Genomic DNA, 53,905 nt, shown 5'->3' with positions numbered 1-53,905 from the left:
CGACGTCCTGCACCTCTGCTCGCCCGGCCCGGCCGGCGTCGCCGCGGCGCTGATCGGCCGCGTGCTCGAGCTGCCGATCGTCGGCTCCTACCACACCGAGCTCGCCGCCTACGCGGGGATGCGGTCGGGCGACGCACGGCTCGGCATGGCCGTCGAGGCCGCGCTCGGCGCCTTCTACGGCGGCTGCGACGTCGTCCTCTCGCCGAGCGCCGCCTCGGACGCCCGGCTGGCGGCGCTGGGCATCGACGACCCGGGGCGCTGGGACCGCGGCGTCGACCTCGCGCGCTTCTCCCCCGCGCTGCGCACGCGCTCGGGCGACGGGCGTGTGCGGGTGCTGTACGCGGGCCGGCTGACGAAGGAGAAGGGCGCCGACCTGCTCGCCGACGCCTTCCTCGCCGCGCGGGCGCGCGACCCGCGGCTGGAGCTCGTGCTCGCCGGCGGCGGCCCGGAGCAGGAGGCGTTGCGCGCGCGGCTGGGCGGCTCCGCGCGGTTCCTCGGCTGGCTCGAAGGCGAGGCGCTGGCGCGCGCGTACGCCGACGCCGACCTCTTCCTCTTCTGCTCGCAGACGGACACGTTCGGCCAGGTCGTGCTCGAGGCACAGGCCTCCGGGCTGCCGGTCGTGGCGGTCGACGCGGGCGGTCCGTCGGAGCTCATCAGCGACGGGCGCTCGGGCGTGCTGTGCCCGCCGCGGCCGAGCGCGCTGGCCGACGCGCTCACCGGCCTCGCCGGGTCGCGCGCGGCGCGCGATCGGCTCGCGCGCGGCGGGCTGGCTGCCGTGCGCGAGCGCACGTGGGAGTCCTCGCTCGCGGCGCTCGCCGCTGGCTGGCGGCGCGCGCTGGCGCAGCGCCGGCAGGCCGAGGTGCGCGCCGCGTGAGCGCACGCTTCACGACCCGCGAGTTCACCCCCGGCTCGGGCCTTGAAGGGCGCGAGTCGAACTCGCCCGAGTATCGCCCCCTGGGCGATACGACAGACCCCCGCGAGTTCACCCACGGCTCGGGCCCTGAACGGCGCGAGTCGAACTCGCCCGAGTATCGCCCCCTGGGCGATACTACGTCCCCGGCGCGCCCCTGGCGCCGACCCTCGCCGGCCCACCATGCCGCCCGTCCCAGCGGTGGCGCGCCGGGGACACCCTCACTCCGCCTGGTCGAGCGGCGACCCCTGCGGGTCGTCGACGTCGCGCTGTTCTACGGCGAGCGTTCCGGCGGGATCCGCACGTACCTCGACGCGAAGGTCGAGTACGCGCAGCGGACCGGCGCCTTCGAGCACCACCTGATCGTCCCCGGCGCCCGCGCGATCCGGCGCGAGCATTCGGCGGGCGCCATCCACGAGCTTCCCGCCGTCCGGAGCGCGACCCCCAACGGCTACCGCTGGCCGCTCGGCACGCGCCCGCTCACGACGCTGCTGCGTGAGCTCCAGCCTGACGTCCTGCTCCAGCACGACCCGTTCTGGGCGCCGCGCGCCGCCGCACGCGCGGCCGGTGGGCATGCGCTGATGGTGCACCACGGGTCGGTCGCGCTCGACGCCGCCGCGTTCCGCGGGCCGCGCGGTCTCTACGCCGCCGGCTTCACCGCCTGGCTGCACCACAGCTACGCGCACGCCGACGGCGTGATGTCCGCCTGCGACCCGCGCGCCGACATGGGTCGGGACGCCAGCGTGCCGCTGCGCTTCGGGCTCGATCCCGTCTTCCGTCCGCGGGCAGGGGTGCGCCGCGGCGATCATGTCCTCTACGCAGGCCGCTTCGGCCGCGAGAAGGGCGTGTTCGCGCTGGTCGAGGCCGCCCGGCGCTCGGGCGAGCCATGGCCGCTGTGGCTCCTGGGCGCCGGGCCGGCCGGGCGCGAGCTGCAGCAGCGGGTGCGCCGCCTCGGCCTGCGCGACCGCGTGCGCTTCCTGCCGCACCTGACCGGCCGCGACGCGCTCGCCCGCGCCTATCAGCGGGCCCGCCGCGTCGTGATGCCCGGCGAGCTGGAGACGTTCGGGCTGGTCGCCTACGAGGCGGCCGCGAGCGGCGCGGCGACGGTCGCGTGCTCGACCGCGCCGTCGACCCGGGCGCTCGGGGACCTGGTCCGGACGTTCGAGCCGGGTGACGTGGACGGCATGGCCGAGGCGATCGCGGCGGCGCGGGCGAGCGAGCCGGACCTCGACGCGGCGCTGGCGTTCGCCGCCGCGCACCAGTGGGAGCCGGTCTTCCGGGCCGAGCTCGCGGACCTGGAACGGCTCGCGGGAGCACGATGATCGAGGTCGAGCCGCGACCGGTCGCCGCCCCTGTGGCTGCGACGCGCCGCGGCTCGATCGCCGTCGCGCTGCACGACGTCGCGCCCGCGACGTACGAGCGGTGCGCGCTGATCCGCGACTGGCTGCTCGATCTCGGGGTGGATCGCGCGACGCTGCTCGTCATCCCCGCCCCCGAGCTGCATCCGTTCTTCCAGCGCTCCCCCGAGCTGGCCGCGTGGCTGCTGGACCGCCGCGACGACGGCGACGCGATCGCCATGCACGGGCTCCAGCACCGGCGCACGCGCCCGCCGGGGCTGCTCGAGCGTCCGGTGCGCGGGTTCCAGGGCGGCGCCGCGACCGAGTTCCCGGGGCTCGACGAGGAGGCCACGGTCGCGTCACTCGATGCGGGGCGCCGCGTGCTCGAGCTCGCCGGGATGCCGCCGCGCGGGTTCGTCGCCCCCGGCTACGCGTACACGGGCGCGCTGCGCGAGCACCTCGCGCTCCGCTTCGACTGGTGGGCGACGCTGCTCGGCGTCCGCCCGCGCTCCTCGCTGGCTCCCGCGCTGTCGTTCGGGACCTCGAGCCCGTTCAAGCGCGCGACGTCGCCGGGGCTGGTGCGCGCGGGCGCGGCGCTGTCCGGGCGGCTCCTGCGGCTCGACCTGCACCCGGCGGACTTCGAGCACTCGAGCCACGTGCACGCCGTGGAGGCCGTGCTCCGGCGCGCGCACCGCCGCACCGCGGTCACCTACGACGACCTATGTTAGCGGCGCCACCGGCGATGACACCACTGGACGCCGCCGGCGTGCTGCGGGCGAACTGGCGCGAGGGCGTCCGGCGCGACGGGACGCGCTTCGCGTTCACGTGTCCCGCGCCGCGGCGCTACAAGCACCAGTGGTACTGGGACTCGTGTTTCCACGCGGTCGCGTGGTCGCGGGTCGATCCGGCGCGCGCGCGGGAGGAGCTCCGGACGCTGGTGCGGGCGGGACGGTCGGATGGATTCGTGCCGCACACGGCGTTCTGGCAGGCGTCGCCGCGGTGGCGGCGGGCGCCGCTGTACGCGACCGCGCGGGTGCTGGGCGACGCGGCGACCTCCTCGATCCAGACGCCGCTGCTCGCGGTCGCGTGGGAGCGGGCGGCCGCGGAGGATCGCACGTTCATCGCGGAGGGACTCGCCCCGCTGGCCGCACACGCGCGGTGGCTCGCCCGCGAGCGCGACCCCGACGGCGACGGGCTGATCACGATCATGCTGCCCGACGAATCCGGGCTCGACGACTCGCCGAAGTACGACGCGGTGTACGGGCGGCTGGCCCACTGGCGCCCGGGGCACGCGCGGCTCGTGCAGCGCTGCCGGCGCGCGCGCTGGAGCGCGCGAACCTATGTGGCCGGATGCGACGAGCACGTCGAGGACGTGCTCGTGAACGTCGCGCACGCGCTCTCGCTGCGGGCGCTGTTCCGCATGAGCGGCGACGTCGAGTGGGCCGAGCGCGCGTCGCGGGTGGAGACGGCGCTGCTCGAGCGCTGCTGGGATCCCCGGCGCGGGCTGTTCTTCGACCTGGCGGGGCGCCACGAGCGGCGCGTCGAGGTCTCGACCTGGTCGTCGCTCGCGCCGTTGGCGCTCGGCGACGCTCTCCCGCGCGACGTGCGGGAGCGGCTGGCCGAGGAGCACCTCCTGAACCCGCGGCGCTACGGCGCACGGTTCGGCGTGCCGTCGGTGTCGATGGAGGAGCCGTCGTTCCGGCCGGGGTTCGACGCGTTCCGGACGTGGCGGGGGGCGGCGTGGACATGCACGGCATGGCTGCTCGCCGGCGGGCTGCGGGCGTTGGGCGCGGCGGACGAGGCGGACCGGCTGGCGCACAACGCGCTCGACGCGATCGCGCGGAGCGGGCTGCGCGAGTACTACCACCCGCGCACGGGGGCAGGGCACGGCGAGCACCGGTTCGGGATGTCCGCCCTCGCGCTCGATCTGCCGCGCGGGTTCGATCCGGCGGGGCCGGGGGTGTAGCGGTGCGGCGTTGGGCCGCGCCGCGCCGCGCGATCGCGTCGCCACGCCATGCCCCGCGTTCTCGCCGGCGCGGACCGGCGATCGCCGCGCGGCGGCCGCCTGCCGGGACCTGAACTGCGCTGATACGGGGAGCGGGGTCAGATCGCCTGCCCTCCGAGCGCCGGCGGGCGTCGATCGCTCCGGGCGCCGCGGGCTCCCGATCGTGATCGATCACGTCCGCTCTCCGGCCTTGGCGGGTGCCTCACAAACCTTCGAACTATTCGAAGCTTCGCCGCGCACCCCCTCGCCGCGCGCCCGAATCGATCACGCGGCCTCGCGAACCGCGCAGGCAAGCTGACCCACTCCCTTACCGGCGCAGTCCGCCGGCCGCGGGAAGCCGCGACGCGGAGACCGCGCGAGCCGCGAATCGCGGACTCGCGGGCCGCGCTGCGGGATCGGCGAACTGCGCGGGTAGCGGATGCGGGTCTCTCTGGCGCGGCGGCCTGACGGTCACGCTCGATCACCGGCGCGGTCGGTTCGCGCGCGAACGATCATCTCTGCTCGAATCGATCATTGCCCCGCCTGATCGCGCCGCCGCACAGTTTCTTCGCGCCAGACCGGGGGTAGCGGAATCGGTATGAAGCTGCTCGTCGTGACGCCCGAGCCGGTCGATGCTTCGTTCCTGCGCTCGGCGCTCGGTACCGAGGTCGAGGGTGCGGAGGTCTTGGTCATCTCGCCCGCAACGAACCAGTCCAAGCTTGCGTTCTGGGTCAGCGACCCGGACGAGGCGATCGACGAGGCCGAGACCGCCCAGGTCGACACGGTCGAGCGCTTGGAGGAGGCGGGCATCGACGCGGCGGGCCAGGTGGGAGAATCCGAGCCGGCCCTGGCGATCGACGACGCCTTGGCCACATTCCCGGCCGACCGGATCGTGATCTTCTCGCACCCCGAGGGCGAGCGCGACTACCGCGAGGACGAGGGCCTCGCCGAAGGGGAGGCCCGCTGGGGCATCCCCGTCACCCACGCGCTCATCTCGCACTGAACTACCGAGCCACCGGAGCCGACCTCCCGTTCACCGACCCGCGCCGAGCCCACGGCGTCGGGCTCGAGGGCTATTACTGGCGGTTCACCGGCGCCGGCTGGAGCGTCGCGGTGATCTGCGGCGTCTGCCGTGACGCGCGCGGCGAGTGGGCGATGGTGACCTTGTGCGCCGAGCCGGGCGGATTCGAGTGCACGGAGATCGCCGAGGTCGCACGCGCTGACCGCCGCGGGCTGGGGGTGGTCGCCGGGGATGCGGCGGGCGGTGATGCCCTGGGTGCGGCGGGTGGTGATGCGCGGGCGACCGTGCGCGGTGATCGCGCGGCCCCGATCCTTCGCGCCGGCCCTGACGGGCTCGATGTCCGGCTCCGCGGTGCGACCCTGCGCGCGCGGTTCTCGGCACGCCGGGACTGGCCGCGCCGCGCGTTCGGTGCCCTCGGCCCCGCGCAGGTGGTTCCCGGGCTCGGGCAGTACTGGACGCCGCACCTGCTGTCCGCGACCGTCGGCGGCGACGCGCGGCTCGGCGACCGGACGCTCTCGCTCGACGGCGCGGCCGTCTACGGCGAGAAGAACTGGGGCGCGGCGTTCGCGGCCCACTGGTGGTGGGGCCAGGCGGCGTTCGAGGAAGGCGCGGGCGCGGCGTTCGCGGGTGGACGGCTCGGAGCGGGCGGGCCGGCCTTCGCCGCGCCCCTGCGGCGGCTCGGCGCCTCGGTCGCGCCGACCGCGGTCGCCGTGTGGACTCCCGGTGGCCTGGTCGCCCTCGCGCCCCCGTTCGCCCGCACGGTCGCGCGCGCCTCCGGCGGCGAGTGGCACATCGCCGCGCGCTCTCCGCGCCATCGGGTGGAGCTGCGTGGGGAGGCGTCCGGCCCGCCGCTGCGCCTCCCGGTCCCCGTCCCGGCCGAGCGCCGGCTCGAGGCCCGCTCCGAGCACCACCTCGCCGGGCGCCTGCAGGTCACCGTCCACCGGGGTCGCCGCCTGTGGCTCAGGGCCGACTCCGGCCTCGCCGGCCTCGAGGACGGCCGCCCCGGCTAAGCCCGAGTCGGCGCCGCGCCGCCGTGGCCGGCGCCCACGACGTGGAGTCATCCACGGATCATCGGTGGCGCCGACGAGCCGCGCTCGCTCGCGCACGCCGAGCCCGACCTGCTCGCGCAGCGCCGCCGCGATCGCCTCGAGCGGCTCGGTCAGCGGCGGGAGGAACGGGTCCGCGTGCAGCTGCGCCTCGGTCGCGTAGGCCGCCCGCTGCAGCGTCAGCAGCTCGCCGGCGTCGGAGACGCCGAGGCGCGAGACGACCGGCCGCCCAGCCTCGGCGCCCGCCCCCACGCCCTCGCCGCCCGCGTTCACGCGCCCTCCGCCCGCCGGACCGCCAGCGCCAGCGGCTCGGACGCGACCAGAGGCGCGAACGGGCCGAGCACCGCCCAGATCGTCTTCAGCCGCAGCCGCGCCCGCATGTCGACCGGCTCCACGCGCGCCTCGGAGACGATCTCCGAGCCACCGCCGTGGTCCAACGGCGAGACCCAGTGCGCGAACGCGACGCGGACCGTCCCCGGCTCGTCCCAGGCCGCGAACTCGTCCGCGCCCGCCAGCCGCGGGTAGTCGCGGGTGAGCGTCCAGATCTTCCCGCACAGTCCGCTCACGAGCCCGTGCTCGGACTCCTCGAGCACCACGAACGGATACTCGCGGAACATCTGGCGGTAGCGGAGCGAGCCGTCGAGCCCCGGGATCCGCCAACGGACCATCCGCCCGAGCCGGCGCGTGTCCGCGAGCCGGACCTGCCCCGCGGCATCCCAGAGCGCAGCCGGCGCGGCGGCCGCGGAGCGCCGGTGCACGGTACGCACGGAGGCGTCGGCGATCCAGTCGTCGAGCGTCGCGGCGGTCACCTCCGTATGGTGACCGAGTGGGCTTGATCCAGCACAAGCGGGAGGCGTACTGGTTCTACCGCTTCCTCTCCCTCGGCTACGACCGGAGGGTGAACCCCCTCTTCTGGACGCCGGAGATGCGCGACCAGGCGCTCGCGCCGGCGCGGCTCGAGGATCCGCAGCTGAGCGTCCTGGACGCCGGCGCCGGCACGGGCTTCACCACGGAGGGCATCGTCGAGCGCGTCCCCGCGGCGAGCGTGACGATGCTCGACCAGAGCCCGCACCAGCTGGCGCGGGCCCGCGCCAAGCCGGCGCTGGGCGACTGCCCGAAGGTGCTCGGCGACGCGGAGCAGCTCCCGTTCGAAGACGACCGGTTCGACCGCTACGTCTCGGCCGGCTCGATCGAGTACTGGCCCGACCCGCAACGCGGCATCTCGGAGGCCTACCGGGTGATCAAGCAGGGCGGCGTCGCCACCGTGATCGGACCCGTGCGCCCCGCCAACCGGATCGCGCGCCGCCTCGCCGAGACCTGGATGCTGTTCCCCGGCGCCGACGAGTACGAGCGCTGGTTCCGCCGCGCCGGCTTCCGCGACGTCCGCTCCGTCCCGCTCGCGCCTGACTGGTACCGGGATGACCGCGGCCCGTACGCCCTCGCCGTCAGCGGCGTGAAGCCGTCGCCGGGGAAGCCGCTCGTCACCGAGCGCATCGAGGACCCGCCGGTGGGCCCGCTGCGCTTCGCGGCGAGGTTCGTCGCCGGCTCCGTGGCCGGCCTCGTCTTCGTGCCGATCGCGATCGCGCTGACCCTTCGCAGACGCGGGGACAGGGCCGACGCCCCGACGCCGAAGCCCTGATGACCGCTGTCCCGGCCGCGCTGCCCGCCGTCCGCGCCGCCAACGTGCTGTGGCGCTTCGCGCGCCCGCACACGATCATCGGGACCGCACTCTCCATCCTCGGCCTGTACGGGATCGCGGCCGCCGAGGACCACGGCACCGGCGCCCCCGACCTCCTCGCCACGCTGGTCGCGGGCCTCGCCGTGAACATCGCGATCGTCGGCGTCAACCAGATCACCGACGTCGAGATCGACCGCCTCAACAAGCCGTACCTCCCGATCGCGGCCGGCGACCTCTCGCCCCAGGCGGCGAAGGCGATCGTGATCGCGTGCACCGCGCTCCCGCTCGCGATGGCGCTCACGCAGGGCGCGGCGGAGACGATCGCCGTCGCCGCGGCCCTCGCCGTCGGCGCGCTCTACAGCCTGCCGCCCACGCGCCTCAAGCGCTTCCCGATCGCCGCCAGCCTCTGCATCACCGGCGTGCGGAGCCTGGCCGTCAACCTCGGCGTCTACGCCCACTTCGCCCACGGCATCGCCCCGCCGGTGTGGGCCCTGTGCCTGTTCGTGCTGCCGTTCAGCTTCGCGATCGCGGTGCTCAAGGACGTCCCCGACATCGAGGGCGACCGCGCGTACAGCATCCGCACGTTCACGGTCCGCCTCGGGCCGGAGCCCGTGTTCCGCGTCGGCCTGTTCGCCCTCGCGCTCGCCTATGCCGGGATGATCCTCGCGGGGCCGCCGCTGCTCGGCGACCACGTGCAGCCCGCGGTCCTGGTGGCCGGCCATCTCGGGGCTTTCGCGCTGCTCATCCGCTGGGCCCGACGAGCGCATCCGACGGATCCTGCTGCATTCACCCGGTTCTACATGCGGGTGTGGGCGCTCTTCTTCCTGGAGTATCTGCTGCTCCCGCTCGCGTGCCTGACCGCCTGAATTCTCGTTGGACGTCATGTAGAAGACACCGACGGCGCGTTCGACAAAGAGGCGTGGACAAGCCTCAACACGAGAGGTAGTTTTCACGCCAATGATTGCCTCCGAGGCGGATCAGCAGCCGCGCTCGGAACGGTCGCCCGTCGTGCCCTCCCGGCGCTTCGGACGTGGTTCTGAGCCGAACACCATCACGGCCTCCCAAGCGCGCGCAGCGCAACGGAGGGAAGCCAGGCGTGACGAGCAGGCCGTAGCCAACTGGCTGCGCGAGCTCGCCGCGCGGCCTCGCTGAGAGCGGGACGCCGCGCGCGCCCGCGGCGTCCCGTGTTTTCCTCATTCACACGACGGGAACCGTCGTGAAGACGGGGTGTCAACATCTGGATGACGCCCCTCTTCAAAAGGAGAAACGATGACTCCCCTCCAGCAGCTCGGTGAGCATGGAACGAGCGTCTGGATCGACTACCTCTCGCGCCGTTTCGTGAAGGATGGCGACCTGGCCGGGCTGGTCGACAAGGGCGTGGTCGGCGTGACCTCGAACCCGACGATCTTCCAGGGCGCCATCGCCTCGGGCGACGCGTACGACGATCAGATCCGCGAGCTGAGCGCCGATCACGACGATGCGTACGAGATCTTCTGGCTGCTCGCGCGCGACGACATCCGCGACGCCTGCGACGTCCTGCGTCAAGTCTGGGACGAGGGCAACGGCAAGGACGGCTGGGTGTCCTTGGAGGTCGATCCGCGGCTCGCGTACGACGCCAAGAAGACCGCGGAGGAGGCCAAGCGCCTCCACGACCTCGTCGACCGCCCGAACCTCTTCATCAAGATCCCCGCCACCAAGGACGGCCTGCAGGCGATCGAGGAGACGATCGCGGCCGGCATCCCCGTCAACGTCACGCTGATCTTCTCGCTCGAGCGCCACCGCGAGGTCATCCGCGCCTACTCGCGCGGCGTCAAGCGCTTCGCCGACGGCGGCGGCGACCCGTCCAAGCTCGCCTCCGTCGCGTCCTTCTTCGTCAGCCGCGTCGACACCGAGGCCGACAAGCGCCTCGACAAGATCGGCGGGCATGACGAGCTCAAGGGCAAGCTCGCGATCGCCAACGCCAAGCTCGCCTACCAGGTCTTCCTCGAGGAGGCCGAGGACGCCGTCTGGAAGGACCTCCTGTCCAAGGGCGCCACGCCGCAGCGGCCGCTGTGGGCGTCGACCTCGACCAAGAACCCCGAGTACCGCGACGTCATGTACGTCGAGGAGCTCGTCGGCCCGGACACCGTCAACACGATGCCGCGCGAGACCGCCGAGGCGACCGACGACCACGCCGTCATCCGCGGCGACACGATCCTCGAGGACGTCGACGGTGCGAAGGCGATCTTCAAGGCCTTCGAGGAGGCCGGCATCGACTACGACGACGTCGTGGCGGTGCTGGAGAAGGAGGGCGTCGAGAAGTTCGAGAAGTCCTTCGCCGACCTGATCGAGGGCCTCGAGAGCAAGCTGAAGGCGCTGGTGGCCGCCTAAGTCATGGCCCACGACGCAGACTTCCGCCGCGAGCTCGGCCAGCAGCTGCGGGTGGATTCGGTCAGAGCTTCAGCGGCGGCGGGGTCGGGCCATCCGACCTCGTCGATGTCGGCGGCCGACCTGATGGCCGTCCTGATCGACGGCCACCTCAAGCTCGACTACGCGAACCCCGGCAACCCGGCCAACGACCACCTGATCTTCTCCAAGGGCCACGCCTCGCCGCTGTACTACTCGGTGCTGAAGGCCGTCGGAGCGGTCGACGACGCGGAGCTGCTCACGTTCCGCAAGCTCCACAGCCGGCTCGAGGGGCATCCGACGCCGCGCATCCCGCCCACCGACGTGGCGACGGGCTCGCTCGGCCAGGGCTTTCCCATCTCGGTCGGCATCGCGATCGCGGGGCGCGACCTGGACCGGCTGCCCTACCGCGTGTGGTGCCTGTGCGGCGACTCCGAGATGGCCGAGGGCTCGATCTGGGAGGCCTTCCAGCACGCCGGCTGGGAGGGCCTGGACAACCTCACGGCGATCATCGACGTCAACCGCCTCGGGCAGACGCGCGAGACGATGCTCGGCTGGGACGTCAACGGCTACGTGCGCCGCGCCGAGGCGTTCGGCTGGAACGCGATCGCGATCGACGGGCATGACGTCGAGGCGATCGAGGAGGCCTACGCCGAGGCGGAGGCGACGAAGGGCAAGCCGACGGTGATCGTCGCCCGCACGAAGAAGGGCAAGGGCGTCAAGGCCGTCGAGGACCTGCCCGGCAAGCACGGCAAGCCGCTCGACGATCCCGGCGAGGCGATCGAGGAGCTGGGCGGCGAGCGCGACCTCCAGGTCGACGTCGCCAAGCCGCCGGCCGGCGAGCCGCACCGGTTCGAGGCGAGCGGCGGCACAATGCCGACGTACGAGCTCGGCGACGAGGTCGCGACGCGCAAGGCCTACGGCGAGGCGATCGCGGCGCTCGGCTCGATCCGCGGCGACGTCGTCGCGCTCGACGGCGAGGTCTCGAACTCGACGCACTCGGAGGACTTCCGCGAGGCGCATCCCGACCGCTACTTCGAGATGTTCATCGCCGAGCAGCAGCTCGCCTCGGCGGCGATCGGCTTCCAGGCGCGCGACTGGGTGCCGTTCGCCTCGACGTTCGCGGCCTTCTGGACGCGCGCGTACGACTTCATCCGGATGGGGGCGATCTCGCGCGCGAACGTGCGCCTGAGCGGCTCGCACGCCGGCGTCTCGATCGGGGAGGACGGCCCGTCGCAGATGGCGCTGGAGGACATCGCCGCGTTCCGCGCGATCCACGGCTCGACCGTGCTTCATCCGAGCGACGCCAACCAGACGGCCAAGCTCGTGGCGGCGATGGCCGACCGCGAGGGCATCCAGTTCATGCGCACGCTGCGCGGCAAGACGCCGGTGCGCACGCCGGCCGACGAGCCGGTGGCGATCGGCGGCAGCCGCATCGCCCACGAAGGCGACGACGTCGCGATCATCGCCTGCGGCATCACGCTCGACGAGGCGGTCAAGGCGGCCACGATGCTGCTCGAGCACGGCGTCCACGCGCGCGTGCTCGACGCCTACTCGATCAAGCCGATCGACGCCGAGGCCGTGCAGGCCGCGGCGCGCGACTGCGGCACGATCGTGACCGTCGAGGACCACTGGGCCGAGGGCGGCCTCGGCGACGCGGTCCTCGACGCGCTGGCCGCCGGCGACGACCACGCCAAGGTCATCAAGCTCGCGGTGCGCGAGATGCCGACGTCGGGCACGCCGGAGGAGCTGCTGCACGAAGCCCGGATCGACGCCGCGGCGATCGTCGACGCGGCGCGCTCGCTGGTCACCGCTCGGGCCTAGGGCTCGAGCTCCCCGAGATCGTCAGCCGGGGCCTCTTCCATCGCGTGCACAGTGCACAGGAAGGGGCCCCCGGCCTCGCGGCCGGTGACGATCTCCTGGGTCGTCAGCTTCGCGCCGCAGACGGCGCACGTTCGGGCGATGGTGTCGTCGAGGGTGCGCTCTTCGAGGTCCATGGCGCCACGGTAGCGCGAACTCGGCCAAGCGAGAAACCCGCAATGGCGGCGACCGCGCCGGTGCCGGTCATCATCCACCACGCGCGCTGGAAGTCGTCCAGCCCGGCGCGCTCGCCGAGCACCGCGATCAGCGCCGCGATCCCCAGCACGGCGCCGATCTGCCGGCACGTCGCGGAGATCGCCGAGCCGGTCGCGAAGCGCGCCGGCGGGAGCTCCGCGACCGCCGCCGAGCTGAAGCCGGCGAACGAGGCGCCCACGCCGAGGCCCGTAAGGATCGTGCCCGGCAGGTAGTGGGTGACATAGTGCGGCTCGGTGCCGAGGCCGAGCGCGAAGACCAGCGCGCCGGCGGCGAACAGCAGCCCGCCCGGGAACGCGACGGCGCCTGAGCCGTAGCGGTCCGCGATCCGGCCCGCGTTGGCGCTCGAGAGCGCCGCCATCAGCGGGCCCGGGGTGACCGCGAAGCCCGCCTTGAGGATCGAGTAGTGCCAGACGCCGGTGAGGAAGAGGATGTTCGAGAGCAGCAGCGCGTAGAAGCCGAGCGAGAACACGCCCACCCCGAAGCAGGCGACGGCGAACGAGCGGACCTTGAACAGGTGCAGCTCGAGCACCGGGTGGTGATGCGTCACCGAGCGTGAGATGAAGCCGGCGGCCAGCACGGCCGCCGCGGCGAACGCGGTCAGGATGCGCGCGCTCCCCCAGCCCCAGTCCGGCGCCTCGACGATCGCCAGCGACAGCGCGCCGATCGAGGCGGCGAGCAGGACGATCCCGAACGGGTCGGGCACGGCCCCGCGGTCGGGGTCGCGGGTCTCCACCAGCAGCCGCCGCGCCGGCACGAGCGCCGCCGCGCCGATCACGAGGTTGATGAAGAACACGAGCCGCCAGTCGGTCCACTCGATCAGCACGCCGCCGAGCGAAGGCCCGGTCGCCGCGGCGACGCCGCCGACGGCGCCCCACAGCGCGGTCGCGGTCGCGCGGCGCTCGGGCGGGAACTCGGGCAGCAGCAGTGCGAGCGATGTCGGCACCATCAGCGCCGCGCCGGCGGCCTGGATCGCCCGCGCGGCGATCAGCATCTCGGCGCTCGGCGCGATCCCGCACAGCGCCGACGCGGCGAGGAAGATCCAGAGACCGGTGAAGAACACGCGGCGGCGCCCGAACAGGTCGGCGAGCCGCCCGGCCGGCACGAGCAGCGCCGCGAAGACGATGTTGTAGGCGTTCAGGACCCACGAGAGGCCGGCGACCGACGTGCCGGGAAAGGCGCGCTCGATGCTGGGAAAGGCGACGTTGACGATCGTCACGTCGATGAAGGCCATGAAGATGGCCGCGGCGGTGACGGCGAGCACCTTCCACGGCCGTTCGAGTTGCTTCATGCAACCCACCCTACACAAGCACGTTGCGTGACGCTACGCTCGGGGTAGATGCTTCCGCGCACCTACGACGGCCAGAACTGCTCGATCGCCAAGGCGCTCGAGCTGCTCGGCGAGCGCTGGACGCTGCTCGTCATCCGCGAGGCGTTCCTCGGCACGCGCCGGTTCGAGGCGTTCGCCGAGCGCCTGGACATCGCCCGCAACGTGCTGACCGGGCGGCTCGGCCGGCTCGTCGAGGAGGACGTGCTCGAGAAGGTCCGCTACCAGGAGCGCCCGGCTCGCTACGAGTACCGGCTGACCGAGAAGGGCCTGGACCTGTGGCCGGTGATCGTCTCGCTGCTGCAGTTCGGCGACCGCTACTACGCGCCCGACGGGCCGCCGGTGATCCTGCGCCACCGCGGCTGCGGCGGCGAGGTCGACGACCACCGAATGTGCGGCGCGTGCGGCGCGGCGCTGACGGCGCGCGACGCCGTGGCCGAGCTCAGCGCGGCAGCTGTTGCTTGAGCGTCTGCACCGGGGCGAACAGGTCCCCCAGCCGCTCGACGCGCTCCAGCACCTCGGGCGCGGTGAAGCTCAGCGGTTCGCCGGTCGAGGCGATCTGATCGACCTCCTCCCACGTCAGCGGCGTCGACACCGTCGGGCGGTCCATCGCACGCAGCGAGTAGACGTTGACGGTCGTCTTGTGGCGGTCGTTCTGGCTCCAGTCGACGAGCACCTTGCCGCCGCGCAGGGACTTCTTCATGTCCGAGACCACGCGGTCGCGCGCGCGCCTCTCCAGCAGTTGCGCCAGATGCAGCGCGAACGTCTTGGTGTCGTCCCACGTGACGCCGGGCGTGTTGAGCGGCACGTAGACCTGCATCCCCTTGGAGCCCGACGTCTTCGGGAACGCCTGCAGGCCGAGATGGTCGAACGCCTCGCGCAGGTCCAGCGCGACGCGTGAGCACTCCACGATCGTCGCCGGGGGCCCGGGGTCGAGGTCGAACGCGATCAGCGTCGGCGTCTCGATGTCCGGCGCACGCGCCAGCGGCGTGTGCATCTCCAGGTCGGCGAGGTTCGCGAGCCAGACGAGCGTGGCGAGGTCGTCGGCGACGCAGTAGTCGATGTTGCCGTCGTTGCGGCCCGACCAGACGGGCGCGATCCGCACCCAGTCCGGCCGGTGCGACGGGCAGCGCTTCTCGTAGAAGTGGCCGCCCTCGACGCCGTTGGGATAGCGCTTGAGGGTCAGCGGCCGGTCGCGCAGATGCGGCAGAAGCACCGGCGCGATCCGCGTGTAGTAGTCGATCACATGCCCCTTCGTGAACCCCGCGCCGGGGTACAGGAGCTTGTCGAGGTTGGAAAGTGACAGGCGCCGCTCATCGATGGCGACCTCGAGCCGCTTGCTGGGCACCGCTGGAGTATGGCCATCATCGACCGCTCCGATCCCGTCCAGTTCAAGGCCGGCCGGGATCTCGTGATCCAGCACCTCGAAGACGTCCACGCCATCGAGGCGGCGCTCGTGACGACGCTCAAGGCGCATATCGCGCTGACGCCGCGCAGTCCCTACCGCGAGCTGCTCGAGCGCCATCTGGACGAGACGCGCGAGCACGCGGCCGCGATCGAGCGCCGGCTCGACGCCCTCGGCGCGGGCGAGAGCATCGTGCACGCGGCGCTCGGGCTCGCCGAGGTCCTGGCGGGTCAGGCGGTCTCGCTGGCCAAGGGCCCGCTCGACATGCTGCGCGGCGGCACCGAGCGCGCAACCAAGCTGCTCAAGAACGCCCGCGACGAGTGCGCCGGCGAGGCCATGGAGATCGCCGCCTACGACGCCCTCGAGGCGCTGGCCGACGACGTCGGCGACACCGAGACGGCGCGGCTCGCCGCCACCCACCGCGGCGACGAGGAGCGCATGCTGGCCGCGCTGCGGCGGCTGCTCCCGGGGCTGGCGAAGAGCGCGGTGATCGCCCGCACGGGCGCCGAGCCCTCGCCGCAGCCGCCCATCGCGGGCTACGACGGCCTCAGCGCCGGCGAGATCGTGACGCGGCTTCCGGGGTTGACGCCGGCTGAGCTGCGCGCGGTCGCGTCGTACGAGCGCGCGAACCGCAAGCGGCGCAGCGTGCTCGAGCGCGCCGGCCAGCTCGAGGACGCTACGCGCGCCCTCTGATCCGCGGAACGGCGGCGAGCTTCAAGCGGCCGCCGGTGCGGCGCATGGCGAGGCGGACGGCGGCGACGTCGACGCGCGACTTGCGCGCGACGCGGGTCGTGGTGGATTCGGCGGGGCTTCCGGTGGCGCGCGATGGCGAGGTGGGGCGGTTGGACACGTCCGTCGGACTACCCCCCGTTCCCGGCGATCATGCCGCGCGCCGCCGCCCGCGGCACGATCGGGCTCGGTCGCGAGTTGGCGCGCGGACACATTTGCCGTAAGGCCCGTGACTGGATGTTCGCGAATTGACGCAAAGGGGCTGATTTCCGGGGGCGCGGGTACCGCACGGACGATGGGCTCAACCGCACCCACGGCCCCGCTGGACCGCGCACGGCGCCAGCGCGAGGACCAGCGCCTGATGCGACGCGTACGGACCGGTGACGGCCACGCGCGCGACGAGCTGATCGAGCGCTACATGCCGCTGGCTCGCTCGCTCGCGCTGCGCTATCGCCGGGCCTCGGAGCCGCTCGACGACCTGATCCAGGTCGCCTCGGTCGGCCTGGTGAAGGCGGTCGACCGCTGGGATCCGGAGCGCGGGCTCGCGTTCTCCTCGTACGCGGTGCCGACGATCCTCGGCGAGCTCCGCCGCTACTTCCGCGACTCGACCTGGGACGTGCGCCCCGCGCGCGACCTGCAGGAGCTCTGCCTCGCGGTCGAAGAGGCGCGCGAGAAGCTCTGGGGGGATCTGGGGCGCTCCCCCACCGTCGGCGACCTGGCCGAGCGGCTTGATCGCGGGCAGGAGGAGATCGTCGAGGCGCTGCAGGCGACCGAGGGGCGCTCCGTGCGCTCGCTCGACGCGCCGGTGCACGACGAGGACAACGACTCGGCGTCGGCGGGCGACCTGATCGGCAGCCCCGACGACGAGTTTGCGCGCGTCGAGGCGGGCGTCACGCTCGAGCGCCTCACGAGCGTGCTGGACGAGCGCGCGCGCGAGATCCTCCGCCTGCGCTTCCACGAGGACCTGCTGCAGTCGGAGATCGCCGAGATCGTGGGCTGCTCGCAGATGCACATCTCGCGCATCATCCGGTCCTCGCTGGAGAAGCTCGGCGCCTACGGCAACGGCATGAAGGTGGAGGCATGAGGCTCGAGATCCCCGGTCCCGCCGACCCCACCGGGCCCGTCGTCCCCGACGAGCCGACGACGCCCGCGGTGCCCGACGAGCCGGCCGTGCCGGCCGATCCCGTGCCCGGCCCTGAGGCGCCTCCGGCGCCCGACGATCCCAGCCCGCCGCAGCCCGACGGGCCCGACGTCCCGCATCCCGAGCGCTAGCGCGCCTACGCGGCGAGCTGCGTCACGCCCGGCGCGCTCTCGCGCTCGTTGAGGAGGTCGAGCACCGCCTCCTCGATCGCGCGCACGTGGATCGGCAGCTCGCCCTCCTCGGTGTCGAGCGCCGCCAGCAGCACGTCGCGGTCGATCACCAGCCCCCCGCGATAGGCGTCGAACACGCGCGGGTCGATGTAGGAGGCGCGGCAGACGGCGGGAGTGTTCCCGAGGTAGTGCGCCGTCTCCTTGACGGCGCGCGCGATCGCGCGCTCGCGCGACGTCTTCGCCTTCGCGGCGGGACCCGAGACGGCGAGCGCGACGGCGGCCAGCACGGTCGCGGTCCAGGTCCGGAAGTCCTTGGCGGAGAAGTCGTCGCCCGTCGCCTCCTTGAGGTAGGCGTTGACGTCGGGCGAGCGCAGGTCGTGCCAGCGCCGGCCCGCGCGGTAGGCGAGCAGCTCCGGGCCGCCGCCGCGGCGGCGCTTGAGCTTCGCGATGATGCCGGCCACCTGCGGATCGACGACGGCCTGGATCCGGCGCCGGCCGCTCTTCGCGGGGTAGTCGAAGACCATCGTCCCGTCGGCGTCGAGCGTCACGTGCTCCTTGCGGATCGTGGCCAGGCCGTAGGACTCGTTCGTCACCGCGTACTCCTCGGTGCCGATCCGGAAGAAGCCGCGATCGAGCAGTCGTACGGCGGCGGCCAGGACGCGCTCGCGCGTCACCTCGTCCGTCGCGGCGAGGTCCGTCTCGACCCGCTCGCGCAGCGCCGGCAGCACGCGGGCGAAGCGGGTCATGTCGTCGAACTTCTCCGCGTCGCGGCGCTTGCGCCAGTCGTCGTGGTAGCGGTACTGCTTGCGGCCGGCGGCGTCGATGCCCGTGGCCTGCAGATGGCCTCGCGGGTCAGGGCAGATCCAGACGTCGCGCCACGCCGGCGGGATGCCGAGCTCGCGGATGCGCGTCAGGACCTCGGCCTCCTCGATCCGCTGCCCGTCGTCGAGATAGACGAACCCCCGCCCTGCGCGCCGGCGGGTGATCCCAGGGCCGGAGCAGTCCGAGCGGCGCAGGCGGGGCATGCGTAAACCCCTTCCCGTCGGCTGCGCGCTTTACGCTTGCGCCGTGTCGAGCCTGGCGAGGCCCCGAGGGGGTCGCCTAGGACTTCGCGGTCTCCTTCTTCTTGGCGCGGGCGCCGCCGCCGGAGGAGGACTTGCGCTTCGGCTTGGCCTCCTCCTCCTGCTCGTCGCCGCGCACGGCCGCGAGGCTCGCCTCCAGCGCGGCCATCAGGTCGGGCACCTTGGCCGGCGCCGGCGCCTCGGGCTGGACGGCGATCTCCTGGCCCTCGGCCTTGGCCTCGATCAGCTCGAGCACCTTCTCGCGGTACTCGTCCTTGTACTTGCCCGGGTCGAAATCGTCGGTCAGCGACTCGATCAGCTGGCGCGCCATCGTGAGCTCGCGGTCGGAGACCGACAGCTCCTTGGAGTCCGGCAGCCCGTCCAGCTCGTCCGCGCCGACGACCTCGTCGGCGAACACCATCGTCTCCATCACCAGCAGATCGCCGTCGCGGTGCGGGCGGATCGCGACCAGCTGCTCCTTCTGGCGGATCACGACGCGCGCGATCGCGGTCTTCTCGGCGTCCGCCATCGCGTTCAGCAGCAGCCCGTACGCCTTCGCGGCGCCCTTGTCGGGCACGAGGTAGTACGGGTGGTCGTAGAAGATCGGGTCGATCTCGCTCTCGTCGACGAAATCCTCGATGTCGATCGAGCGCGTCTTCTCCGGATCGAGCGTCTCGAGCTCCTCCGGCGTGATCAGCACGTAGCGGTCGCGCGTGAGCTCGTAGCCTTTGACGATGTTCTCGTAGGCGACCTCCTCCCCCGTCTCCGGGTCAACGCGCTTCTGCTGGATCCGGTTGCCCGTCTCGCCGTTGAGCTGGTGGAAGCGGACCGTCTTCTTCGAGACGGCCGAGTACAGCTTGATCGGCACGTTCACCAGCCCAAAGGAGATCGCGCCGCTCCAGATCGATCGTGCCATCTCTACATTCTGCTACGTCCGGCGGCGTTCACTCAACGCCCGCACGGTCGATTGCGACCTGGCGCGCGTCGACGTCGTCGCGCAGGCCCTTGTAGGAGGGGTGCCGGATCGTGCCGATCCGCGTCAGATCGGTGTATTCGACGCTCGCCACGAGCACCGGCTCGACGAAGCGCGTGAGCTTCGGCGGCTGGGTGCCCGAGAACGGGCTGTCCGGGCGCTCGAGTGGCTCCAGCAGGCCCTGCAGGCGCTTGAGCTCGGCGTCGGTGAAGCCGGTGCCGACCTTGCCGACGAAGCGCAGCTCGCCCTCTTCGTCGTAGGCGCCCATCGCCAGCGCGCCGAGCCGCCCGGCGCGGCCGCCGTCGCCCTTCAGCCAGCCGCCGATCACGACGTCGGTGCGGCGGACGTTCTTGACCTTCACCCAGCCGGAGGAGCGCCGGCCCGGCGTGTAGGGACAATCGAGCCGCTTGGCGACGATCCCCTCGAGCCGCTGCGCGCGCGAGGCCTCCAGCAGTGCGGGCCCGTTCCCGCGGTGGTAGGCCGGAACCTGCCACACCGGGCCGCCGAGCTCGAGCGCGGCGAGCCGCTCGCGCCGCTCGACGTACGGCAGCTCGAGCAGCGAGTGCCCGTCGAGGAACAGCAGGTCGAAGATCACGTACGCGACCGGCTGCGACTGCGACAGCCGGCGGACCTGCGACTCCGAGGTCAGGTGCATGCGGCCCTGGAGGCGCTCGAAGCTCGGCCGCCCGTCGTCGCCGAACGCGACGATCTCGCCGTCGAGTATCGCCTCGTGCGTGCCGAGCGCGCGGCCGAGCGGCCGCAGCTCCGGGTAGCGCGGGGTGATGTTCTTCGCGTTGCGACTCGCGAGCCGCAGGCGGCCGCCCTCGGCGTAGCCGATCGCGCGCACGCCGTCCCACTTGATCTCGTAGGCCCACTCGTCGCCCTTCGGGAGCGGGCCGGACTTGGCGAGCATCGGCTGGATCTCCTCCGGCATCGGCTCGCGGTCGGGATCCTCGGGCGGATCCATGCGGTGGATCATCCAGTTGGACCCGTTCGTGCGGAACAGCACGTAGCGGCCGCGGACCCGCTCGCCGTGGAGGACGACCATCACCTCGTTCTCGCGCCACTTCTCGAGCTCGTAGGTCCCGGTGTCGAAGATGCGCATCGTTCCCGCGCCGTATTGACCCTCCGGGATCTCGCCGTGGAACTCGAGGTACTCGAGCGGATGATCCTCGGTGCGGACGGCGAGGTGGTTGCGCTTCGGATCGGGCGGGATCCCGCGCGGCACGGCCCAGGACGCGAGCGTTCCCTCGTGCTCCAGGCGCAGGTCCCAGTGCATCGAGCGGGCCGAGTGCTCCTGCACGACGAAGCGCCGTTCGGCCTCCGGCGCGCCCGCGTCGCCGCCCGGCTCCGGGGTGTTCTCGAAGTCGCGCTTGTCGCGATAGCGCTGCAGGCGATCGGCCATCGTCTCCTTGATACCGGACTGGCGGCGTCAAGTGGGCCTCTAGTGGGTATCGTGCACGCCCGTATGGATGCTAACCCCATCGTGCTCGATGAGACGGCGGACGATGTGGTCGTCGTGGTCGTCGAGGGTGAGCACGACATCTACACCGCCCCGACGCTGCGCGAGCGGCTCGAGGAGGCCCTCGCACGCGGCGGAGGCATCGTTGTCGACCTGACGGCCGCCACCTTCGTCGACTCCTCCGTCCTCGGAGCGCTGCTCGACGCGCGCCGCCGGGCGATCGAGGCGGGTCAGGGGTACGTCGTGTGCGTCGGCGAGACGGTCGAGCCAGGGGTCCAGCGGATCCTCGACATCACCGGCCTCGTCCCCGTCCTGCCGGTCCTGCGCGGGCGGGAGGAGGCGATAGCGGCGGCGCGCTCCCCGAACGGGGCCGGAGAATGACCATGACGACGCCCGCCCCCGAAGTCCTGTTGACGATGCCGGCCCGGCCCGAGGGTGTCGGGGTCGTGCGGCAGGCGCTCGCCGGGATGGCCGACGCGCTGGACTTCGACGCCTCGGTGCTGGCCGACATGAAGATGGCGGTCACCGAGGCCTGCACCAACGTCGTCGTGCACGCCTATGAAGAGGACGCCGGGGTGCTCGAGGTCGAGATGCTCGCGGACGAGGCGGGCCTGACCATCGTCGTGCGCGACCACGGCAGCGGCATCCAGCCGCGCCCGGCTCGCTCCGAGCCGCCCGCGCTGGGCCTCGGGCTGCCGCTGATCGCCGCGCTGTCGGACTCCTTCGAGCTGCGCGGCAGCGCCGGCCACGGGACCGAGGTGCGGATGACGTTCGCCTACGCCCGCGCCGGCGACCCGGCGGACGAGAACCCGGTCACCGGGACCGTCGGCGCCGACGGCCGCTGGGACCCGGACGCGACGTCGAGCTGACGCCGCCCTCCCGGGCCGGCGGGCGAGACAGACCCGCATCCCCTCACCCGCGCGGTTCGCCGATCGCTGTAGTGGCCGCGGGTCTCCGCGTGCCCGCCCCGCGGGGGCCGGCGCACTGCGCTGGTAAGGGAGCGGGTCGGTTCGCTGTCCGGCTCGCGAGGGGCCGGTGTGATCGCTTCGGGGCGGCGCGGCGAGAGTCAGCACGTCCCAGCCGATCCGGTCCTGCGACTCCGCGCCGCGGGTGGGAGATGCGGATACGTGGTTACCGAACGATGAGGCTCAATGCGCCTACGCAGCCTGGCGCAGCGCGGCCAGCTCCCGCATACGGCCCAGGCGCCCGAGCGCCTTGGACTCGATCTGGCGCACGCGCTCGGGCGTGATGCCGAGCCGGCGGCCGATCTCGCGCAGCGGCGTCGGCTCTCCGCCGTCGATCCCGTAGCGCAGGGCGACCACGGTGCGCTCGCGCTCGGGCAGCTCGTCGAGCGCGCGGCGCAGCATCTCCTCACGCAGCGAGACGTGCACGACGTCCTCCGGCGCCGGACCCTCGGACGGCAGGAGGTCGCCGAACGCGGCGTCCTCGCCTTCGCCGAGCGGGCGGTCGAGCGACGTGACCGTGCGCGCGGCATCGCGCAGCGCCAGCAGGTCCTCGACGCTGATCTCCGCCTCGCTCGCGATCTCCTCGTCGGTCGGCGCGCGGTCCAGCTTCAGCGACAGCGCGTTCTCCGCGCGAGCGACCTTGCGCTGCGCGCGCACAAGGTTGATCGGCAGCTTGATCGTCCGCGCCTTGGCATCCATCCCGCGCTCGACGGCCTGGCGGATCCACCACGTCGCGTACGTGGAGAAGCGGTAGCCGCGGCGCCAGTCGAACTTCTCGACCGCGCGGATGAGCCCGAGGATGCCCTCCTGGATCAGGTCCAGGAGCGTCAGCTCGGAGCCCTGGTACTTCTTCGCGATCGAGACGACCAGGCGCAGGTTCGCGTTGATCATGCGGTCCTTGGCCTCGAGGTCGCCGCGCTCGATCCGCTTGGCGAGGTCGATCTCCTCGGACGGCGTCAGCAGCCGGTGGCGGCCGATCTCGTTCAGGAACAGCTGCAGGGTGTCCGTCGTGACGGTGGCGAACTGGGCATCGTCGAGCGGCGCCTCGGGCGCGCTCTCGCGGGTGCAGTCGTCGCGCAGCTCTATTTGGCGCAGTTGAAGTTGCTCGTACAGGGCACCCAGGTCTTCGTCCTCGAGCTCCAAGGCTTGAGCGAGCTCGTCGACTTCGCTGAGATTCACGCAACCACGCTCCTCTCCCCGGTCTATGAGGGCGGACAGGGGGCCGTTCACGGCTTCGCGCTCCGTGCTCATGGCTGCACCATTGACTCACCGCTCAATGCCCGGGATAAACCAGGGAGAAACGGATGCCCCAACGGGCGCCAACGTGCCGCCCGACACGCCGGGCGCGATCGCGACGTCTGGAATCCGACCGGCCTGGGTAGCCCAGAATCGTGAGAGGAGGCGCAATCGCATTGCCACGGACGCCGGATATGGTCCGACTGCTGGACGCCGATCCCGATTTGGGCGCGCTGCTCAGCGACACGCGAAGGGAACAGGCCGAGCGAGAGCTGGTCGTACGCAGCCACCGGCTGCCCGTGGGGCCCTGGGACGTATCGCGCCTTGCGGGGGCGACGGCCGATCATGTCGGCCTCCTCATCATCGATGGGATTCTCTCACGCGAGCTGGTCGTAGCGGATCACGTCAGCGCCGAGCTGCTCGGGCCCGGTGATCTCGTGCGTCCCTGGCAGCCCGCCAGCCGCACGGGCCTGCTGCCCGTCGACGCCGTCTGGACCGTCCTCTCGCCGCTGACGGTCGCCGTGCTGGACCGCCGCTTCGCCGCCGAGGTCACGCGCTACCCGGAGATCACGGCGAGCCTGTTCGACCGCCTGAGCGAGCGCTCGCTGCGGCTCGCGACCACGCAGGCGATCTCGCAGCTCACGCGCGTGGACCGCCGGCTGAAGGCGCTCTTCTGGCACCTGGCCGAGCGCTGGGGCCGCGTCTCCGGCGACGGCGTGATCGTGCCGCTGGCGCTCACGCACCGGATCCTCGGACAGCTCGTCGGCGCGCGCCGGCCGACGGTGTCGACCGCGCTGTCGGAGCTCGCCGAGCGCGAGGAGCTCGTACGCCGGCCCGACGGCTCGTGGCTGCTGCGCGGCGACCCGCCCGACGCCGAGTCGCTCGCGCGCAAGCCGCCGTCCGGCGGCGGCGCCGCGCGCGCGCAGGATCTGCTGCGTCCCGCGCGGCGCTTCGACCGCCCCGAGGGCGGGACGCCCAGCGGCGAGGTGATCGCCGCGATCGACCGGCTGCGCGAGGCGCTCGAGCCGGGCCAGCTGCGCGAGCTGCTCGAGCGCCGCCGTGAGGACGACGAGCCGCTTCCCCGCCGCGACGAGGATCCCGACGCCGCCGCGTAGGCCTACGGCTTCCGGGCCGCTTCGAGCATCGTCTTGAAGCGGTCCAGGTCGCCGCGCAGGCGGCGCCTGTGGAAGCGCCCTGCCGTGCGCTCGAAGCGCCCGGCAGGCTCGTCCTCGATGCGCAGCATCACGCGCGTGCGGGCATCGCCGAGGCGCTCGAACGCGACCGTGCCCCGGTGCGTGTCGCCGGCGACCGCCTGCCACACGATCCGCTCGAACGGCCGCTGCTCCACGATCTCGGCGTCGAACTCGCGCCGTCCGTCGACGCTCCAGCGGAGGTGCGTCTCGTCGCTGCGGGCGACGCGCTCGACCCCTTCCATGAACTGCGGGAACTGCTCGAACCGCGTCCATGCGTCGTAGACGGTCTCCAGCGGAGCCTCGACCTCGACGGTCTCCTCCACGGCTCCCACGGAGGTCCTCTAGGTGTTCGGATTCCCGGTCGCCTTGCCGTCGCCGCTCTCGGTCTCGGGCGTCTTGCCCTCGCCGTGGCCGCCCTTGCGCGGGCGGTCGGGCTCGGTCGTCTCGTCGCCGACCTCGCCGGGCTGCTCCTCGGGATATCCGACGTCTGATTCGCTGGTCTCCATGGAAACGGTCGTACCCCGGACCGGTGCCCGCCCATGCTTTAGCCGGAACGCGTACTCTCCATGGCGGTCAGGGAGGGGCCGACCGCCCCCGATGCAGTTCAGCTTCCAATTTCCCCCGGCAGACGACGCGCCTGCACAGGCGCGCGGTGCCCTTGAGGTCTTCGATCAGATCCTCGCTCCAGAGGTGCTGGAAGATCTCCAGCTCGTCGTGTCCGAGCTCGTCACGAACAGCGTCAAGTTCGGGCCCAAGCGCTCGATCACGCTTTCGCTCGAGGTCGGCGCTGAGGGCAAGGTGCGCGGCGAGGTGATCGACCAGGGCGACGGCGAGCGCGCCAAGATCGAGATGACGCCCGAGCCGAGCCTCGAGGGCGGCTGGGGGCTGCACCTGGTGGAGCGGGTCGCGACGTGCTGGGGCGTCCACGAGGGCTCGACGCACGTGTGGTTCGAGGTCGGACCGCGACGCCGCGCGTAGCGCTCCTCCTTGCGTCCTTCGCGACGCAGGGCTCAGCCCGCGTGATCGGCGACCGTGCGCAGGCGCTCGAGCGCCCGCCGGATCAGCCGCGAGACGTGCATCTGGGAGACGCCGACGCGCTCGGCGATCTCCGCCTGCGTCATGTCCTCGACGAAGCGCAGGTGCAGCACGATGCGGTCGCGCGCCGGCAGGGCCTGCAGCGTCGGCGCGATCGTGGCGCCGTACTCGACCAGCTCGAAGCGCTCGTCGACCTCGCCGATGGACTCGGCGTAGGTCTCGCCGTCGCCCTCGTCGCCGAAGCGGTAGGACTCGAGCGAGACCGCGTCGTAGGCCGATGCCGCCTCCATCGCCTCGAGCACCTGCTCGGTCGTCAGCTGCAGCGACTCGGCGACCTCCTTCGCCGACGGCGAGCGCCCGAGCCGCCGCGACAGGTCCTTGACCGTGGTGTCCACCTGCATCACGCGCTCCTGCATCCCGCGCGGCACGTGGACCGCCCAGCCGTTGTCGCGGAAGTAGCGCTTGAGCTCCCCGAGCATCGTCGGCACCGCATAGGAGGAGAACGCCGTCTCGCGCGCGGGATCGAAGCGGTCGATCGCCTTGATCAGGCCGAGCGTGGCGACCTGCACGAGGTCGTCGAGCGGCTCATCGGAGCGCCGGTAGCGCCGGGCCATCCGCCGCGCCAGCGGGAGCAGGCGCTGCACGAGCTGCTCGCGTGCAGCCTGGTCGCCGTGGCGGTGGTAGCGGATGAGGAGCCTGCGGTCCTCTTCGGAGCGGCTCGGACCGTCTTCGGAGCGGGCCGGCGGGACCGATGTCATCGGGACGGGCGTCTTCTCCTCTCGCGCCGGCGCGACGACCGGCGAACTCGCTTCGACAGTATCCATAGCAGCGTCCACCGTGGTCATCGGTCGGACGCAGTCATTACCGCCCGCGTCCTGGTTCAAACGCATGGCCGCGGGCTCACGCCCGCAACGGCATGTCGGAGAGGTGCTCGCGCAGCTCGTTGACCGAGGAGAAGACCTCCGACGCGCCGGCCTCCGTCAGCTCCTGCTCGGAGAACCCGCCCGTGAGCACGCCGATCGAGCGCACGCCCGCGCGCTCGGCGGCGCGGCAATCCCATGTCGAGTCGCCGATCATCACGGCGTCGCCCGGCTCGGCGCCGGACTTCTCCAGCGCGGCCAGCACGAGGTCGGGCTCGGGCTTGGTCGACTCGACGTCGCCCGAGTCGGTCCAGCCGTCGACGAGCGACCGCGCGTCGAGCAGCGTGAGGTAGTGCTCGAGCTCCTCGGGCTTGGCCGAGGAGGCGAGCACGACGACGTGGCCCGAGCTCTTGAGGTCCTCGATCACGGCGCGCGCGCCCTCGAGCGGCTGCACCTCGTGGATCAGCTCCATGTAGAGGACCTTCTCGGCGGTGCGGACCTCGTCGCCCTGCTCGCGCTCGAAGCCGTCACCGGCGAGGGCGGCGACGAGCTGGTCGCCGCCCATCCCGATGTGCCGGTGGATCCACCACAGCGGCAGCACGAACCCGTGCTGCCGGAACGCCCTGTACCACGCGACGGCATGGTGGTAGTTGGTGTCGACCAGGGTGCCGTCGATGTCCAGGACCGCGGTGGCCATGGTCAGACCGCGCTGCGCGCCTGATCGGCGTGCTTGCCTTCGGCGATCTCCTCGACGAGCTTGGCGCAGAACGCCGGCAGGTCGTCGGGCTTGCGCGAGGAGACGAGCCCCTCGTCGACCACGACCTCCTCGTCGACCCACTTGGCGCCGGCGTTGCGCAGGTCGGTCTGCACCGACGGCCATGACGTGAGCGTGCGCCCGCGCACGACGTCGGCCTCGATCAGGGTCCACGGGCCGTGGCAGATCACGGCGACCGGCTTGGCCTGCTCGAAGAACGAGCGCACGAACGCGACGGCGTTCTCGTCGGTGCGCAGGAAGTCAGGGTTGGCGACGCCGCCCGGCAGCACCAGGCCGTCGTAATCGGACGCGTCCGCGTCGGCGGCGGTGCGATCGACGGGGAACGTGTCGGCCTTGTCGAGGTGGTTGAACGCCTGCACCTCGCCGTCCTCGACCGAGATCAGCTGGGGCGTTCCGCCCGCCTGCTCGACGGCCTTCCACGGCTCGGTCAGCTCGACCTGCTCGACGCCTTCGGCCGCGAGGAACGCGACTGTCTTGCCTTTGAGGTCCATATCGCAGGCGCTACCCGGGTACGCCTCTGGATATGGGTTACGTCATCGCCGCAGTCATCGTCGTGCTGATCGTGGCCGGGTTCATCACCTTCCTCGTCACCAACTCGACGCGGAAGGGGAACGTCTCGGACGCGAGCGACCCGGGCGCGGACCAGAACTCGCTCGGGATCATCGGGTCCGACAGCGAGACGCCCGTGGGAGACACGCCGCAGCACGCCGACCCCGACGGCCTCAACGCCGGCCCGTCGCACGACGATCGTCCTGACGTCGCGCGGCCGGTCTCCGGCGGGGAAGCCGAAGGTCGCCGCTCCATTTAGGTCCGCCCACGGACATTTTGGACGTCTTGAGCGCAGATTGAGTTCGCGTTGGTTTGAATCTCGTCAACCAAGGGCAGATACTGGGTGACGCGTCGAACGGATGCCCTCCACTCTCCGGCAGGCGCGCCAAACCCTCCTCCTCAGCGAACGGGGCGCCGCGGCGCCCCGTTCGTGCTTAAGCGGTAGACATTGAGAGATGGCCGATCGCCTCACCGCTCCCGGGCCCGGACCGACGCCCGACCCGCGTCCGCCGGCTCCGCCGGATCCCCAGCCGCCGACGCCGACCCCGGATCCCATCCCGCTGCCGCCGGACCCCAACCCGCGCCCGATCTGAGTTGTCCGCGGCGCGGCGCGTCCGACCGAGCACGTGTCATGCTCCAGACGCGCTGATTCGCGCCGCCGGCACGGTTAGCCCGCGCTGGGGCCCGGGTATCAGGACGCGAGAACCATGGGCAACGCACAGCACCAGCTCTGCTCGGTCGACGTGATGGACCGCTTCGAGGCGCCGCGCACGGACGTCACGCTCACGCTTCCCGCGCTGCCGGAGAACGTCGCGGTCGTCCGTCACGTCCTGGGGGCGTTCGCCGAGTCCATGCAGCTGTCCGACGAACTGATCGAGGACCTCCGGCTGGCGGTCACCGAGGCATGCACGAACGTCGTGCGCCACGCGTACGCGGCCGGAGTTCCCGGCGCCGTGGAGGTCACCATCGAGCCCGGTGACGAGCTGGTGCAGGTCATCGTGGCCGACACCGGCCGCGGCATCGGCACGAGCTCGGACACGTCCGGCCCGGGCCTGGGCCTGCCGCTGATCGCCGCCATCGCCGACACCGTCGACCTGCAGTCCGCGCCGGGCGGAGGCAGCCGTGTGGCGATGACCTTCGCGCGGCGGGCGCCGGGTGAAGCGGCGTGACGCGGGGCGGCACGGGAAGCGACGCGCCGACGACGGTGTCGATCGCAGCCGGCCCCCTCGTCGGCCCGATCCTGCGGCGCGTCGTGGGCATGCTCGCCGCCCGCGCCGACCTGCCGCTGGACCGCCTGGACGACGCGGTGCTCGTCGCCGACCTGATCGCCGCGCGCGCCCCCGCGCACGTGCTGCACGGGACGGTCGACGTCGCGTTCGAGCCCGGCCCGCGCACGCTCTCGCTGCGCGTCGGGCCGCTGCGCCCCGGCGGCGGCGACGCCCTGGTGGTGGACGCCGCCGTGCCAGGAGTGGGCAACGTGATCGAGCAGCTCGCCGACGAGCTGCGCGTGTCGCCCGAGGGGGAGCGCGAGTTCCTCCACGTCCGCCTGGAGTACGCGGGCGCGGGCGAGTGAAGGCGGCTTGCCGGGCCAGCGCTCGGACCCCATGCGATTGAGAATCGCGCTGAGGGGGGATGACCCCTCGCGCATGGCCATCGACTTCGAAATCGACGATCGCCCGATCGGCGACGACACCCATGTCGTCGCGGTCGCGGGCGAGATCGACCTCTTCACCGCACCCGAGTTCAAGCAGCGCGTCGCGGCACCGATCGATGCCGGCCGGCTGCACGTGGTCGTGGACCTGTCCGCGACCACCTTCATCGACTCCTCGTCGCTCGGCGTCCTGATCGGGGCGCACCGCCGACTCCGCCGCCAAGGCGGATCGCTGGTCATCGTCTGCACAAGTGACGCGATCGCGAAGACGTTCCGGATCACGGGCCTGGACAGCGTCTTCACGATCGTCGGCTCGCTCGACGAGGCGCTCAACGGCGATGCGGTCGGCGCAGGATAGGTAGCCTCGGTCGGCGGTGAGCTCCGGGTTCTCCGCCTCCGACGCCCAGCACGACTTCAGCCGCGCCCGGCGGGCGCGGCTGCTGTCCGACGTCGCGCGGAGGTTGCGCCGGGAGCCCGACGACGTCGGGCTCATCCTGCCGTTCGAGGAGGTCGTCGACGCGCTCGGCCGGACCGGGCAGGTCGACCGCGGACTCCAGATCGTGCCGCTGGACGCGATCGTCGGCACCGTCGACCGCGCGGTCGACTTCGATCGCGGCTTCCGCCCCACCTCGGCGCGCCTGCGCTCGCGCTGGGAGCGGATCGCCGCCGCCCAGCGGCGCGGCGAGGCGCTGCCGCCGATCTCGCTCTTCCAGGTCGGCGACCTCTACTTCGTGCGCGACGGCCACCATCGCGTCTCGGTGGCCAAGTCGCTCGGCCATGAGGACATCGACGCCTACGTCACCGAGGTCACGACCCGGCTCAAGCTCGGCGCCGACCTGCGCGTGTCGCAGCTGCCGCTCAAGGACCACGAGCGGCTGTTCCGCGAGCGCGTCCCGCTCGACGCGCAGCGCCGCGCGCGGATCAGGCTGTCGGATCCGTGGGACTTCGGCACGCTCGCCGAGGCCGTCGAGGCATGGGGCTTCCGGCTGATGCAGGAGCGCGGCCATTTCTACGAGCGTGCCGAGGTCGCCCGGATCTGGTTCGACGAGGAGTACGTGCCGGTCTCGGAGCTGATCTCCTCGGGCGACCTCGTCGAGCGCGGCGAGACCGAGGCCGACGCCTACCTGCGCGTCGCCGCCGACCGCTACCTGCTCCTGCGCACCCACGAATGGTCCGACGACGTGCTCGATCGCCTGCGCCAGGCCGAGCAGCGGCGCTACCGGCGGCGCCACCGGCTGCCCCCGCGGCGTCCCCGCCGCTGGCCGTACTGAGCGGCGTTTCCGGCATCCGGGCCCGGGTAGCCGAGGTCGTATGAGAACCCCGATCAGCTTCGCGCTCGGGCTCGCAGCAGGAGCCGCCGCGGCGCACTTCCTCGATCCTCAGAGCGGCCGGCGGCGCCGCAACACGATGCGCGACCAGGCGCAGTCGAAGGCTTCGCACGTCGCCTCCGCGATGCAGACGCAGGCGACGCACGCCGCGCAGGTCGCCAAGGGCGCCGCGCACACCGCCGCGCCGACCGCGACGCGGCCGGCGGACGCCGACGACGTCACGCTCGCGCGCAAGGTGGAGACCGAGATCTTCCGCGCCGCCGACGCGCCCAAGGGCAGCGTCTCGGTCGACGTCCAGGCGGGCGTCGCGACGCTGCGCGGCGAGGTCGAGGAGCAGTCGTGGATCGAGCGGCTCGGCGACCAGGCGGGTCACGTCGACGGGATCAAGGGCGTGCAGAACCTGCTGCATACGCCCGGCACGCCCGCGCCCGACGCCGAGCCGCGCGGCCTGGCCGCCGAGCGCCTTCATTCGAGCTGACCGAACGCGGGGCCGGCAAGCGCTCCCGACGAAACGAGCGCCAAGCGCGGGCTTCGTCAGTCCCGTGCGCCCGGGTGCCCGTTGCCGGGCCACGGGGCGAGCACGAGCAGCAGCCGCGCGTCGCTGGTGGCGCGCACGGCATGGCGCTCGTTGGGCTCGAAGACGGCCGCCGCGCCGGCGCCGGCGTGCTGTCCCGCGAGGTCGACCTCGCCGTCGACGACGACGACATAGGCACGTTCGTGTACCTGATGCTCCTGCAGCTCCTCGCCCGCGGGCAGCGAGATCAGGATCGAGCGCGCCTCGCCGCGCGCGGAGTGCAGGATCCTCGGATGGTGCGGCGCGACGTCGAGCTCGCGCAGGTCCCAGTGCTCCATGGAGCGGGAGCCTACGCCTCCTCGGCCGCTTCCCGCAGCCGCCTGACCGCCTGCCGGATGAGGCGCGAGACGTGCATCTGGGAGACGCCCACCCGCATCCCGATCTCGGCCTGCGTGAGGTCCTCCGCGAAGCGCAGGCGCAGCACCTCTCGCTCGCGCTCGCTCAGCACGCGCATCAGCCGCTCGACGGTCGCGGCGTTCTCGGCCACCGCGAAGCCGGGGTCCTCCGCGCCGACCGCGTCGCCGAGCGGGTCGGTGCCATCGTCGTCATCGTCGCGCGGGCGGTCGAGCGAGACGGCGCGATAGGCGGCGGCCGCCTCCCGCGCCTCGAGCACCAGCTCGATCGTGGTGTCGAGCCGGCGGGCGAGCTCCGCGAGCGTCGGCGCCCGCCCGAGCTCGCGCTGCAGCGACTCGGTGGTCGGCTCGAGCTTGACGGCCAGCTCCTGCAGGTCGCGAGGGACGCGCACCGACCAGCCGCGGTCGCGGAAGTGGCGCTTGAGCTCTCCCAGGATCGTCGGCACCGCGAAGCTCGAGAACGCGGTCTGGCGCGCCGGATCGAAGCGGTCGATCGCCTTCAGCAGGCCGAGTGAGGCCACCTGGTTGAGGTCGTCGAGCTGCTCGCCCCCGCGCTGGTATCGGCGCGCGAGCTGGCGGGCGAGCGGCAGGAAGCGGTCCACCAGCGCGGCGCGTGCCTCCTGGTCGCCCAGGTGGGCGCGCTCCAGCAGGCGGCGGTCGGCGCGGGCGCGCGCCTCGCGGCCGTCGCGGTCCTGCGGATATGCTCGGGATCCCGAGTCGCGGTCTTCGAGGTTCTGCAAGCCCAACACCAAGTCCGGAAGGGTCGGCGCCGGGTTGCAGGGGCGCTTCGAATGCCGCAACGGGGTTCAGGGCCGCGGACCAACGGATTGTAGAGCGCATGACGACGATCGGAACGACGAGCGAGCGAAGCCTGCGAGTCCTGCTCGCGAACGAGCGGGAAGAGGACCTCAGGGTGCTCGGCGAAGTGCTGGCCTCGCTCGGCCACGAAGTGGCGCCGTTCGCGGTCTCCGTCGCCGAGGCGATCGAGCTGATCGCTCGCGAGGATCCGGACGTCGCGTTCGTCGTCATCGACAGCGACGACGAGCACGGGCTGGCGCTGATCTCCGAGACCGTCGAGTTCGCCTCAGGGCCGGTGCTCGTGACCGTGCGCGAGGCGAAGGACCCGGCGCTGATCGCCCGCGCGGCGGACATGGGGATCGCCGGCTACGTGGACTCCTGGGCGCCGCACGACGTGCAGTCGGCGATCGAGGTGGCGCTGCGGCGCTATCGCGAGGAGGCGCGGCTGACGGAGAAGGTCGAGCAGCTGCAGACGGCGCTGGAGCGCCGGACGGTCATCGAGCGCGCCAAGGGCGTGCTCATGGAGCGCCACCAGATCGGCGAGATCGAGGCCTTCCAGCGGCTCCGCGAGCATGCGCGCGCCGGCGGCCGGCGGGTGGTCGACGTGGCGCAGTCGGTGCTCGACGGACACGCGCTGCTACCGAAGCAGCCCGGCTAGCTCCTCGACCAGCTCGTGCGGGCCCGCGATGTGCCAGCGGGTCTCGCCCTCGATCACCCGAGCCTCGCCGCCCGCCTGGGTGACGAGCAGCGCCCCGGGGAGCCAGTCCCACGGGTCGACGTCGGGTTGCAGCCAGCCGTCGAGCCGGCCGCCGGCGACCCAGGCGAGCTCCAGTGACCCGGGGCCGGCGTGGCGGACGAGGCCCGCGCGGTCGAGCAGGCGGTGCGCGAGCTCGCGGACGCCCGGGAGCACGAGCCGGTCGCGACGCACGAACGTGGCGATGTGGGCGTCGTCGAGCGGACATGCGCGTCGCACGCGGTTGACGCTCTGCGCGCCGCGCACGGCGGTGTGCAGCTCCTCGGTGGTGGCGTCGAGCACGGCGGCGACCGCGGGTCCGTCGCCGTCCGCGAGCGCGACCGCGCTGCACCACCCCGGGAGGCCGCTCGCGAACGCGACCGTCCCGTCGATGCCGTCGATCACCCAGCGGCGGTCTCCGCCCGACCGGTTGGTGCCCTCCTCACCGAGGATTCCGTCGTCGGGGCGGTGGGCGGAGATCACGGTCGCGGCGGCGTGCTCGGCGCGGGCGTCCGCCTCGGTGACGAGGTCGGCGGCGACGGACTTGGCGCGGGGATTGAGCGGTTCGCGGCGGGCTTGGCGGGCCGCCTCGACGGCGGCATGCACCGCCTGGATCGCGACGTCCAGGTCGCGGAGCGACGACTGAGGGGGGCGCACGCCGGGAATCTATGACGTAACGTCAACTACGAGACGGAAGGGAAGCTTCTCGTGATCGGAGTCCTCATCGCCGTGCTGCTCGCGGCACTCGTCTACGCACTGTGCGTGGCCCTCGGTCTTCCGGCGATCGTCGCCATCGCGGCCGCGATGCTGGTCCTGCTGGCCGGCATCCCGTCAGGCGGCTACGGCCTCGGCTCGCGCTGGGGAGGGAGGCGCGGCTTCTGAGCAAGGACGCCGGCAGCACGGCGGCCGTCGGCGACGGTCGCCAAGCCGGGCCGGCCATCGAGCTTGGTGACTTCAAGCGCGCCTTCGCGCGCTTCCGCAAGGACGAGGTCACCGACTACGCGGCGGCGCTGACCTACTACTCGCTGCTGTCGCTGTTCCCCGCGCTGCTGTTCGGCGCCGCCCTGCTCGGCGTGTTCGGGCAGGCTGGGCTGATCTCGCACGCCGCGTCCTACCTCAAGGACGCCGGCGCCCCGCCCGCGACGGTCGACGCGGTCACGTCCGCGCTGCGGTCGGCGCAGGATCATCGAGGGACCGCCGTCGCCGCGCTGGTCATCGGACTCGCGCTGTCGCTGAACGGCGCGTCAGGGGCGTTCGGCGCCGCGGGGCGGGCGCTCAACCGGATCTTCCGGGTGCAGGAGGGGCGCGGCTTCGTGCACCACAAGCTCAACGACCTGCTGTGGACGCTGATCGTGGCGGCGCTCGGGCTGATCACGTTCGTGCTGATCTTCCTCGGCGGCGGGCTCGCCTCCGACGTGCTGGGCAAGATCGGGCTCGGCGAGGGCGCCGCGACCGCATGGCGGATCGTCCGCTGGCCGGCGGCGCTGGTGGTGGCGATGACGATCTACGCGATCGTCTACTACGCGTCGCCCAACGTCGAGGTGCGGCGGTTCCGCTGGATCACGCCGGGCGCGGTCGCCGCCGTGCTGCTGTGGATCATGGCCTCGGCCGTGTTCTTCGTCTACGTGTCGAACTTCTCGTCCTACTCGGCGACGTACGGCGCGTTCGCGGGCGCCGTGATCCTGCTCTTCTGGCTGTGGCTGACGAACGTCGCGCTGCTGTTCGGGGCGGAGTTGAACGCCGTCATCGACATTCGGCGCTCCCCCTACCTGCCGCTCAGCTACGACGGACCGGTACTGCCGGCGAAGGCGCCGGCGGAAGCGGGCTGAGCGTCCGCGACTCCGGGTGCGAGCAGAGCGCCGTCCTTCCTGGGCACTCGCCGCACAGCTCTCGGTGCGGGCGGTCGGTGACCGGGTAGCGGTGCTCGAGGATGCCCTTGGCGAGGCGTGCGAGCCTCGCCGCGAGGTCGGGTGCCTGGTCCTGCGTGTAGGTGGCCGTGACGGGCTCGTCGGGGCGCTCGAGCAGCAGATGCGCGACCTCGACCCTCGGCGCGCCGTCGCGCAGCGCGGCGAGCGCGTACACGATCCGCTGGGTCTCGTATTCGCGCTCGACGAGTGACTGCGGCGTGTCGTCATTGAGGCGGTCGGACTTGTAGTCGACGACGAGCGTCGTGCCGTCGGGCTCCTGCGCGACGACGTCGACGAAGCCGTTGACGAGCGGGCCGGCGCCGTCCTGGTCGAGCGTGAACGCGAACCCGGCCTCGCGGCGGATCCGCGTGGCGCTCGCGAGCCGCTGCCGCAGCGGGGAGGCGGCGAAGGCCCGCGTCAGCTCGCGGATGTCCTCGACGTCGGCGCCCGTGAGGTCCGCGCCGAAGCGCTTCGAGAGCTCGCGGATCGCGTCTTCGCCCGGGATGCGCGGATCGGCGAGGTCCATCTCCTCGAGCGCCGCGTGCACGATCGAGCCGCGCACGCGCGGGTCCAGCCCAGGCTCGCGCTCGCGGCCGTGCTCGTCCAGGGGCGGCGGCGGGGTCAGCTCGGGGAGCCGCAGGACCCGGCGCAGGTAGAAGCGGTAGCCGCACTTGGCGTAGTCGGAGACCTGCGAGTACGAGAGCCGCTGCGGCACCGGCCGGGGCCGCGCGGGCGAGCGCGGCACGGCGGCGGGCTTGGCGGGCAGCGCGGTCGTCGGCGCCGACCGGGCTGGCGGCTTCGGCGAGAGCGCCGCCTCGGAGAGCGTCGCGGGCGAGTTCAGGCGGCACAGGACGCGCGCGGGCCGGTGGTCCCAGTGGCGCGTGACGAGGACGCCGCCGGCGGCGGCGTCGCCGGCCGCGCCCAGCACCGTCGCGGGATCTCCCGCGACCGCGCGGGCGATCCAGTCGATCGGCGGACCGCCCGGGCGAGCGGCGGGCCATTTCTCGGTGTCGGTGCCGCCGGACAGGATCAGCAGCTCGCGGGCGCGGGTCATCGCGACGTAGAACAGCCGCCGCTCCTCCTCGGCGTCCGCCCGCGCCTCCTCCTCGGCAAGGCGCTCCCACGCGGGCGTGGGGACGCTGTCGCCGCCGCCGAGCGCGTAGAGCCGCAGTCCGGGCGAGCCGTCACGGCCGACCAGCAGCGGCGACCGCCGGCCGCCGGCCTGGCGCCCGAGGTCGGCGACGCAGACGACGGGGAACTCGAGCCCCTTGGCGCGGTGGATCGTCATCAGCCGCACGGCGTCCAGTCCCTCGGACTCGAGCGCCGCCTCCCCCTCACGCGCCTCGGCGAGGTCCCGCGCCGCGGCGTCGGCCAGGAACCCGCGCAGATCGCGCCCCTCCGCCCGCTCGTACTCGCGCGCCAGCCGCATCAGCTTGCGCAGGTTCGCGAGGCGGCGGTCGCCGCCGGGCCGCGCCAGCACCGCGAGGTCGTACCCGGTCGCCGCGATCGCCCGCTCGAGCAGCACCTCGAGCGGAGCCCGCTCGGCCTGCTCCCGCTCCGCCGCCAGCAGCCTCCCGACCGCCCCGATCCGCGCGACCTCCGCGGACGCGACCGCCGACAACCGCGCGATGACGCCGCGCGGCGCCGCGATCTCCGCGTCCGCTGGGCCGCCGCGCGCCGCCGCGATCTCCGCGTCCGCCGGGCCGCCGCGCAGCGCCGCGATCTCCGCGTCCGCTGGGCCGCCGCGCGCCGCCGCGATCTCCGCGTCCGCTGGGCCGCCGCGCGCCGCGGCGATCTCCGCTCCTTCCGTCTGCGCGGCGATCTCCTGGAGCGCGTCCCACAGGCCGCGGCGCTCGCCTCCCTCGCGCTCGCGGCCGGCCTCGGCCAGGAGGATCAGCGCATCGGCTCCCGCGCCGCAGAACGGGGACGCGAGGACGGTGAGGAGCGCGGCCTCGTCGCGCGGGTTCGCGAGGACCCGCAGCCACGCGAGGCCGTCGCGGACCTGCTCCTGCGACCAGTAGCCGCGGCCGCCGACGACGTACGTCGGCAGGCCCTGCTCCTCGAGCGCCTGCTCGAGCAGTCGCAGCGAGCCGGTCGCGCGCACGAGCACGACGCAGTCGCCGGGGCGCCGTCCCGCGTCGACCTCCTCGCGCAGCCGGTGCGCGACCAGCCGGGCCTCGGCGCGCCGCCACGGGTTGTCTCCGCCGCCGGCAAGGCCTAGGCGCTCTTCGAGGCCGTCCCAGCCCTTGGTGTCGGTCACCAGCAGCTCGACGGGCGGCGCGCCGCTCGGGGGCGCGAGGTCGAAGAGCCGCAGCACGCCGTCCTCGGGTACCTCGACCCGCCCGGCACGCAGTGGCGAGAACCGCTCCCCCAGCTCCCGCGCGAACGTCGCGTTGAGGACGTCCAGCAGCTCCTCGCGGGAGCGGAAGTTGACGGCGAGGCCGCGCACGCGGTCCGCGCCGAGCGTCGCGGCGCGGGCGCGGAAGATGCCGACGTCGGCGTGCCGGAAGCGGTAGATCGACTGGAACTCGTCGCCGACGGCGAAGAGGTTGTCGCGCTCGAGCGCCTCCAGGATCTCCAACTGGACGCCGTTGGTGTCCTGGAACTCGTCGACCATGATCATCGAGAACCGCTCCGCCCAGCGGTCGCGCGTCACGGGGTCCGCGAGCAGGTCGCGCACCCGCAGCTCGAGGTCCTCGAAGTCGACCGCCGCGCGCGCCGCCTTGGCCGCCTCGTAGGTGTGCCCGAAGCGATCGAGCAGCCCGTCGAGGAGCGCGAGCGCCGAGCGCGCGTGATGCTCCCCGCACGCGGCGCGATAGGCGGCCCACGCCTCGCGGTAGGCCTCGCACGCCTCGCTCTCGAGCGCCTTCGCACCGCGCTTGAGCTCGGCCGGGCCGAGCTCGCCCGGCCACGGGACGCGCGTCGCGGTGAACGCCGGCGCGGCGGCGCCGTCCGCGGCCGGCGCGAGCAGGTCGCGGCAGGCGGCCAGGGCGTCGCGGGCGGCGGAGACGCGGACTCCCGAGCCGGCGAGCCGCAGGTCGTACACGGCGGCCTCGCAGGCCGCCATGAGGACCGCAGGATCGGGCGAAGGCTTCTCTGCCGGGATCGCCAGGCGAGGGCGGTTGTGGCCACGGGCGCGCAGCGACGCGTAGGCGCCCAGGAGGAGATCGCGCAGCGAAGCGCCGTAGGAGGCGGCCAGGTCGATCGCCTCCGGCCCGCGCGCCCACGCGTTCAGCGCCTCCTCGTAGGCCGCCCCGGCGACGCGCGCGGCAGCGGGCTCGTCGAGCACCTCGAAGCGCGGATCGAGGCCCGCCGCGAGCGGCTGCGTGCGCAGCACTCGGGCGCAGAAGCCGTGGATCGTGCCGATCCAGGCGGCATCGACGGCGCGAGCGTGCTCGGTCTCCCCCAGCTCGGACAGCCGCCGCTTGAGGCGCTCGGCGAACTCGCCCGCCGCCTTCTCGGTGAAGGTCAGCGCGAGGATCCCGCCGACGGGCACGCCGTCCTCGATCACGGCCGCCGCGAACCGCTCGACCATGACGGCCGTCTTGCCGGAGCCGGCGTTGGCGGCGAGCAGCGACGCGCCGGTGCGCGACCGGATCGCCGCGCGCTGCTCCGGCGTGAAGGCGGGGCGGCTCATGCGGCGGAGGCCCGCTCGTCGTCGGCAGCGGAGAGCCGCGCGGGGGCGGCAGAAGCGGCCACGTGATCGGCCGCGGAGAGCCGCGCGGGGGCCTCGTGGTCGGCGCGGTCGGGCATGGCGGCGCGATCGTGGCCCGCTGCCGCCGGGCGCGCGGCGGCGATCGCCCGCCCGCGCCCGGCGGGTGCAGCGCCGGCGACGAAGACCGTCGGCAGCCCGGAGGCCGGCAGGAGCCGGCGGAGGCCGCGCGGGAGCCTCATGAGCGGCAGATCCCCGGGTAGGCGCAGACGCCGCCGTAGCCGCAGCGCTCCGGGCACGGGCGGATGCGGCCGGAGCGGAGCTCGGCGGCGGCTCGGGTGGCGGCCGCCCGGGCCTCTTCGAGCCCCGCCTCGAACGACTCCGCGTCGACGACGTCGCCGTTGACGTAGCGGCCCGGGACGTCGTCGCGGACCAGGCCGCGGGGGCGCTGGTCGGCGCGGCCGATCGGCTGGTAGAGCGCGCCGGCGACGTCGAGGCCGAGCCGCTCCTGCACCGCCAGCGCGTAGAGCGCCGCCTGCAGCCGCCCGTCCTCCCCCCAGCGCGCTCCCGCGTGGACCGTGCGGCCCTTGTAGTCGCGCACGACGGCGCCCGCCGGGCCGACGTCGACGCGGTCCACGCGGCCGCTGACCGAGACGCCGTCGAGCTCGAGCGCCGGCGCCTCGTCGTGGTCGCCGCCGAAGCCCCATTCGAGCTGGACCGGCTCGTAGCCCGCGCCGCACTCGGCCTCGTGGCGCAGGTAGCGCTCGAGATCGACCTCCAGCGCGCGCGCCGCGGCCTTCGCGTGCGCGCTGCCGCCGGACGTGACGATCCCGGCGATCGCGCGGTGCATCTCCTCGAGCGCCTCGCCGAGCGTGACCGGCGTGATGCGGGCCGAGCCGGTCCGCGCCTTGAGCCCCCGCAGCGTGCGCTCGAGCACCGCGTGGACGAGCGAGCCGCGGCGCATCGCCTCCGGATCTGGGTCCACGGCGTCCGGGCGCAGCAGCTGCTCGACGACCCAGCGCACGCCGCAGGCCGCGAACGCCTCGAGGCCGCGGGCGGACTCGCGGTCGCGCGCCGCCAGCGCCGCGAGCACGGACGGAGCCGAAGGCGCGGCCAGCGGCGCCGGGTCAGGCCGTTCCTCCACCGCCGCCTGCGCGCGGCGCAGCTCGTGCGGCGTCGGCGCCTCGGCCGGCGGCCACGTGACCTCGGCCAGCAGGCGCCGCCCGCGGCCGGTCCACAGCTCGTCGGTGAAGAGCGAGCGGACGTCGTCGACGAACGGCGACGGCTGCAGCGGCGCGCCCTCCTCGTCGGACGTGCGGAACGAGAGGAACAGCGCCTCCTCGGGCCGCGAGACGGCCGCGTAGAAGAGCGACCGCTCGCGCGTCAGCGTGTCCTCATGACGCGGCAGGACGAGCCCTGAGACGGTCGCGAGCGCGCGGCGTGCGTCGTCGTCCAGGAACGGCTCGGGCTGCGGCCGGCGCGGCAGCTCGCCGTCCTGCAGCCCGCAGACGAACACCGCGCGGAACCGGCGGGCGCGGATCGCCAGCGGGTCGGCGAGCAGCACGCCGGGCGCGCCCTCCGCCGCAGCCGGCCCCTCGCGGACCTCGACCGCCGCGAGCGCCTCCAGCAGCTCCGCCGGGCTTCCCGCCAGCGCCTCGTCCAGCGCGGCGAGCCGCGTCAGCTCGCTCACCGCGGACCGCAGCGCGGCGGCGGCGCGCGCATCGGCCTCCGCGTCGGGCGAGAGCACATCCGCCCGGCGGATGTGCGGTCCGGTCCAGATCGCGTCGGCTTCGGCCTGGAGGGCGGCCAGGAACGCCGCGGCGCCCTCCTCGGCCGCGGCGGCGAGGAGATCGAGCTCGGCGAGCGGGCGCCCGCCGCCGCGCTCCCAGAGGCGCCGCGCCTCGGCCGCGGTCCGCGCCTCGTTGCGCAGGACCGCCGCCTCCAGGCGATCCGCCGCGCCGGGGCCCGCGAGTGGGCCGCCGGCGAGATCGGATGCGGCGGCGGCGACGTCGCGTGTCGCCGCCCCGGGCTCCCCGGAGCGCTCCTCGGCCCCCGGCAGCCGCGCCGCGGTGATCTCCGGCGACGCGCCGGCGGCCAGCTTGCCCGGCGTACGCAGCCAGCGCACGACGTCCTGCGCGGCGCCGGTCCCGAGCGCGGCGCGCGCGAACGCGAGCAGCCCCGCGCCGAGCCGGGTGGACGCGAGCACGGCCCGGCGCTCCCGGGCCACCGGGATCCCGTAGTCCGAGAGCACCTGCGCCGTGAGCTCGGTCGCCTCCTGCCCGCGGACCAGGACCGCGATGTCCTCGAACGCCATCCCGTCCCGCCACAGCTCCAGCACCGAGGCGCCGACGAGCTCGGCCTCCGCGCGCTCGCCGCCCGCCTCCAGCAGCCGCACCGCCCCGTTGGGCGGCACGCGCGCCGCGACCTCCTCGAACAGGCCGCGCTCGAGGTGGTGCAGCGCCCCGCGGGCGGAGCCGGCGTAGTGCTCCGAGCGAGCCTCGAGCACGACGTGCTCGGACGCGAGCGGCTTGAGCAGCTCGACCGTCTCCGCGCTCCCCGCCAGAGCGGCACGCCCCGGTTCGTAGGGCAGCGCGACGCAGATGTCCGCCTCGCGCAACAGGGTCTCCACCGCGTCCAGCTGCGAGCGCGTGAACTCGTCGAACCCGTAGAAGAAGACAGGGCGCCCGCCCCAGGCTCGCGGATCGGCCCGCAGGGCGTCCAGCGCCGCCCGCGCCTGCCCGTCGAAGTCGACCGCCTCCAGCGCCTCGAGGCGCCGGTGGTACGCCGAGTAGAGCGCCGCCAGCTCGGCGGCGTGCGGCGGCGCGGCCGCGCCCCAGGCGCGCACCGCGGCCGCGAACCGGCCCGGCCCCGCGAGCGACCGCTGCAGCTCCGCGAACAGGTCGCCCAGCGCGGCGGCGAACCCGGGCCCGCGAGCCGACCCGGCCAGGGCGCTCAGCGACACGTCGGCGACGCACGCGCGCACCACCCGCTCGCGCGTCAGCCGCCCGATCGGGCGCGCTCCCACGCCGCACCGGCGCGCGATGTCGGCCATCAGACGACCAAAGGTCCAGACGTCCGCGCCGAAGACCAGGCCGGCCCCCGCGAGCTCACGCGAGTAGTGCCCCGCGTCGGCCGACGTGGGCACGACGAGCACGGGGTCGCGCGTCAGGACCGCCCGCAAACGGTCGAGAACGGCGCCGGCCTTGGCCGCGTTGGCCGGTCCGGTGATCAGTGTCAGCCCCATCTGCGACCTCACAGGGTCGCGCGTGGACCGGACGAGCCGGCCGCGGACACCTCGTGGCCGCTCCCGGGTCGGCGAACTGCGCGGGTGAGGGGATGCAGATCTGTCTCGCCCGCCGGGCTCGCGATCACGAGCGACCATCGCCCGACGCGTGATCGCGCACGAGCGGCCGTCCGCCGCCTGTGCCCCGTCCGCGCGGTCACGAAACAACGCCTGGACGAATATACGGGCGCCGTCGCCGCCTCAAGTTGCGACGCTGGTGGCCGTCAACTCCGACTAAGAGCTCTTAACACCTCCCCGGAGGCCGTGATGCCGACGCTGCACCTTCCCGCCGCCCACACCGATACCGACGTCGCACTCGCCGCAGAGCTCGCGACCATCGTCGGGAGTCACGAGCTCTACGTGACGTGGACGCACGGCGAGGGACCGGGCCTTCCGCCCGAGGTGGAGGCGATCGTCCGCGAGGACGACGAGCCCGGGCCGCTGTCCCCGTTCGCCGAGGTCGTCTTCGCGATGGTGCAGGGGATCGCCGCGCTCTGGCACGCGATCCTGCAGCCGCCGTCGACGCGCGCCGAGCTGCCCGCGCCGCGCCGGGCGGAGCCGCGCACCACCGAGGAGTCGAGCGCCTAAGCCTAAGCGGCCTCTGAGGCGGCGGGAGCCTCCGCCGCCGCGGCGGCCTCGGGCGCGGGCTCGTCCGGCGGCTTGGCGCCCTCGCGGGCCCACGGCTCGTCGAACTCGACGCGCCAGCGCCCTTCCTCGTTCTGCATCAGCGCCAGGCGCGCTCGGAACGAGCGCCCCGAGCGGCCCTTGAAGCCCGTGACCGGCCGCTCGGTGCGTCCGCGCGAGATCAGCTCGCGCGCGACCGCCACCGGCAGCGTCTTGCCCGCCTTGGACTTCCAGATCACGAACCCGCAGCCGGGATCCTCGCGCGACCAGCAGGAGAAGCCCTTGCGGTTCTCCACGATGTCGTGCCCGCAGACCGGGCACGGCCCCAGGTTGGCGCGCGGGATGCGCACCTCCTTGAGCTTGGCGTCGAGCTCGCCGACCGTCTCGTTGGCGAACGCCGCGATGTCGCGCATGAACGCCTCGCGCCGCTCGTCGCCCTGCTCGATCTTCGCGAGCCGGGCCTCCCAGTCGCCGGTCATCGTCGGCGAGGTGAGCGCGTGCTCGCCGAGCAGGCGGATCACGTTCAGGCCCTTCTCGGTGCACACGAGCGAGCGCCCATCGCGCTCGATGTAGCCGACGTCGATCAGCCGCTCGATGATCGCCGCGCGCGTCGCGGGCGTGCCGATCCCGGAGTCCTTCATCGCCTCCCGCAGCTCGTCGTCGTCGACGAGCTTGCCGGCGGTCTCCATCGCCGCCAGCAGCGACGCGTCGGAGTAGCGCCGCGGCGGCTGCGTGACCTTCTCCTCGGAGCCCACCTCGAGCGTGTCGACGGTCTCGCCCTTCTCGAGCTTCGGCAGCGTCTGGCTGGTGCCCTCGTCGTCCTCGGACTCCTGCCGGTCCTCGGAGATCTCCCCGTAGACGCCGCGCCAGCCCGCCACCAGCAGGACGCGGCCGCGGGTGCGGAAGACGTGCTCGGCGACGACCGTCTCCAGCCGCGTGTTCTCCCACACGGCCTCGGGATGGAAGACGGCGAGGAAGCGGCGCACGACCATGTCGTAGATCCGCTTGTCGTCGTCGCTCATCTTGGCGACGTTGTGCTCGGAGCGCGTGGGGATGATCGCGTGGTGGTCGGTGACCTTGGCGTCGTTGATCACTCGGCCCAGCGGGAGGACGTCCAGGCCGGTGACGTACTTCGCGGCGGCGGCGTACTCGCGCGCGGTCCCGACCAGCTCGGCGGTCGGCTTGATCTCCCCCGCCATGTCGCTCGACAGGAAGCGCGAGCTGGTACGCGGGTACGTGAGCGCCTTGTGCTCCTCATAGAGCCGCTGCGCGGCGGCCAGGGTGCGCCGGGCCGAGAAGCCGTAGCGCGTGTTGGCTTCGCGCTGGAGGCTCGTCAGGTCGTACAGCAGCGGCGCGCGCTCCTTGCGCGTCGTCGTCTCGAGCTTGGTGATCTCGCCCTGGTTGCCGCGGACCGCGTCGACGATCGCGGTCGCCTCCTCGGCGGTCTTCAGCCGCGGCTGCGAGCCGGCGTGGAAGCGGCCCGCATAGCGGCGCCCCGCCTCGCCGGCGACCGGCTGGAAGGTCGCGTCGACGAGCCAGTAGGGCTCCGGCTTGAATGCGCGGATCTCCTCCTCGCGCCGCGCCACGATCGCCAGCGTCGGCGTCTGCACGCGGCCGAGCGACACGGCGCCGTCGAACGAGCTGCGCAGGCGGATCGTCGCCGCGCGGGTCGCGTTCATGCCGACGATCCAGTCCGCCTCCGAGCGCGAGCGCGCCGCGTGCTCGAGCAGCTGGAACTCCGACCCCGGGCGCAGCGACCCGAACGCGTCCTTGATCGCCTTCGCGGTCATGGAGGACAGCCACAGGCGCTGCACGGGCTTCTTCGCGCCGGCCTTGTCGTAGGTCCACGCGAAGATCAGCTCGCCCTCGCGCCCGGCGTCGCACGCGTTGACGACGTCGTCGACGTCGTCGCGCTTGAGCTGCTTGCTGATGACCGTGAACTGCTTGCGCGAGCGCTCGTCGCGCACGACCAGCTTGAACCTGTCGGGCACGATCGGGAGGTCCGCCATGCGCCACTTCTTGTACTTGGCGTCGTACTCGTCAGGCTCCGCGAGCTGCACGAGATGCCCCACGGCCCACGTCACGACGTGCGCGTCGGACTCGAGGTATCCCTCGTGCTTCGTGAACTGGCCCGGAAGCGCGCGGGTGAGGTCGCGCCCGACGGACGGCTTCTCGGCGATGATCAGCGTCTTGCCCATGAACGACGGCGCAGCCTAGCGCCTGTCCCGATATGTACCGCGAGCTCGGCCGGATCGCGAAGCGTCCGCCGAGCTCGACAGGATGCCCGCCGCCTGGGCGATCATCCCGCGCAGGGGCCGGTCGACACGCCGTTGGAGGCACGTGCCTGACCGAGCCGTTCGCGCACGATCGCGTTGGGCACGCCGAAGCCGCCGCGCGGCCCGCTCGTCGTCGCCGCGAAGACCGTGGTGACGACCTTGCCGTCGCCGTCGACCATGGGCCCGCCGGAGTTCCCGGACCGCACTGCGCCGCGTAATGACGTGATCGAGCGCCTGACGGGGCCGTTCCCGTAGGCGTCCTGGGTGATGACCTCGCGCGTCTCGCCGAGGCGGCCGGCGCGGACGTCGTACGGCCCGTTGCCGGGGAATCCGAGGATGGCCGCGGCGGTGCCGGTGCGCGGGTCGCCCTCGATCGCCAAAGCAGGCGCTTTCAGGCCGGCCACGCGCAGGATGGCGACGTCGTTGCGCGGATCGAAGGCGACGACCGTCGCGTCCGCGCCGGGCGGGCGGCCGCGCAGCAGCACCTCCGTGTCCTTCTGCCCCGCGACGACGTGTGCGTTGGTGACCACGAGCCCGTCGCCGGCCACCCAGCCCGATCCTTCGACGCCGAGCCCGCATGCGGTGCCGAGGATCTTGACGACGCTGTCGGCCGCCGCGCGTACGCCGGATGCGCGCGCGATCCCGGCCCGGGGCGGCGCCACGCGCGCCGACGGCCCGTCGATGCGGGGGAACGGGTCCAGGCGCGCGAGCGTCGCCAGCAGGCCGCTGGAGGGCGGCACGACGTCGTTGAGCCGGCCCAGGATCGCCGACTTCTGCACCTCGCGGCGGGCGTCGCCGCCGTTGGCGAGCGCGATCGCGCCAAGCACCCACGCCAGCCCAAGGCCGACGCAGCCCGTGAGGACGGCGCCGAGGAACCCGTCGACGGCGGTCGCGGCGGGCGAGCGCACCCGGCCGCGCAGGCGCGCGCCGATCCCCTCGAGTCCGAGCGCGAACACCGCGCCGGCGGCGAGCGCGCCGGTGAGCGCGAACGCCGGCGCCCACGGCGAGCGCCGGCCGTCGCTGAGCAGGAGCGGGCCGAGCCTGGTCCCGATCCAGGCGCCGACGGCGAACCCGGCCAGCGCCAGCGCGCCCGCTACGAAGCCCTGGGCCCAGCCGAACAGGGCGAGCAGCACGACGATGCCAACGATCAGCCAGTCGATGCCCGTCATCCGCACCCGAGCGTAGTGGAGTGCACTCACCCCTCCGGGGTAGGCCCGTGGCGCCCTAGAGTCCCCACGAGCCCCACGATGACCACGCAACCGACGTCGCCCTCCGCCGCCCGGCCGCCTCGCAGGCGCCGGCGAGCGATCGCCGAGCCGCGGCGCTTCGCGCCGATCGCGGTGACGGCGCTGGCGGCGTTGACGGCCGGGATCGTGGTCGGCGCGCACCACGTCCCCTCCGAGCGCAAGGCGGTCGCCCGCTTCGCGGCCGGCTGGCAACGCGCCGACTATCCGGCGATGTACGCCACGCTCTCGGACGCCGCGCGCCGGCGCACCTCGCTCGCGCGCCTGAAGCGCACGTACGAGCAGGCGGCGGACGTGCTCACGCTCACGAAGCTCACGACCGGACACGTCTCCGAGCACGGCGACGTCGTCGACGTCCCCGTGGTGATGGAGACGCGCGTCTTCGGCCGGCTCAGCGGGACCCTGGCCGTGCCCACCGGCGACCGCGACGACGGCGGCGCGGGTGTCGACTGGACCTCCCAGCTCGTCTATCCCGGCCTGCGGCGGGGCGAGAAGCTGCGCCGCCAGACCGACCTGCCGCCGCGTGCGGCGATCGAGGCGCGCGACGGGACCGCGCTCGCCGAGGGCCCGGACCGGCTGCCCGACCCGAGCCTCGGCCAGCTGGCCGCCGACATCGCAGGGCGGATCGGACCCGCGCCGCCGGAGCGGGCCGCCGAGCTGAAGGCGCGCGGCGTGCCGGACGGCGCGGCGGTCGGCCTCACGGGGCTCGAGCGCGAGTTCGACGAGCGCCTCACCGGCACGCCGGGCGGGACGCTCTACGCCGGCGACCGCGAGCTGGCGCGCAAGCCGCCGGTCGCCGGGCACTCGATCCGCTCCACGATCGACCCCGCCGTCCAGCGCGCCGCCGTCGAGGCGCTCGCGGGCCGCTACGGCGGGATCGCGGCGGTGCGGCCGGAGACCGGCGAGGTGCTCGCGCTGGCCGGCATCGCGCTCTCGGCTCCGCAGCCGCCGGGCTCGACGTTCAAGATCGTGACGCTGGCCGGCGTGCTCCAGCAGCACGTCGCCAAGCGCAGCGACACCTACCCGGTCCGGAATGCGGCCGAGATCGAGGGCGTCGAGATCCAGAACGCCAACGGCGAGTCGTGCGGCGGCTCGCTCGAGTCCTCCTTCGCGCACTCGTGCAACTCGGTCTTCGCGCCGCTGGGCGCGAAGCTCGGCGCCAGGCGGCTGGTGTCGACGGCGGAGCGGTTCGGCTTCAACGAGGACCCTGGGCTGGCGGGCGCCGCGCGCTCGACGATCCCCGCCGCCGGTGAGATCGGCGACGACCTCGCGGTCGGCTCATCGGCGATCGGCCAGGGCCGGGTGCTCGCGACGCCGCTGCAGATGGCGCTCGTGGCGGCGGCGATCGGCGAGGACGGCCGGCGCCCGCTCCCGACGCTGCTCAAGGGCGCCGATCCCAAGCGCGTGCAGGCCACCACGGCGCCGGTCGCGCGCACGATCGGCCGCTACATGCGCTCGGTCGTGGTGGACGGGACGGGCGCGGGGGCCGCGGTGCCGGGCGTGAAGGTGGCCGGCAAGACCGGCACCGCCGAGCTGCGCACGACGGTCAAGGAGCAGCCGCCGCCCGATCAGACCGATCCCGAGCAGCCGCCGCCCGAGCAGGACGACGCCGCCGACACCGACGCATGGTTCACCGCGTTCGCGCCGCTCGCGAACCCGCGCGTGGCGGTCTGCGTGCTGCTGGTCGGTCAGGGCGCCGGCGGCGACACCGCGGCGCCCGCCGCCAAGCTCGTGCTGCAAGCCGCACTTGCGTAACGTCGCACGGAGTGCCTCGACAGTCCGACGACCGGAGGGCGAAACCCGCTTACAAGTCCAGGTCGACCGTCGCCTCGTCGCCACCCGCGCCCACGATGTGCAGGACGAGCGGGCGGTTCTGGAGCGAGTCGGCCTTGATCCGGAAGAGCAGCATCGAGCCCTGGATCGGCCCGGTCGCCGCGGGCGACTCCGGCTCGGGCAGGACGCCGGCGTGCGGGATCGCCACCGGCACGTAGACGAACGGGTTCTCCTGCTCGTTGAGCGGGAGCGGCTGGAACTTGTTCTTCTCGGTGTCGGTGATCGTGAACTGCGTCGTCGGCGTCAGCGTCCCGCCGCTCTGGTTCTTCACGCGCATGAAGATCCCGAACCAGACCGAGTCCTTGCCGGGATCGAGGTCGGTGCCCTGCGGCATCCCGCGCAGATAGAACTTGTCCTCGGGATCGTTCGGGTTCAGGTAGCGCGAGATCTGCACCTGGTAGGTGAGGCCCGCGACGTCGACGGAGGTGCCCTCCGTGTCGGCGAACTTGACGACCGACAGCTTGTCGCCGCAGCCGGCGATCGCCGCAACGGCGGCGAGGAGGGAGAGGATCAGGGTGAGGCGGCGCATCCGGAACCGCAGGTTACAGCCCGCCGACGGTGGCGCGCGCGCCGCGATCGTGGTCCTCTTCGAGGATCGACTGCAGCCGCCGCAGCGACCGGTTGAGCCCCCGCCTGAACCATCCGCGCCGGCGCGTGAGCGCCTCCATGAGCTTGTCGGTCGGCAGCGCCGGCTCGCTCTCGGTGGTGACCTCGACGCGGGTGGTGCTCGGCCCCTCGGGCTCCAGCCTCCACTCCGTCCAGGTCTTGTTGCGGTTGAACTTGCCCGCGCGCCCGGCCGCGACGATCCGATACGGGCGCTCGACCTCGATGAACGTCATGTCGCCCCAGCCATAGCGGTCCAGCGGCGCGTCGATCTTGAAGCGGGCGCCGGCTCCGCGGCCGTAGGAGTCCACCCGCGTCAGCCGCCACTGCTTCAGGTAGTGGTCGGAGAACTCCTGGTGGTTGGCGATGTCCGCGAGGTAGTCGAAGACCTCCTCGCGAGGGCGGTCGATCGTGACTTTCGCGGTGATGGGGTCCATCGCCCGCGCAGCATAGATCAACGCTGGAGGCGCTTGACCGTCAGCGTGTGCTCGCCCGAGTGGACGATCTCCTGGTGGCTCGGACGCTCCCGGCGCAGCGGCCGGCACAGCTCGCATACCATCCGATCGCCGTAGTAGAACACCAACTCGCCGATCAGCGGGGTCCGGTGGCAGTGCAGGCATCCCGTGCGGCGATTGCGCAATGCCCGCATGCTGGGGCGAACCAGGTTGATCTCAGAAACGGTTCGCGGCTTGGTTAGGACGGGCATGCAGCCGGAATTCGGCGGGGCGGCGCCGCGCCCTGCCTTTGCAATAGGCGACCCAGATCGGGGTCGCGACTCCACCGCTCGATCCGTATGCTGTGCGCGCGGAGGGGTCGACGGACCCAGGGAGGAAGCTGTCTGATGGACCCACGTTTCGAGATCGACGCGCAGACCGGCACGCTGCCGGGGCTGGAGACGGGCGACCCGGCGTCGCTGCGACCGCAGCCTCCTGCGTGGCTATCCGAGGCGCGGTCCGGGCTTACGACGCCGGGCCGCTACCTCGCCTTCGAGCAGGACGGGGGCCAAGTCGTGATCCCGCTCTCGCGCGAATGGACGCGGATCGGCAGATCGCTCGCCGCCGACATCCGCTTCGACGATGCGACGGTCTCGCGCCGTCATGCCCTGCTGGCGAGCGAAGCGGGCGGTGTACGCGTCCTGGATGACCGCTCGCTGAACGGCATCCGGGTCAACGGGCGCCGCGTCGAATGGAGCCCGCTGGCCGACGGCGACGAGCTCACCATCGGCCGCCACGTCCTGTACTTCCTCGACACCGTCTCGGAGCCGGCGTCCGCCGCATCCGGTCCCGGCGACGGGGTCCCCATCAGCGCCGAATAGCCGGTCGCGCCGGTATCGTCCGGCCGGATGGCCGACACGATCGCCGTGCTGTCGCTCAAGGGCGGCACGGGCAAGACGACGACCGTCCGCACCCTGGCCGACGTGCTCCGGCGCGTCGGCCTCGACGTCCTGGCGATCGATCTCGATCCCCAGGGCAACCTGTCCGACTACTTCGACGTTCCCGCCGACGCCGCGCCGACGATCGCCGATGTCCTGTCGGGCGACGCCAAGGTCAAGGCCGCCGAGCACGACGGCATCGTCCCCGCCTCCCCGATCCTGGCGGAGGTCGAGCGGGCGATGTCGGGCAGGATGGGCCGCGAGCTGGTCCTCAAGAAGGCGCTCCGGGACGCCCGCAGGCAGCACGACGTCGTCCTGATCGACTGCCCGCCGGCGCTCGGGCTGCTGACGGTCAACGGCCTCGTGGCCGCCGACTGGGCGCTGATCTCCTCCGAGGCGCAGTATTTCGCCCTGCAGGGCGTCCAGGGCGCGCTGGAGGTGATCGAGCAGGCGAAGGAGTACTACAACGCCGGCCTCGAGTTCCTCGGCGTGGTGATGAACATCGCCGACATGCGCACCGTCCACTCGCGCGACGCCTACGAGCAGCTCAAGGAGGCGTTCGCCGAGAAGGTCTTCGACAGCGTGATCCGCTCGTCGATCGCCTATGCGGAGTCGGCCGAGCGCGCCACCTCGATTCTCGACTACCGGCCCGACCTCGGGGCCGACTACGTCGCGCTCGCCGACGAGGTGCTCGCGCGCATCGGGCAGGACGCCGCGCGCCGCAGGCTCCAGCCCCTGCGGGCCGAGGCCACCTCGTAGACTGCCGCGCCGCATGCGGATCCGCGTCTTCCATTGCGACGACTCGGAGGCGTTCACGCGGCTGGTGGCGTTCTGGCTCGACGACCATCCCGACATCGAGCACGTCGGCGACGCCCGGACGGCGGAGGCCGCGGTCGCGGCCCTTCCGGGCGCTCGCCCGGACGTCGTCCTGCTCGACACCATGGGGCGGCCGGGCGACGAGGCGCTGCTCGAGTCGATCCGCGGCGCCGCTCCGGGCGCGCGCGTGATCGTCTACTCCGGTTACGTGCGGGCGACGCGCGACGACGCGCTCGGCATGCACGCCGACGCCTATCTCGCCAAGGGCGACGACGACGCGGCGCTCGTCGCGCTGATCCGCGAGGTCGCTAGAAGGCGCTGACGGTCGCTCCGGCGCCCGTGAAGGGCACGCGCAGCACCTCGGCCCACTCCCCCACCTCGGCGCGCAGCCGCGCCGCGACGGCGCCCGTGGACTCGAAGTCGCACCACACGAGCACCGTCGGGCCGGCGCCGGAGATCGTCGCGCCGACCGCGCCCAGGTCCCGCGCCCGCTGCACGAGCTCCCACGAGCGTGGATACAGGTGCGCGCGACGCGGCTGGTGCAGCCGGTCCGCGAGCCCGCGCGCGATTAGCCCGAGATCCCGGCGCGCAAGCCCGAGCACCAGCAGCGAGGCGTGCGCGACGTTGAACACCGCGTCCTTCAGCGGCACCCGCCCCGGCAGCGCGGCCCGGGCCCGCGCGGTGCGCACGTGCTGGTCGGGAACGACGAGCAGCGCCTCCAGGCCCGGCACGGGATCGAGCCGCTCCACAGCCCCTTCGCAGCAGAGCACGAAGCCGCCGAGCAGCGCCGCCGCGACGTTGTCCGGATGGCCCTCCATGGCGATCGCCTGGGCGAGCACGTCCGCGCCGAGCTCGAACATCGAGTCGGCCGCGACGAGCCCGGCGACGATCGCCGCCGCGCTGGTCCCGAGGCCGCCGGAGAGCGGGATGTCGCTGCGGATCGTGAACTCGAGCTCGTCGACCGGGTGCAGCGCGGCGAACCCGCGCACGGCGAGGTTGCGGCGGTCGCGCGCGATCGCGAGGTCGGTGTGGACGGCGAACGTCCCCGTCTCGACGACCTCCAGCTCCATGTGCAGGTCCAGCGCCGCGGCCAGCACGTCGAACCCCGGCCCGAGGTTCGCCGAGGATGCCGGCACGCGCACGAGCCTGCGTCTATGCAAGTACTGCGCGCTCCACGGCGGCGATGTCGGGCTCGCACGGCACCACCGCGCCGGCCTGCGAGAGCGCCGTCTGCGGATCCTTGAGCCCGTGGCCGGTGAGCACGCACACGACGCGCTCGGCGTCGCGCGCCCCGTGCGCCAGCAGCCCCGCGACGCTGGCCGCGCTGGCCGGCTCGCAGAACACGCCCTCGTTGGCGGCCAGGAAGCGGTAGGCGTCGAGGATCTGCGCATCGGAGACGGCCGCGACGCCGCCGTGGGAGCCGGTGAACGCCTCCATCGCCTCCTCCCAGCGGGCCGGGTTGCCGATCCGGATCGCGCTCGCGATCGTCTCCGGGTGCTCGACCGGCGCGCCGTGGACCAGCGGCGCGGAGCCCTCGGCCTGGAAGCCGAACAGCCGCGGCCGCGAGTCCATCTCGCGGAAGCCCTTCCAGTACGCGGTCACGTTGCCCGCGTTGCCGACCGGGATGCACAGCGCGTCCAGCTCGCCGAGCGCGTCGAGCACCTCGAACGCCGCCGTCTTCTGCCCCTCCAGCCGGAACGGGTTGACCGAGTTCACGAGCGCGATCGGATGCCGCTCGGCCAGCTCGCGAACGAGCTTGAGCGCCTGGTCGAAGTTGCCGCGCAGCGCGATCACCTTCGCGCCGTGCATCAGCGCCTGGGCGAGCTTGCCGGTCGCGATCTTGCCCTCCGGGACGATCACGGCGCCGGTCAGCCCCGCGCGGGCCGCGTAGGCCGCCGCGCTCGCCGCCGTGTTGCCGGTCGACGCGCAGATCACCGCCTCGGCCCCCTCGCGCACCGCCGCCGAGACCGCGCACGTCATCCCGCGGTCCTTGAAGGAGCCGGTGGGGTTCGCGCCCTCGAGCTTCAGCCACACCTCGGTGCCGGCGCGCTCGGACACGCGCTCGGCCAGCACGAGCGGCGTCGAGCCCTCCTCGAGCGACACGACGGGGTCTCCGGGAGCGAACGGCAGCCGCTCCTGGTAGCGGGCGATCAGCCCCATCTCATCTCACTCGAACTCCTCGTCGAGCACGCGGATCGCGCGCGGGCGGGAACGGACGAACGCCATCTGCGAGATCAGCTGAACCGCCGCGTACAGGCGCGACTCGAGCAGCGGATGCAGGACCATCACGAGCCGCGCATGCGCGCCGAGACCCTTCTGGACCACCGACTTGATCGACGCGCCCTGCATCCCGAGGACCTCCGCGACCTGGGCCAGCACGCCGGGCTCGTCGTCGACCTCCATCGCGAGGTAGAACGCCGACTTCACGTCGCCGACGACCGGCAGCGAGTGCGTGGTCTCCGGCGTCATCGCCGGCGGGATCATCGCCGAGATCACGTCGCCGAGCACCGCGCTCGCGGTCTGCGGCCCGCCGGCGCCGGGGCCTGAGAGCGTGATCTCGGTGATCGCGTCGGACTCGAGGGTGACCGCGTTGAACGGCCCGTTGACCGACGCGAGCGGATGGCCCGGGTAGAGGAAGGCCGGGTGCACGCGCACCGAGATGCCGCCGTCGACGCGCTCGGCGGTGCCGATCAGCTTCAGGCCGAGGCCGAGATCGCGCGCGAACGCCATGTCGTCGGCAGTGATCTCCTCGATCCCCTCGTAGGTCACCTGGTCGAGGTGGACCGGCGTGGAGAACGCCAGGCGAGCGAGGATCGCCATCTTGGCCGCGGCGTCGCGGCCGGTCACGTCGTCGGTCGGGTCGGCCTCGGCGTAGCCGAGCTGCTGGGCGCGCGCGAGCGCCTCGGCGTAGGACGTGCCGCCGCGCGCCATCTCGGACAGGATGAAGTTGGTCGTGCCGTTGACGATCCCGTGGATGCGCTCGACGTGCGCCGCCGCGAGCGTCTCCTGGAGCACGCGGATGACGGGGACGACGCCGGCCACCGCGCCTTCGAAGCGCAGTTGCACGCCGTGCTCTCGCGCACTGCGCCACAGCTCCTCGCCGTGCTGCGCGAGCAGCAGCTTGTTGGCGGTCACCACGTGCTTGCCGCGGCTCATCGCACCGAGGACGTACTCGCGCGCGGGCTCGATGCCGCCGATCAGCTCGACGATCAGGTCCGAGCCGTCGAGGATCTCCTCGTAGGCGCCGCGGGAGCGGGTCAGCACGCCGCTGACCTGCGGCCGCAGCCCGGTCACCGCCGCGATCGCGTCCGCGCGCTGGCCGAGCAGCGTCTCGAACGCGGCGCCGACCGTGCCGTGGCCGAGCAGCCCGACCCTAAACGTCTCGGCCATACAGGTCCTCGAAGGTCTCGCGGCGCACGACCTCGCGCGCGCGGCCGCCGGAGCAGAACACGACCGGCGGGCGCGGGACGCCGTTGTAGTTGTTGGCCATGGCGTACACGTACGCGCCCGTCACCGGCGTGACGAGGACCTCGCCGGGCTTGG

General features: G+C 73.2%; 60 protein-coding genes (2 of these 60 only partly in view). 32 read left to right on the top strand and 28 right to left on the bottom strand.

Annotation, left to right across the window (positions count from 1 at the left end; genetic code table 11):
• The 6 genes from H958_RS0114765 to H958_RS37430 form a co-directional block, all read left to right on the top strand.
• Window positions 1-874, top strand: partial view of a glycosyltransferase gene (locus H958_RS0114765; RefSeq protein WP_028059238.1) — the final stretch only. It extends 1,367 nt beyond the left edge of the window; the window shows 874 of its 2,241 coding nt (coding positions 1,368-2,241); its start codon lies beyond the left edge, outside the window; the stop codon is at window positions 872-874.
• Window positions 871-2,232: a glycosyltransferase gene (locus H958_RS0114760; protein ID WP_156027992.1), complete on the top strand. Its 1,362-nt coding sequence runs from the start codon at window positions 871-873 to the stop codon at window positions 2,230-2,232. The genes H958_RS0114765 and H958_RS0114760 overlap by 4 nt, the downstream gene beginning before the upstream one ends.
• Window positions 2,229-2,975, top strand: coding sequence for a DUF2334 domain-containing protein (locus H958_RS0114755; RefSeq protein ID WP_028059236.1), 747 nt, complete (start codon window positions 2,229-2,231; stop codon window positions 2,973-2,975). Before H958_RS0114760 ends, H958_RS0114755 begins: the two co-directional genes overlap by 4 nt.
• 14 nt (window positions 2,976-2,989) lie before the next feature.
• Complete coding sequence (locus tag H958_RS0114750; protein ID WP_028059235.1) at window positions 2,990-4,213, top strand: MGH1-like glycoside hydrolase domain-containing protein; 1,224 nt, start codon at window positions 2,990-2,992, stop codon at window positions 4,211-4,213.
• 616 nt (window positions 4,214-4,829) lie between these two features.
• A complete protein-coding gene (locus H958_RS0114745) occupies window positions 4,830-5,234 on the top strand; it encodes a hypothetical protein (protein ID WP_028059234.1) in 405 nt (134 codons plus the stop codon).
• A gap of 110 nt (window positions 5,235-5,344) precedes the next feature.
• The gene (locus H958_RS37430; RefSeq protein WP_081685897.1) at window positions 5,345-6,262 is read left to right on the top strand and encodes a tocopherol cyclase family protein; all 918 of its coding nucleotides are present in this window, start codon (window positions 5,345-5,347) and stop codon (window positions 6,260-6,262) included.
• A gap of 305 nt (window positions 6,263-6,567) precedes the next feature.
• Here the strand turns inward: H958_RS37430 and H958_RS0114735 are convergent, their stop codons facing one another.
• The gene (locus H958_RS0114735; protein WP_028059233.1) at window positions 6,568-7,107 is read right to left on the bottom strand and encodes a hypothetical protein; all 540 of its coding nucleotides are present in this window, start codon (window positions 7,105-7,107) and stop codon (window positions 6,568-6,570) included.
• 17 nt (window positions 7,108-7,124) lie between these two features.
• On the opposite strand from H958_RS0114735, the gene H958_RS37425 reads away from it, so the two are divergent.
• The 4 genes from H958_RS37425 (at window position 7,125) to H958_RS0114715 (ending at window position 12,185) form a co-directional block, all read left to right on the top strand.
• A complete protein-coding gene (locus H958_RS37425) occupies window positions 7,125-7,937 on the top strand; it encodes a methyltransferase domain-containing protein (RefSeq protein ID WP_051324266.1) in 813 nt (270 codons plus the stop codon).
• Window positions 7,937-8,842: a homogentisate phytyltransferase gene (locus H958_RS0114725; protein ID WP_051324265.1), complete on the top strand. Its 906-nt coding sequence runs from the start codon at window positions 7,937-7,939 to the stop codon at window positions 8,840-8,842. The genes H958_RS37425 and H958_RS0114725 overlap by 1 nt, the downstream gene beginning before the upstream one ends.
• A gap of 403 nt (window positions 8,843-9,245) precedes the next feature.
• Window positions 9,246-10,346 (top strand): transaldolase, encoded by a 1,101-nt coding sequence (gene tal, locus H958_RS0114720; protein WP_028059231.1) that lies wholly within the window; start codon window positions 9,246-9,248, stop codon window positions 10,344-10,346.
• Window positions 10,347-10,349: 3 nt separating this feature from the next.
• Complete coding sequence (locus H958_RS0114715) at window positions 10,350-12,185, top strand: transketolase (protein WP_028059230.1); 1,836 nt, start codon at window positions 10,350-10,352, stop codon at window positions 12,183-12,185.
• A 103-nt stretch (window positions 12,186-12,288) separates the two neighbouring features.
• Here the strand turns inward: H958_RS0114715 and H958_RS37420 are convergent, their stop codons facing one another.
• Window positions 12,289-13,725: a DHA2 family efflux MFS transporter permease subunit gene (locus tag H958_RS37420; RefSeq protein WP_051324264.1), complete on the bottom strand. Its 1,437-nt coding sequence runs from the start codon at window positions 13,723-13,725 to the stop codon at window positions 12,289-12,291.
• A 48-nt stretch (window positions 13,726-13,773) separates the two neighbouring features.
• Here H958_RS37420 and H958_RS0114700 point away from each other — a divergent pair, with 48 nt between their 5' ends.
• On the top strand, window positions 13,774-14,226 hold the full coding sequence (locus H958_RS0114700; RefSeq protein WP_028059229.1) for a winged helix-turn-helix transcriptional regulator: 453 nt from the start codon (window positions 13,774-13,776) through the stop codon (window positions 14,224-14,226).
• Here the strand turns inward: H958_RS0114700 and ligD (H958_RS0114695) are convergent.
• Window positions 14,204-15,109 (bottom strand): non-homologous end-joining DNA ligase, encoded by a 906-nt coding sequence (gene ligD / locus H958_RS0114695; RefSeq protein WP_028059228.1) that lies wholly within the window; start codon window positions 15,107-15,109, stop codon window positions 14,204-14,206. The two genes, H958_RS0114700 and ligD (H958_RS0114695), sit on opposite strands and share 23 nt — an antisense overlap.
• A 9-nt stretch (window positions 15,110-15,118) precedes the next feature.
• Between ligD (H958_RS0114695) and H958_RS0114690 the strand changes: the two genes are divergently transcribed.
• Window positions 15,119-15,859 (top strand): YciE/YciF ferroxidase family protein, encoded by a 741-nt coding sequence (locus tag H958_RS0114690; RefSeq protein ID WP_028059227.1) that lies wholly within the window; start codon window positions 15,119-15,121, stop codon window positions 15,857-15,859.
• Here H958_RS0114690 and H958_RS47550 read toward each other — a convergent pair.
• The gene (locus tag H958_RS47550) at window positions 15,843-16,016 is read right to left on the bottom strand and encodes a hypothetical protein (protein WP_196807354.1); all 174 of its coding nucleotides are present in this window, start codon (window positions 16,014-16,016) and stop codon (window positions 15,843-15,845) included. The two genes, H958_RS0114690 and H958_RS47550, sit on opposite strands and share 17 nt — an antisense overlap.
• A gap of 174 nt (window positions 16,017-16,190) precedes the next feature.
• On the opposite strand from H958_RS47550, the gene H958_RS37415 reads away from it, so the two are divergent.
• Together H958_RS37415 and H958_RS0114675 are read left to right on the top strand one after the other, a co-directional pair.
• Window positions 16,191-16,979, top strand: coding sequence for a SigB/SigF/SigG family RNA polymerase sigma factor (locus H958_RS37415; RefSeq protein WP_037410144.1), 789 nt, complete (start codon window positions 16,191-16,193; stop codon window positions 16,977-16,979).
• Window positions 16,976-17,167, top strand: a complete 192-nt coding sequence (locus tag H958_RS0114675; RefSeq protein WP_028059226.1) for a hypothetical protein — start codon at window positions 16,976-16,978, stop codon at window positions 17,165-17,167. The genes H958_RS37415 and H958_RS0114675 overlap by 4 nt, the downstream gene beginning before the upstream one ends.
• 5 nt (window positions 17,168-17,172) lie before the next feature.
• Here H958_RS0114675 and H958_RS37410 read toward each other — a convergent pair whose 3' ends face one another.
• The 3 genes from H958_RS37410 to ligD (H958_RS0114660) form a co-directional block, all read right to left on the bottom strand.
• Window positions 17,173-18,231 carry a DNA topoisomerase IB gene (locus H958_RS37410; protein WP_037410143.1) on the bottom strand — a complete coding sequence of 353 codons (1,059 nt, stop codon included), beginning with the start codon at window positions 18,229-18,231 and terminating at the stop codon, window positions 17,173-17,175.
• A 76-nt stretch (window positions 18,232-18,307) separates the two neighbouring features.
• Window positions 18,308-19,183 carry a non-homologous end joining protein Ku gene (gene ku / locus H958_RS37405; RefSeq protein WP_156027991.1) on the bottom strand — a complete coding sequence of 292 codons (876 nt, stop codon included), beginning with the start codon at window positions 19,181-19,183 and terminating at the stop codon, window positions 18,308-18,310.
• Window positions 19,184-19,211: 28 nt separating this feature from the next.
• Window positions 19,212-20,645 (bottom strand): non-homologous end-joining DNA ligase, encoded by a 1,434-nt coding sequence (ligD, locus tag H958_RS0114660; RefSeq protein WP_028059225.1) that lies wholly within the window; start codon window positions 20,643-20,645, stop codon window positions 19,212-19,214.
• 63 nt (window positions 20,646-20,708) lie between these two features.
• Here ligD (H958_RS0114660) and H958_RS0114655 point away from each other — a divergent pair, with 63 nt between their 5' ends.
• A complete protein-coding gene (locus H958_RS0114655) occupies window positions 20,709-21,083 on the top strand; it encodes an STAS domain-containing protein (RefSeq protein ID WP_081685896.1) in 375 nt (124 codons plus the stop codon).
• Between the two features lie 2 nt (window positions 21,084-21,085).
• Complete coding sequence (locus H958_RS43395) at window positions 21,086-21,571, top strand: ATP-binding protein (RefSeq protein WP_196807353.1); 486 nt, start codon at window positions 21,086-21,088, stop codon at window positions 21,569-21,571.
• A gap of 288 nt (window positions 21,572-21,859) precedes the next feature.
• Here the strand turns inward: H958_RS43395 and H958_RS37395 are convergent, their stop codons facing one another.
• Window positions 21,860-22,846: a sigma-70 family RNA polymerase sigma factor gene (locus tag H958_RS37395; protein WP_196807352.1), complete on the bottom strand. Its 987-nt coding sequence runs from the start codon at window positions 22,844-22,846 to the stop codon at window positions 21,860-21,862.
• Between the two features lie 251 nt (window positions 22,847-23,097).
• Here H958_RS37395 and H958_RS0114640 point away from each other — a divergent pair, with 251 nt between their 5' ends.
• Window positions 23,098-24,018 (top strand): Crp/Fnr family transcriptional regulator, encoded by a 921-nt coding sequence (locus H958_RS0114640; protein WP_028059223.1) that lies wholly within the window; start codon window positions 23,098-23,100, stop codon window positions 24,016-24,018.
• A gap of 2 nt (window positions 24,019-24,020) precedes the next feature.
• On the opposite strand, the gene H958_RS0114635 is transcribed toward H958_RS0114640, so the two are convergent.
• Together H958_RS0114635 and H958_RS46305 are read right to left on the bottom strand one after the other, a co-directional pair.
• Window positions 24,021-24,428, bottom strand: coding sequence for an SRPBCC family protein (locus H958_RS0114635; RefSeq protein ID WP_028059222.1), 408 nt, complete (start codon window positions 24,426-24,428; stop codon window positions 24,021-24,023).
• Between the two features lie 9 nt (window positions 24,429-24,437).
• Window positions 24,438-24,602 (bottom strand): hypothetical protein, encoded by a 165-nt coding sequence (locus tag H958_RS46305; RefSeq protein ID WP_156027990.1) that lies wholly within the window; start codon window positions 24,600-24,602, stop codon window positions 24,438-24,440.
• Here H958_RS46305 and H958_RS45125 point away from each other — a divergent pair.
• Entirely contained in the window at window positions 24,601-25,074 is a 474-nt protein-coding gene (locus tag H958_RS45125) for an ATP-binding protein (RefSeq protein ID WP_081685895.1), read from the top strand. The genes H958_RS46305 and H958_RS45125 overlap by 2 nt on opposite strands.
• Window positions 25,075-25,106: 32 nt before the next feature.
• Here the strand turns inward: H958_RS45125 and H958_RS0114620 are convergent, their stop codons facing one another.
• From H958_RS0114620 to H958_RS0114610, 3 genes are all read right to left on the bottom strand, one after another.
• The gene (locus H958_RS0114620) at window positions 25,107-25,955 is read right to left on the bottom strand and encodes a SigB/SigF/SigG family RNA polymerase sigma factor (protein WP_081685894.1); all 849 of its coding nucleotides are present in this window, start codon (window positions 25,953-25,955) and stop codon (window positions 25,107-25,109) included.
• Window positions 25,956-26,031: 76 nt separating this feature from the next.
• The gene (locus H958_RS0114615) at window positions 26,032-26,688 is read right to left on the bottom strand and encodes an HAD family hydrolase (RefSeq protein WP_028059220.1); all 657 of its coding nucleotides are present in this window, start codon (window positions 26,686-26,688) and stop codon (window positions 26,032-26,034) included.
• 2 nt (window positions 26,689-26,690) lie between these two features.
• Window positions 26,691-27,257, bottom strand: a complete 567-nt coding sequence (locus H958_RS0114610; protein ID WP_028059219.1) for a type 1 glutamine amidotransferase domain-containing protein — start codon at window positions 27,255-27,257, stop codon at window positions 26,691-26,693.
• 32 nt (window positions 27,258-27,289) lie between these two features.
• On the opposite strand from H958_RS0114610, the gene H958_RS0114605 reads away from it, so the two are divergent.
• From H958_RS0114605 to H958_RS43385, 7 genes are all read left to right on the top strand, one after another.
• The gene (locus tag H958_RS0114605) at window positions 27,290-27,574 is read left to right on the top strand and encodes a hypothetical protein (RefSeq protein WP_028059218.1); all 285 of its coding nucleotides are present in this window, start codon (window positions 27,290-27,292) and stop codon (window positions 27,572-27,574) included.
• Between the two features lie 196 nt (window positions 27,575-27,770).
• Entirely contained in the window at window positions 27,771-27,908 is a 138-nt protein-coding gene (locus H958_RS47545; RefSeq protein ID WP_196807350.1) for a hypothetical protein, read from the top strand.
• A gap of 114 nt (window positions 27,909-28,022) precedes the next feature.
• On the top strand, window positions 28,023-28,484 hold the full coding sequence (locus H958_RS43390; protein WP_051324259.1) for an ATP-binding protein: 462 nt from the start codon (window positions 28,023-28,025) through the stop codon (window positions 28,482-28,484).
• 35 nt (window positions 28,485-28,519) lie between these two features.
• Window positions 28,520-28,888: a hypothetical protein gene (locus tag H958_RS0114595; RefSeq protein WP_231379251.1), complete on the top strand. Its 369-nt coding sequence runs from the start codon at window positions 28,520-28,522 to the stop codon at window positions 28,886-28,888.
• Between the two features lie 73 nt (window positions 28,889-28,961).
• Window positions 28,962-29,324: an STAS domain-containing protein gene (locus H958_RS0114590; protein ID WP_051324258.1), complete on the top strand. Its 363-nt coding sequence runs from the start codon at window positions 28,962-28,964 to the stop codon at window positions 29,322-29,324.
• A 16-nt stretch (window positions 29,325-29,340) separates the two neighbouring features.
• Window positions 29,341-30,237, top strand: coding sequence for a ParB N-terminal domain-containing protein (locus H958_RS37380; RefSeq protein WP_051324257.1), 897 nt, complete (start codon window positions 29,341-29,343; stop codon window positions 30,235-30,237).
• 40 nt (window positions 30,238-30,277) lie between these two features.
• On the top strand, window positions 30,278-30,772 hold the full coding sequence (locus H958_RS43385) for a BON domain-containing protein (protein WP_051324256.1): 495 nt from the start codon (window positions 30,278-30,280) through the stop codon (window positions 30,770-30,772).
• Between the two features lie 56 nt (window positions 30,773-30,828).
• Here the strand turns inward: H958_RS43385 and H958_RS0114575 are convergent, their stop codons facing one another.
• Entirely contained in the window at window positions 30,829-31,146 is a 318-nt protein-coding gene (locus H958_RS0114575) for a cupin domain-containing protein (RefSeq protein WP_028059215.1), read from the bottom strand.
• An 11-nt stretch (window positions 31,147-31,157) separates the two neighbouring features.
• On the bottom strand, window positions 31,158-31,961 hold the full coding sequence (locus H958_RS37370) for a SigB/SigF/SigG family RNA polymerase sigma factor (protein WP_081685924.1): 804 nt from the start codon (window positions 31,959-31,961) through the stop codon (window positions 31,158-31,160).
• Between the two features lie 98 nt (window positions 31,962-32,059).
• On the opposite strand from H958_RS37370, the gene H958_RS37365 reads away from it, so the two are divergent.
• Entirely contained in the window at window positions 32,060-32,677 is a 618-nt protein-coding gene (locus H958_RS37365) for an ANTAR domain-containing response regulator (protein ID WP_037410140.1), read from the top strand.
• Here H958_RS37365 and H958_RS37360 read toward each other — a convergent pair.
• Window positions 32,657-33,409: an inositol monophosphatase family protein gene (locus H958_RS37360; RefSeq protein WP_051324255.1), complete on the bottom strand. Its 753-nt coding sequence runs from the start codon at window positions 33,407-33,409 to the stop codon at window positions 32,657-32,659. The genes H958_RS37365 and H958_RS37360 overlap by 21 nt on opposite strands.
• A gap of 101 nt (window positions 33,410-33,510) precedes the next feature.
• Here H958_RS37360 and H958_RS37355 point away from each other — a divergent pair, with 101 nt between their 5' ends.
• On the top strand, window positions 33,511-34,581 hold the full coding sequence (locus tag H958_RS37355) for a YihY/virulence factor BrkB family protein (protein WP_051324254.1): 1,071 nt from the start codon (window positions 33,511-33,513) through the stop codon (window positions 34,579-34,581).
• Here the strand turns inward: H958_RS37355 and H958_RS0114550 are convergent.
• Genes H958_RS0114550 through H958_RS0114540 form a run of 3 tightly spaced genes read right to left on the bottom strand, consistent with a single transcriptional unit; the run spans window position 34,529 to window position 41,555 of the window.
• Complete coding sequence (locus H958_RS0114550) at window positions 34,529-38,296, bottom strand: UvrD-helicase domain-containing protein (protein WP_028059214.1); 3,768 nt, start codon at window positions 38,294-38,296, stop codon at window positions 34,529-34,531. The two genes, H958_RS37355 and H958_RS0114550, sit on opposite strands and share 53 nt — an antisense overlap.
• The gene (locus H958_RS0114545; RefSeq protein ID WP_028059213.1) at window positions 38,293-38,553 is read right to left on the bottom strand and encodes a hypothetical protein; all 261 of its coding nucleotides are present in this window, start codon (window positions 38,551-38,553) and stop codon (window positions 38,293-38,295) included. Before H958_RS0114545 ends, H958_RS0114550 begins: the two co-directional genes overlap by 4 nt.
• Complete coding sequence (locus tag H958_RS0114540; protein ID WP_028059212.1) at window positions 38,550-41,555, bottom strand: PD-(D/E)XK nuclease family protein; 3,006 nt, start codon at window positions 41,553-41,555, stop codon at window positions 38,550-38,552. The genes H958_RS0114545 and H958_RS0114540 overlap by 4 nt, the downstream gene beginning before the upstream one ends.
• 306 nt (window positions 41,556-41,861) lie before the next feature.
• Between H958_RS0114540 and H958_RS0114535 the strand changes: the two genes are divergently transcribed.
• The gene (locus tag H958_RS0114535; protein WP_028059211.1) at window positions 41,862-42,182 is read left to right on the top strand and encodes a hypothetical protein; all 321 of its coding nucleotides are present in this window, start codon (window positions 41,862-41,864) and stop codon (window positions 42,180-42,182) included.
• Between the two features lie 2 nt (window positions 42,183-42,184).
• Here the strand turns inward: H958_RS0114535 and H958_RS0114530 are convergent, their stop codons facing one another.
• On the bottom strand, window positions 42,185-44,416 hold the full coding sequence (locus H958_RS0114530) for a type IA DNA topoisomerase (RefSeq protein WP_028059210.1): 2,232 nt from the start codon (window positions 44,414-44,416) through the stop codon (window positions 42,185-42,187).
• Between the two features lie 101 nt (window positions 44,417-44,517).
• Window positions 44,518-45,663 (bottom strand): MarP family serine protease, encoded by a 1,146-nt coding sequence (locus H958_RS37350; protein WP_051324253.1) that lies wholly within the window; start codon window positions 45,661-45,663, stop codon window positions 44,518-44,520.
• A 78-nt stretch (window positions 45,664-45,741) separates the two neighbouring features.
• Between H958_RS37350 and H958_RS0114520 the strand changes: the two genes are divergently transcribed.
• Window positions 45,742-47,493: a penicillin-binding transpeptidase domain-containing protein gene (locus H958_RS0114520; protein ID WP_028059209.1), complete on the top strand. Its 1,752-nt coding sequence runs from the start codon at window positions 45,742-45,744 to the stop codon at window positions 47,491-47,493.
• A gap of 49 nt (window positions 47,494-47,542) precedes the next feature.
• On the opposite strand, the gene H958_RS0114515 is transcribed toward H958_RS0114520, so the two are convergent.
• The 3 genes from H958_RS0114515 to H958_RS47540 are packed head-to-tail and all read right to left on the bottom strand — an operon-like array spanning window position 47,543 to window position 48,814.
• A complete protein-coding gene (locus H958_RS0114515; RefSeq protein WP_028059208.1) occupies window positions 47,543-48,100 on the bottom strand; it encodes a hypothetical protein in 558 nt (185 codons plus the stop codon).
• Window positions 48,101-48,113: 13 nt separating this feature from the next.
• Window positions 48,114-48,611, bottom strand: a complete 498-nt coding sequence (locus H958_RS0114510; RefSeq protein ID WP_028059207.1) for an SRPBCC family protein — start codon at window positions 48,609-48,611, stop codon at window positions 48,114-48,116.
• Window positions 48,612-48,628: 17 nt separating this feature from the next.
• Window positions 48,629-48,814: a hypothetical protein gene (locus H958_RS47540; protein WP_028059206.1), complete on the bottom strand. Its 186-nt coding sequence runs from the start codon at window positions 48,812-48,814 to the stop codon at window positions 48,629-48,631.
• A gap of 201 nt (window positions 48,815-49,015) precedes the next feature.
• Here H958_RS47540 and H958_RS43380 point away from each other — a divergent pair, with 201 nt between their 5' ends.
• Genes H958_RS43380 through H958_RS37340 form a run of 3 tightly spaced genes read left to right on the top strand, consistent with a single transcriptional unit; the run spans window position 49,016 to window position 50,684 of the window.
• Window positions 49,016-49,489, top strand: coding sequence for an FHA domain-containing protein (locus H958_RS43380; protein ID WP_051324252.1), 474 nt, complete (start codon window positions 49,016-49,018; stop codon window positions 49,487-49,489).
• Window positions 49,490-49,516: 27 nt separating this feature from the next.
• Window positions 49,517-50,305: a ParA family protein gene (locus H958_RS0114495; protein ID WP_028059205.1), complete on the top strand. Its 789-nt coding sequence runs from the start codon at window positions 49,517-49,519 to the stop codon at window positions 50,303-50,305.
• A gap of 13 nt (window positions 50,306-50,318) precedes the next feature.
• The gene (locus tag H958_RS37340) at window positions 50,319-50,684 is read left to right on the top strand and encodes a response regulator (protein ID WP_037410139.1); all 366 of its coding nucleotides are present in this window, start codon (window positions 50,319-50,321) and stop codon (window positions 50,682-50,684) included.
• On the opposite strand, the gene thrB is transcribed toward H958_RS37340, so the two are convergent.
• The 4 genes in view from thrB to lysA are tightly spaced (at most 16 nt apart) and all read right to left on the bottom strand, a layout consistent with a single transcriptional unit that may run on beyond the window.
• Complete coding sequence (gene thrB / locus H958_RS0114485) at window positions 50,671-51,498, bottom strand: homoserine kinase (protein WP_231379250.1); 828 nt, start codon at window positions 51,496-51,498, stop codon at window positions 50,671-50,673. The genes H958_RS37340 and thrB overlap by 14 nt on opposite strands.
• A gap of 16 nt (window positions 51,499-51,514) precedes the next feature.
• Window positions 51,515-52,522 carry a threonine synthase gene (gene thrC, locus H958_RS0114480; RefSeq protein ID WP_028059203.1) on the bottom strand — a complete coding sequence of 336 codons (1,008 nt, stop codon included), beginning with the start codon at window positions 52,520-52,522 and terminating at the stop codon, window positions 51,515-51,517.
• Between the two features lie 6 nt (window positions 52,523-52,528).
• Window positions 52,529-53,752: a homoserine dehydrogenase gene (locus H958_RS0114475; RefSeq protein WP_028059202.1), complete on the bottom strand. Its 1,224-nt coding sequence runs from the start codon at window positions 53,750-53,752 to the stop codon at window positions 52,529-52,531.
• Window positions 53,736-53,905, bottom strand: partial view of a diaminopimelate decarboxylase gene (gene lysA, locus H958_RS0114470; RefSeq protein WP_028059201.1) — the end only. The gene runs 1,072 nt beyond the window's last position; the window shows 170 of its 1,242 coding nt (coding positions 1,073-1,242); the start codon falls outside the window, past its right edge; its stop codon occupies window positions 53,736-53,738. Before lysA ends, H958_RS0114475 begins: the two co-directional genes overlap by 17 nt.

It is taken from the genome of Candidatus Solirubrobacter pratensis (assembly GCF_000425945.1).
GTDB classification, from domain to species: Bacteria; Actinomycetota; Thermoleophilia; order Solirubrobacterales; family Solirubrobacteraceae; genus Solirubrobacter; species Solirubrobacter pratensis.
This window is presented reverse-complemented; position numbering and strand designations above follow the sequence as displayed.

Coding starts and splice junctions, on each gene's coding strand:
- H958_RS0114755 (WP_028059236.1), top strand. CDS start 2,229: ATGATCGAGGTCGAGCCGCGACCGGTCGCCGCCCCTGTGGCTGCGACG.
- H958_RS0114750 (WP_028059235.1), top strand. CDS start 2,990: ATGACACCACTGGACGCCGCCGGCGTGCTGCGGGCGAACTGGCGCGAG.
- H958_RS0114745 (WP_028059234.1), top strand. CDS start 4,830: ATGAAGCTGCTCGTCGTGACGCCCGAGCCGGTCGATGCTTCGTTCCTG.
- H958_RS0114725 (WP_051324265.1), top strand. CDS start 7,937: ATGACCGCTGTCCCGGCCGCGCTGCCCGCCGTCCGCGCCGCCAACGTG.
- tal (WP_028059231.1), top strand. CDS start 9,246: ATGACTCCCCTCCAGCAGCTCGGTGAGCATGGAACGAGCGTCTGGATC.
- H958_RS0114715 (WP_028059230.1), top strand. CDS start 10,350: ATGGCCCACGACGCAGACTTCCGCCGCGAGCTCGGCCAGCAGCTGCGG.
- H958_RS37420 (WP_051324264.1), bottom strand. CDS start 13,725: ATGAAGCAACTCGAACGGCCGTGGAAGGTGCTCGCCGTCACCGCCGCG.
- H958_RS0114700 (WP_028059229.1), top strand. CDS start 13,774: ATGCTTCCGCGCACCTACGACGGCCAGAACTGCTCGATCGCCAAGGCG.
- H958_RS0114690 (WP_028059227.1), top strand. CDS start 15,119: ATGGCCATCATCGACCGCTCCGATCCCGTCCAGTTCAAGGCCGGCCGG.
- H958_RS37415 (WP_037410144.1), top strand. CDS start 16,191: ATGGGCTCAACCGCACCCACGGCCCCGCTGGACCGCGCACGGCGCCAG.
- H958_RS0114675 (WP_028059226.1), top strand. CDS start 16,976: ATGAGGCTCGAGATCCCCGGTCCCGCCGACCCCACCGGGCCCGTCGTC.
- H958_RS37410 (WP_037410143.1), bottom strand. CDS start 18,231: ATGCCCCGCCTGCGCCGCTCGGACTGCTCCGGCCCTGGGATCACCCGC.
- ku (WP_156027991.1), bottom strand. CDS start 19,183: ATGGCACGATCGATCTGGAGCGGCGCGATCTCCTTTGGGCTGGTGAAC.
- ligD (WP_028059225.1), bottom strand. CDS start 20,645: ATGGCCGATCGCCTGCAGCGCTATCGCGACAAGCGCGACTTCGAGAAC.
- H958_RS0114655 (WP_081685896.1), top strand. CDS start 20,709: ATGGATGCTAACCCCATCGTGCTCGATGAGACGGCGGACGATGTGGTC.
- H958_RS43395 (WP_196807353.1), top strand. CDS start 21,086: ATGACGACGCCCGCCCCCGAAGTCCTGTTGACGATGCCGGCCCGGCCC.
- H958_RS0114640 (WP_028059223.1), top strand. CDS start 23,098: ATGGTCCGACTGCTGGACGCCGATCCCGATTTGGGCGCGCTGCTCAGC.
- H958_RS45125 (WP_081685895.1), top strand. CDS start 24,601: ATGGAAACGGTCGTACCCCGGACCGGTGCCCGCCCATGCTTTAGCCGG.
- H958_RS46305 (WP_156027990.1), bottom strand. CDS start 24,602: ATGGAGACCAGCGAATCAGACGTCGGATATCCCGAGGAGCAGCCCGGC.
- H958_RS0114620 (WP_081685894.1), bottom strand. CDS start 25,955: ATGGATACTGTCGAAGCGAGTTCGCCGGTCGTCGCGCCGGCGCGAGAG.
- H958_RS0114615 (WP_028059220.1), bottom strand. CDS start 26,688: ATGGCCACCGCGGTCCTGGACATCGACGGCACCCTGGTCGACACCAAC.
- H958_RS0114610 (WP_028059219.1), bottom strand. CDS start 27,257: ATGGACCTCAAAGGCAAGACAGTCGCGTTCCTCGCGGCCGAAGGCGTC.
- H958_RS0114605 (WP_028059218.1), top strand. CDS start 27,290: ATGGGTTACGTCATCGCCGCAGTCATCGTCGTGCTGATCGTGGCCGGG.
- H958_RS47545 (WP_196807350.1), top strand. CDS start 27,771: ATGGCCGATCGCCTCACCGCTCCCGGGCCCGGACCGACGCCCGACCCG.
- H958_RS43390 (WP_051324259.1), top strand. CDS start 28,023: ATGGGCAACGCACAGCACCAGCTCTGCTCGGTCGACGTGATGGACCGC.
- H958_RS0114590 (WP_051324258.1), top strand. CDS start 28,962: ATGGCCATCGACTTCGAAATCGACGATCGCCCGATCGGCGACGACACC.
- H958_RS43385 (WP_051324256.1), top strand. CDS start 30,278: ATGAGAACCCCGATCAGCTTCGCGCTCGGGCTCGCAGCAGGAGCCGCC.
- H958_RS0114575 (WP_028059215.1), bottom strand. CDS start 31,146: ATGGAGCACTGGGACCTGCGCGAGCTCGACGTCGCGCCGCACCATCCG.
- H958_RS37365 (WP_037410140.1), top strand. CDS start 32,060: ATGACGACGATCGGAACGACGAGCGAGCGAAGCCTGCGAGTCCTGCTC.
- H958_RS0114550 (WP_028059214.1), bottom strand. CDS start 38,296: ATGAGCCGCCCCGCCTTCACGCCGGAGCAGCGCGCGGCGATCCGGTCG.
- H958_RS0114545 (WP_028059213.1), bottom strand. CDS start 38,553: ATGAGGCTCCCGCGCGGCCTCCGCCGGCTCCTGCCGGCCTCCGGGCTG.
- H958_RS0114540 (WP_028059212.1), bottom strand. CDS start 41,555: ATGGGGCTGACACTGATCACCGGACCGGCCAACGCGGCCAAGGCCGGC.
- H958_RS0114535 (WP_028059211.1), top strand. CDS start 41,862: ATGCCGACGCTGCACCTTCCCGCCGCCCACACCGATACCGACGTCGCA.
- H958_RS0114530 (WP_028059210.1), bottom strand. CDS start 44,416: ATGGGCAAGACGCTGATCATCGCCGAGAAGCCGTCCGTCGGGCGCGAC.
- H958_RS37350 (WP_051324253.1), bottom strand. CDS start 45,663: ATGACGGGCATCGACTGGCTGATCGTTGGCATCGTCGTGCTGCTCGCC.
- H958_RS0114520 (WP_028059209.1), top strand. CDS start 45,742: ATGACCACGCAACCGACGTCGCCCTCCGCCGCCCGGCCGCCTCGCAGG.
- H958_RS0114515 (WP_028059208.1), bottom strand. CDS start 48,100: ATGCGCCGCCTCACCCTGATCCTCTCCCTCCTCGCCGCCGTTGCGGCG.
- H958_RS0114510 (WP_028059207.1), bottom strand. CDS start 48,611: ATGGACCCCATCACCGCGAAAGTCACGATCGACCGCCCTCGCGAGGAG.
- H958_RS43380 (WP_051324252.1), top strand. CDS start 49,016: ATGGACCCACGTTTCGAGATCGACGCGCAGACCGGCACGCTGCCGGGG.
- H958_RS0114495 (WP_028059205.1), top strand. CDS start 49,517: ATGGCCGACACGATCGCCGTGCTGTCGCTCAAGGGCGGCACGGGCAAG.
- H958_RS37340 (WP_037410139.1), top strand. CDS start 50,319: ATGCGGATCCGCGTCTTCCATTGCGACGACTCGGAGGCGTTCACGCGG.
- thrC (WP_028059203.1), bottom strand. CDS start 52,522: ATGGGGCTGATCGCCCGCTACCAGGAGCGGCTGCCGTTCGCTCCCGGA.
- H958_RS0114475 (WP_028059202.1), bottom strand. CDS start 53,752: ATGGCCGAGACGTTTAGGGTCGGGCTGCTCGGCCACGGCACGGTCGGC.